The 56673-nt window shown below is 59.0% G+C and carries 52 protein-coding genes and 1 tRNA gene (1 of these 53 only partly in view); 12 read left to right on the forward strand and 41 right to left on the reverse strand.

Annotation, left to right across the window (positions count from 1 at the left end; all coding sequences use genetic code 11):
- Positions 1 to 12: 12 nt before the first annotated feature.
- From AAIE04_RS24015 to yqhD, 3 genes are all read right to left on the reverse strand, one after another.
- Positions 13 to 618 (reverse strand): transglycosylase SLT domain-containing protein, encoded by a 606-nt coding sequence (locus tag AAIE04_RS24015; protein WP_154747318.1) that lies wholly within the window; start codon positions 616 to 618, stop codon positions 13 to 15.
- A 141-nt stretch (positions 619 to 759) separates the two neighbouring features.
- Complete coding sequence (gene dkgA, locus AAIE04_RS24020) at positions 760 to 1584, reverse strand: 2,5-didehydrogluconate reductase DkgA (protein WP_019453048.1); 825 nt, start codon at positions 1582 to 1584, stop codon at positions 760 to 762.
- A gap of 256 nt (positions 1585 to 1840) precedes the next feature.
- Entirely contained in the window at positions 1841 to 3004 is a 1164-nt protein-coding gene (gene yqhD, locus AAIE04_RS24025) for an alcohol dehydrogenase (RefSeq protein ID WP_498577800.1), read from the reverse strand.
- Between the two features lie 226 nt (positions 3005 to 3230).
- On the opposite strand from yqhD, the gene AAIE04_RS24030 reads away from it, so the two are divergent.
- On the forward strand, positions 3231 to 4118 hold the full coding sequence (locus AAIE04_RS24030) for an AraC family transcriptional regulator (RefSeq protein WP_248004807.1): 888 nt from the start codon (positions 3231 to 3233) through the stop codon (positions 4116 to 4118).
- A 19-nt stretch (positions 4119 to 4137) separates the two neighbouring features.
- On the opposite strand, the gene AAIE04_RS24035 is transcribed toward AAIE04_RS24030, so the two are convergent.
- On the reverse strand, positions 4138 to 5166 hold the full coding sequence (locus tag AAIE04_RS24035) for a zinc-dependent alcohol dehydrogenase family protein (protein ID WP_498577801.1): 1029 nt from the start codon (positions 5164 to 5166) through the stop codon (positions 4138 to 4140).
- A gap of 108 nt (positions 5167 to 5274) precedes the next feature.
- Here AAIE04_RS24035 and AAIE04_RS24040 point away from each other — a divergent pair, with 108 nt between their 5' ends.
- Positions 5275 to 6195, forward strand: coding sequence for a LysR family transcriptional regulator (locus tag AAIE04_RS24040; protein ID WP_498577802.1), 921 nt, complete (start codon positions 5275 to 5277; stop codon positions 6193 to 6195).
- Between the two features lie 10 nt (positions 6196 to 6205).
- Here the strand turns inward: AAIE04_RS24040 and AAIE04_RS24045 are convergent, their stop codons facing one another.
- Together AAIE04_RS24045 and metC are read right to left on the reverse strand one after the other, a co-directional pair.
- Positions 6206 to 6868, reverse strand: coding sequence for a DedA family protein (locus AAIE04_RS24045; RefSeq protein ID WP_498577803.1), 663 nt, complete (start codon positions 6866 to 6868; stop codon positions 6206 to 6208).
- A gap of 145 nt (positions 6869 to 7013) precedes the next feature.
- Positions 7014 to 8210 (reverse strand): cystathionine beta-lyase, encoded by a 1197-nt coding sequence (gene metC / locus AAIE04_RS24050; protein WP_019453042.1) that lies wholly within the window; start codon positions 8208 to 8210, stop codon positions 7014 to 7016.
- Between the two features lie 431 nt (positions 8211 to 8641).
- Between metC and exbB the strand changes: the two genes are divergently transcribed.
- Both exbB and exbD read left to right on the forward strand, forming a co-directional pair.
- Positions 8642 to 9613: a tol-pal system-associated acyl-CoA thioesterase gene (exbB, locus tag AAIE04_RS24055; RefSeq protein WP_074055071.1), complete on the forward strand. Its 972-nt coding sequence runs from the start codon at positions 8642 to 8644 to the stop codon at positions 9611 to 9613.
- 3 nt (positions 9614 to 9616) lie between these two features.
- Entirely contained in the window at positions 9617 to 10039 is a 423-nt protein-coding gene (gene exbD / locus AAIE04_RS24060) for a TonB system transport protein ExbD (protein ID WP_004937307.1), read from the forward strand.
- A 57-nt stretch (positions 10040 to 10096) separates the two neighbouring features.
- Here the strand turns inward: exbD and AAIE04_RS24065 are convergent, their stop codons facing one another.
- The 8 genes from AAIE04_RS24065 to AAIE04_RS24100 all read right to left on the reverse strand — a co-directional run bounded on the left by AAIE04_RS24065 (position 10097) and on the right by AAIE04_RS24100 (position 21105).
- Positions 10097 to 11140, reverse strand: a complete 1044-nt coding sequence (locus AAIE04_RS24065) for a LacI family DNA-binding transcriptional regulator (RefSeq protein WP_063918737.1) — start codon at positions 11138 to 11140, stop codon at positions 10097 to 10099.
- Positions 11141 to 11161: 21 nt separating this feature from the next.
- Entirely contained in the window at positions 11162 to 12571 is a 1410-nt protein-coding gene (locus AAIE04_RS24070; RefSeq protein ID WP_498577817.1) for a sucrose-6-phosphate hydrolase, read from the reverse strand.
- A complete protein-coding gene (locus AAIE04_RS24075; protein ID WP_063918739.1) occupies positions 12571 to 13941 on the reverse strand; it encodes a sucrose-specific PTS transporter subunit IIBC in 1371 nt (456 codons plus the stop codon). Before AAIE04_RS24075 ends, AAIE04_RS24070 begins: the two co-directional genes overlap by 1 nt.
- A 63-nt stretch (positions 13942 to 14004) precedes the next feature.
- Positions 14005 to 15414, reverse strand: a complete 1410-nt coding sequence (locus tag AAIE04_RS24080) for a carbohydrate porin (protein ID WP_498577818.1) — start codon at positions 15412 to 15414, stop codon at positions 14005 to 14007.
- Between the two features lie 194 nt (positions 15415 to 15608).
- A complete protein-coding gene (gene cscK / locus AAIE04_RS24085) occupies positions 15609 to 16535 on the reverse strand; it encodes a fructokinase (RefSeq protein WP_154747323.1) in 927 nt (308 codons plus the stop codon).
- Between the two features lie 178 nt (positions 16536 to 16713).
- Complete coding sequence (abgT, locus tag AAIE04_RS24090) at positions 16714 to 18240, reverse strand: p-aminobenzoyl-glutamate transporter (RefSeq protein ID WP_198636849.1); 1527 nt, start codon at positions 18238 to 18240, stop codon at positions 16714 to 16716.
- Positions 18241 to 18340: 100 nt separating this feature from the next.
- Positions 18341 to 19792, reverse strand: coding sequence for a M20 family metallopeptidase (locus AAIE04_RS24095; RefSeq protein ID WP_498577804.1), 1452 nt, complete (start codon positions 19790 to 19792; stop codon positions 18341 to 18343).
- Positions 19789 to 21105: a M20 family metallo-hydrolase gene (locus tag AAIE04_RS24100; protein WP_498577805.1), complete on the reverse strand. Its 1317-nt coding sequence runs from the start codon at positions 21103 to 21105 to the stop codon at positions 19789 to 19791. Before AAIE04_RS24100 ends, AAIE04_RS24095 begins: the two co-directional genes overlap by 4 nt.
- Positions 21106 to 21377: 272 nt before the next feature.
- Here AAIE04_RS24100 and AAIE04_RS24105 point away from each other — a divergent pair, with 272 nt between their 5' ends.
- Positions 21378 to 22274, forward strand: a complete 897-nt coding sequence (locus tag AAIE04_RS24105; protein WP_025160097.1) for a LysR family transcriptional regulator — start codon at positions 21378 to 21380, stop codon at positions 22272 to 22274.
- 28 nt (positions 22275 to 22302) lie between these two features.
- On the opposite strand, the gene AAIE04_RS24110 is transcribed toward AAIE04_RS24105, so the two are convergent.
- From AAIE04_RS24110 to AAIE04_RS24170, 13 genes are all read right to left on the reverse strand, one after another.
- The gene (locus AAIE04_RS24110) at positions 22303 to 24426 is read right to left on the reverse strand and encodes a TonB-dependent receptor family protein (RefSeq protein WP_025160096.1); all 2124 of its coding nucleotides are present in this window, start codon (positions 24424 to 24426) and stop codon (positions 22303 to 22305) included.
- A gap of 162 nt (positions 24427 to 24588) precedes the next feature.
- Positions 24589 to 25725 (reverse strand): ABC transporter substrate-binding protein, encoded by a 1137-nt coding sequence (locus AAIE04_RS24115; protein ID WP_074055080.1) that lies wholly within the window; start codon positions 25723 to 25725, stop codon positions 24589 to 24591.
- 88 nt (positions 25726 to 25813) lie between these two features.
- Positions 25814 to 27958, reverse strand: a complete 2145-nt coding sequence (locus tag AAIE04_RS24120) for a phosphocholine-specific phospholipase C (protein WP_074055081.1) — start codon at positions 27956 to 27958, stop codon at positions 25814 to 25816.
- A gap of 123 nt (positions 27959 to 28081) precedes the next feature.
- Complete coding sequence (gene queF / locus AAIE04_RS24125) at positions 28082 to 28921, reverse strand: NADPH-dependent 7-cyano-7-deazaguanine reductase QueF (RefSeq protein WP_498577819.1); 840 nt, start codon at positions 28919 to 28921, stop codon at positions 28082 to 28084.
- Positions 28899 to 29795, reverse strand: a complete 897-nt coding sequence (locus tag AAIE04_RS24130; RefSeq protein WP_019453032.1) for a queuosine precursor transporter — start codon at positions 29793 to 29795, stop codon at positions 28899 to 28901. The genes queF and AAIE04_RS24130 overlap by 23 nt, the downstream gene beginning before the upstream one ends.
- A complete protein-coding gene (locus AAIE04_RS24135) occupies positions 29796 to 30410 on the reverse strand; it encodes a helix-turn-helix domain-containing protein (protein ID WP_004937341.1) in 615 nt (204 codons plus the stop codon). It abuts the gene before it with no gap.
- Between the two features lie 527 nt (positions 30411 to 30937).
- Positions 30938 to 32239, reverse strand: coding sequence for a cytosine permease (locus AAIE04_RS24140; RefSeq protein WP_025160095.1), 1302 nt, complete (start codon positions 32237 to 32239; stop codon positions 30938 to 30940).
- A 20-nt stretch (positions 32240 to 32259) separates the two neighbouring features.
- Positions 32260 to 32949 carry a helix-turn-helix transcriptional regulator gene (locus AAIE04_RS24145; RefSeq protein ID WP_498577806.1) on the reverse strand — a complete coding sequence of 230 codons (690 nt, stop codon included), beginning with the start codon at positions 32947 to 32949 and terminating at the stop codon, positions 32260 to 32262.
- A 27-nt stretch (positions 32950 to 32976) separates the two neighbouring features.
- Positions 32977 to 33387 carry a GNAT family N-acetyltransferase gene (locus AAIE04_RS24150; protein ID WP_019453029.1) on the reverse strand — a complete coding sequence of 137 codons (411 nt, stop codon included), beginning with the start codon at positions 33385 to 33387 and terminating at the stop codon, positions 32977 to 32979.
- 428 nt (positions 33388 to 33815) lie between these two features.
- Positions 33816 to 34730 carry an alpha/beta hydrolase gene (locus tag AAIE04_RS24155; protein WP_063918746.1) on the reverse strand — a complete coding sequence of 305 codons (915 nt, stop codon included), beginning with the start codon at positions 34728 to 34730 and terminating at the stop codon, positions 33816 to 33818.
- 617 nt (positions 34731 to 35347) lie between these two features.
- On the reverse strand, positions 35348 to 36232 hold the full coding sequence (locus tag AAIE04_RS24160; protein ID WP_498577807.1) for an ATP-grasp fold amidoligase family protein: 885 nt from the start codon (positions 36230 to 36232) through the stop codon (positions 35348 to 35350).
- A gap of 40 nt (positions 36233 to 36272) precedes the next feature.
- On the reverse strand, positions 36273 to 37568 hold the full coding sequence (locus AAIE04_RS24165) for a lysine N(6)-hydroxylase/L-ornithine N(5)-oxygenase family protein (protein ID WP_063918748.1): 1296 nt from the start codon (positions 37566 to 37568) through the stop codon (positions 36273 to 36275).
- Positions 37569 to 39153: 1585 nt separating this feature from the next.
- A tRNA-Phe gene (locus AAIE04_RS24170) sits at positions 39154 to 39229 on the reverse strand.
- 704 nt (positions 39230 to 39933) lie between these two features.
- Between AAIE04_RS24170 and speF the strand changes: the two genes are divergently transcribed.
- Positions 39934 to 42099 (forward strand): ornithine decarboxylase SpeF, encoded by a 2166-nt coding sequence (gene speF / locus AAIE04_RS24175; protein ID WP_498577820.1) that lies wholly within the window; start codon positions 39934 to 39936, stop codon positions 42097 to 42099.
- Positions 42100 to 42149: 50 nt separating this feature from the next.
- Here the strand turns inward: speF and mltC are convergent, their stop codons facing one another.
- From mltC to mutY, 3 genes are all read right to left on the reverse strand, one after another.
- Positions 42150 to 43226, reverse strand: a complete 1077-nt coding sequence (mltC, locus tag AAIE04_RS24180) for a membrane-bound lytic murein transglycosylase MltC (RefSeq protein ID WP_004937402.1) — start codon at positions 43224 to 43226, stop codon at positions 42150 to 42152.
- Between the two features lie 69 nt (positions 43227 to 43295).
- Entirely contained in the window at positions 43296 to 43568 is a 273-nt protein-coding gene (locus AAIE04_RS24185; protein WP_498577808.1) for an oxidative damage protection protein, read from the reverse strand.
- Positions 43565 to 44665 (reverse strand): A/G-specific adenine glycosylase, encoded by a 1101-nt coding sequence (mutY, locus tag AAIE04_RS24190; RefSeq protein WP_498577809.1) that lies wholly within the window; start codon positions 44663 to 44665, stop codon positions 43565 to 43567. The genes AAIE04_RS24185 and mutY overlap by 4 nt, the downstream gene beginning before the upstream one ends.
- A 177-nt stretch (positions 44666 to 44842) precedes the next feature.
- On the opposite strand from mutY, the gene trmB reads away from it, so the two are divergent.
- The 5 genes from trmB (at position 44843) to AAIE04_RS24215 (ending at position 48195) form a co-directional block, all read left to right on the forward strand.
- Positions 44843 to 45562, forward strand: coding sequence for a tRNA (guanosine(46)-N7)-methyltransferase TrmB (trmB, locus tag AAIE04_RS24195; RefSeq protein WP_016930097.1), 720 nt, complete (start codon positions 44843 to 44845; stop codon positions 45560 to 45562).
- Positions 45562 to 45888, forward strand: a complete 327-nt coding sequence (locus AAIE04_RS24200; protein WP_019456098.1) for a YggL family protein — start codon at positions 45562 to 45564, stop codon at positions 45886 to 45888. Before trmB ends, AAIE04_RS24200 begins: the two co-directional genes overlap by 1 nt.
- Positions 45889 to 45983: 95 nt before the next feature.
- Positions 45984 to 46907 (forward strand): glutaminase B, encoded by a 924-nt coding sequence (gene glsB, locus AAIE04_RS24205; RefSeq protein ID WP_004937414.1) that lies wholly within the window; start codon positions 45984 to 45986, stop codon positions 46905 to 46907.
- A gap of 30 nt (positions 46908 to 46937) precedes the next feature.
- Positions 46938 to 47660 (forward strand): YggN family protein, encoded by a 723-nt coding sequence (locus AAIE04_RS24210; protein ID WP_060441034.1) that lies wholly within the window; start codon positions 46938 to 46940, stop codon positions 47658 to 47660.
- A 100-nt stretch (positions 47661 to 47760) separates the two neighbouring features.
- Positions 47761 to 48195 (forward strand): DUF29 domain-containing protein, encoded by a 435-nt coding sequence (locus AAIE04_RS24215; protein ID WP_019456096.1) that lies wholly within the window; start codon positions 47761 to 47763, stop codon positions 48193 to 48195.
- A 36-nt stretch (positions 48196 to 48231) separates the two neighbouring features.
- Here the strand turns inward: AAIE04_RS24215 and hemW are convergent, their stop codons facing one another.
- The 6 genes from hemW to AAIE04_RS24245 are packed head-to-tail and all read right to left on the reverse strand — an operon-like array spanning position 48232 to position 52401.
- Positions 48232 to 49374, reverse strand: a complete 1143-nt coding sequence (hemW, locus tag AAIE04_RS24220) for a radical SAM family heme chaperone HemW (RefSeq protein WP_154747812.1) — start codon at positions 49372 to 49374, stop codon at positions 48232 to 48234.
- Positions 49367 to 49960, reverse strand: coding sequence for an XTP/dITP diphosphatase (locus AAIE04_RS24225; protein ID WP_019456094.1), 594 nt, complete (start codon positions 49958 to 49960; stop codon positions 49367 to 49369). The genes hemW and AAIE04_RS24225 overlap by 8 nt, the downstream gene beginning before the upstream one ends.
- Before the next feature lie 18 nt (positions 49961 to 49978).
- A complete protein-coding gene (gene yggU / locus AAIE04_RS24230; RefSeq protein WP_004948014.1) occupies positions 49979 to 50269 on the reverse strand; it encodes a DUF167 family protein YggU in 291 nt (96 codons plus the stop codon).
- On the reverse strand, positions 50266 to 50820 hold the full coding sequence (locus tag AAIE04_RS24235) for a YggT family protein (RefSeq protein WP_198636824.1): 555 nt from the start codon (positions 50818 to 50820) through the stop codon (positions 50266 to 50268). The genes yggU and AAIE04_RS24235 overlap by 4 nt, the downstream gene beginning before the upstream one ends.
- Before the next feature lie 31 nt (positions 50821 to 50851).
- Positions 50852 to 51673: a pyrroline-5-carboxylate reductase gene (gene proC, locus AAIE04_RS24240; RefSeq protein WP_498577810.1), complete on the reverse strand. Its 822-nt coding sequence runs from the start codon at positions 51671 to 51673 to the stop codon at positions 50852 to 50854.
- Positions 51674 to 51693: 20 nt separating this feature from the next.
- The gene (locus tag AAIE04_RS24245) at positions 51694 to 52401 is read right to left on the reverse strand and encodes a YggS family pyridoxal phosphate-dependent enzyme (RefSeq protein WP_498577811.1); all 708 of its coding nucleotides are present in this window, start codon (positions 52399 to 52401) and stop codon (positions 51694 to 51696) included.
- 20 nt (positions 52402 to 52421) lie between these two features.
- On the opposite strand from AAIE04_RS24245, the gene AAIE04_RS24250 reads away from it, so the two are divergent.
- A complete protein-coding gene (locus AAIE04_RS24250; RefSeq protein ID WP_498577812.1) occupies positions 52422 to 53444 on the forward strand; it encodes a type IV pilus twitching motility protein PilT in 1023 nt (340 codons plus the stop codon).
- Here AAIE04_RS24250 and ruvX read toward each other — a convergent pair.
- The 5 genes from ruvX to endA all read right to left on the reverse strand — a co-directional run.
- Positions 53441 to 53863 (reverse strand): Holliday junction resolvase RuvX, encoded by a 423-nt coding sequence (gene ruvX / locus AAIE04_RS24255; protein ID WP_019456088.1) that lies wholly within the window; start codon positions 53861 to 53863, stop codon positions 53441 to 53443. The genes AAIE04_RS24250 and ruvX overlap by 4 nt on opposite strands.
- On the reverse strand, positions 53863 to 54426 hold the full coding sequence (locus AAIE04_RS24260) for a YqgE/AlgH family protein (RefSeq protein ID WP_498577813.1): 564 nt from the start codon (positions 54424 to 54426) through the stop codon (positions 53863 to 53865). The genes ruvX and AAIE04_RS24260 overlap by 1 nt, the downstream gene beginning before the upstream one ends.
- 133 nt (positions 54427 to 54559) lie before the next feature.
- Positions 54560 to 55510, reverse strand: coding sequence for a glutathione synthase (gene gshB / locus AAIE04_RS24265; RefSeq protein ID WP_015379045.1), 951 nt, complete (start codon positions 55508 to 55510; stop codon positions 54560 to 54562).
- Positions 55511 to 55520: 10 nt separating this feature from the next.
- Entirely contained in the window at positions 55521 to 56252 is a 732-nt protein-coding gene (gene rsmE / locus AAIE04_RS24270; RefSeq protein WP_498577814.1) for a 16S rRNA (uracil(1498)-N(3))-methyltransferase, read from the reverse strand.
- 69 nt (positions 56253 to 56321) lie between these two features.
- On the reverse strand, positions 56322 to 56673 hold the 3' portion of the coding sequence (endA, locus tag AAIE04_RS24275; protein ID WP_498577815.1) for a deoxyribonuclease I. It continues 344 nt past the right edge of the window; only the last 352 of its 696 coding nucleotides appear in the window; its start codon lies beyond the right edge, outside the window; it ends in the stop codon at positions 56322 to 56324.

Raw genomic sequence — 56673 nt, forward strand, 5'->3', positions numbered from 1 at the left:
TACTTTGGTTCATCACAACCGTTCGTAAGCGGCTTCCACTTTCATCAAATGACGCGGCGCCTGCGGTGCGGGATGATATTTGCGCACGTGCCAGTTAAAGGCTTCCGGCGACAGGTTGTTAATCATCGCGATGGCCTGCTGACGGTTGCTGGAGAAGGTGCGCAGCAGCGCGCCGGTGCCGTTGACATAGGCGATGATGGTGGCGTAGCGCAGCGTGACGGGATTGGCGATCCCTTTAAGCTGTTGTTTTTGCAAGATGGCCAGATAGGCGGCGCCGAGATCGATATTGGTGTCAGGATCCCGCAGGTCATCGTCATCCGGGCAGCCGCGTTTCCCTTTGTAGCGATAGGCGTCGCAGCCGGCGGTATCGGCTTTCAGCTGCATCAGGCCGATCGCATTGGACTTGCTGACGGCGGCGGGGTTGAAGCCGGACTCCACCTGGATCATGGCGGTGATCAGCTTGGCGTCCACGCCGTATTCGCTGGCGGCGTCTTTGATGGCGCCATCAAAGGCGTGGCGATCGTAGCTGACGCGCTGTTTCTTGCCGGCGCAGCCCGCCAGCACCAGCATGAAGCAAAGCATGCCCAGCCGTGACCAGTGTGAGAAAGAGGGTTTCATGGTGCTCCGTGCTTGTCTGTTTTTTAACGGCGTTAACCGGCGGCCGGGGTCTCCGGCGTTGTCATCATAACGTCAGGCAATGGAAGGGAGCAATGCGCGGAAAGGAAAAGCCCTCTTCGGCGAAGAGGGCTTGGGGAGGGATTACAGGGTATCCGGATCCGGCCCGAGGCGGTTGCCGACGTCCAGTTTGGCGATCTCGCCCAGTTCGTCCTTATCGAGTTTGAAATCAAACACCTCGAAGTTTTCGCGAATGCGCGACGGCGTGACCGATTTCGGGATCACGATGAGGCCGCTGTCCAGGTGCCAGCGCACCACGATCTGCGCCGGCGTTTTCTCGTATTTTTCGGCCAACGCTTTGATCAGCGGCTGGTCGAACACCCCTTCGCCGCCTTGCGCCAGCGGGCTCCAGGATTCGGTGGCGATGTGATGGGTGGCGTTCCAGGCGCGCAGCTGGCGCTGTTGCAGCAGCGGGTGCAGTTCGATCTGATTGACCACCGGCGCTACGTTGGTTTCATCCAGCAGGCGCTGCAGGTGCGGCGTATGGAAGTTGCACACGCCGATGCTTTTCACCAAGCCTTGATCGCGCAGCTTGATCAGTTCGCGCCAGGCGGAGACGTATTGATCCTGCTGCGGGCGCGGCCAGTGGATCAGATACAGATCCACATAGTCCAGCTTGAGTTTTTCCAGGCTGGTTTCCAGCGCCGCCAGCGGATCGCCCTGATCGTCGTTCCACAGCTTGGTGGTGATGAACAGGTCGCTGCGCGGCAGCGAGCTGGCCTGCAGCGCGGCGCCCACGCCTTCCTCGTTCTTGTAGATCGCGGCGGTATCGATGGAGCGGTAACCGATCTCCAGCGCTTTGCTCACCGCGCGGGTGGTCTCTTCAATACTCGCCTGCCAAACGCCGAGACCCAACTGCGGCATCAGATTACCATCGTGGAGTTTGATGATGGGTTGTTGCGTTGTCATGCGCATCTCCTTGTGTACGGATTGCGGCGCCGAAACGGCTATAGATAAATTCTAGTTGGCAAAATGGGCGGTTGCCGGGTTTGCCAGCCTAATTTCAGCGGTGACGGGAGGGCGACTTTCTCCCCGCTCTCCCTGCGAATGAGCGGTAAGACGGGTGGTACGAAACGATCGGCGGCGCATTGAGGCGCCCGGCGATCGGCCGGGCGCAGGATGCCAGACGGAGACTAAAGCCTAGCAAAAAATCGCCGTTTTGCGATCAACGAGCCGCTTCGTAAATGCGGCGGCTGACGTCCAGGGTGATGTCCTGGTGCTCGCCTAAGGCGGTCATGCCGTGCTGATGCAGCTTGTCGAGCAGCGCCGGAATGCTGCTGCCGTCGAGCCCATAATCCGCCATGCGGGTCGGCACGCCCATTTGTTCGAAGAAGGCGCGGGTGGCGGCGATGGCGCCGTCGATGCGGCTCTCTTCGCTGCCTTCGCGCAGGCCCCAGACGCGTTCAGCGTACTGCAGCAGTTTTTCGCGCTTCTGCGCTTTCTTCTCGTGCAGCAGCGCAGGCAGCACGATGGCCAGCGTTTGCGCATGGTCGAGATCGTGCATGGCGGTCAGCTCGTGGCCCAGCATGTGAGTCGCCCAGTCCTGCGGCACGCCGGCGCCGATCAGGCCGTTCAGCGCCATGGTGGCGCTCCACATCACGTTGGCGCGCACCGCATAGTTTTCCGGCTCGGCCAGCGCGCGCGGGCCGTCTTCCAGCAGGGTCAGCAGCAGGCCTTCGGCGAAACGATCCTGCACCTTGGCATCGACCGGGTAGGTCAAATACTGTTCCAGGGTGTGTACGAAGGCGTCGACCACGCCATTGGCTACCTGGCGCGGCGGCAGCGAGTAGGTCACCACCGGATCCAGCACGGCGAAGCGCGGCTGCACCAGCGGCGAGAAGAAGTGCTGCTTGTCGCCGCTGCTTTTACGAGTGATCACGGCACCGCTGTTGGATTCTGAACCGGTGGCCGGCAGTGTCAGCACGCAGCCCATCGGCACCGCGTCGGTGATGTGGCTGCCGACGGTTTGCAGAATGTGCCAGGCGTCGCTGCTGGCCGTATAGCGGGCGGCGGCGGCGATGAACTTGGTGCCGTCAACCACTGAACCGCCGCCGACCGCCAGCAGGAAATCGATGTTTTCCGCTTTCACCACCTCGACCGCTTTCATCAGCGTTTCGTAGGTCGGGTTAGGCTCGATGCCGGAGAACTCCCGCACGTCGCGGCCGGCCAGCGCGCTATGCACCTGATCCAGCACGCCGTTTTTCTTTACGCTGCCGCCACCGTAGGTGATCAGGATGCGTGCGTCCGCCGGGATCTGGCCGGCCACGTCGGCAATTTGCTCCTTGCCGAACAGGATTTTGGTTGGGGTATGCAGAATGAAGTTTTGCATGGCTAATTTCTCTCTTTCTGTCAGGCGGGCGCCAAAGCGGCGCAAAGGTGTCTGGCCCGTATTGTCAGGAAGCGGGCGGCAACGCACAATGCATATTCCTGTCGGGTTCTTGCCTATTCCTACAAGTCGCTGTAGAAATAGAGAGTTTTAAATTATTATTTATGCCGAATCGTTCTGACTGTAAGAGGGTGTTTCCGTGATTGAAATCGATGCGCTGCGCGGCCGCATGGCGCGCCAGGCGATGGCTATCGCCAGCGGCAATGGCTACACGCCGTCGCCGGTGCCGCGGGTGAAGATTTTGTATGTCGATCGCCACAGTCCGCGTCAGCCGGTGATGTATGAACCGGGGATCGTCATCGTTTTTCAGGGGCACAAGGTCGGTTATTGCGGCAATAAGAAGTTCCAATACGATCCGCGCAACTACCTGCTGATGACGGTGCCGCTGCCGTTTGAATGCGAAACCTTCGCCAGCCCGGAACTGCCGCTGGTTGGGTTGGCGGTCAATATCGATACCCAAATGCTGCAGGACTTGCTGATCGACATCGGCGACGACGACTACCTGATGCAACCGCGGGCGGAGAGCAACGGGGTGAACCTGGCGGAAATGACGGAAGAGTTGCTGTGCGCCACCGAGCGTCTGCTGGACGTGATGGCCAATCCGCTCGACGCCAGGGTGCTGGGGCCGCAGATCGTACGGGAGATTCTCTACTATGTGCTGCGCGGCGCCTGCGGCGCCTCGCTGCAGGAGCTGGTGAATCGCCATACCCACTTCAGCCAGATCGCCAAGGCGCTGCGGCGCATAGAAAATCAGTATGCTGACAATCTCAACGTCGAGCAGCTGGCCGGCGAAGTCAATATGAGCGTGTCGGCGTTCCATCACAACTTCAAGGCGGTGACCAACACTTCGCCGCTGCAGTATGTGAAGTCGTACCGGCTGCACAAGGCGCGCCTGCTGATGGTGCATGACGGCCTGAAGGCCAGCACCGCGGCGATCCGCGTCGGCTACGAAAGCGCGTCGCAGTTCAGCCGCGAGTTCAAACGGCTGTTCGGCATGACACCGAGCGACGAAGTCGCCCGGCTGCGCGACGCCAACCCGCTGCTGCTGGAGGGGTGAGTCGCCGCCGGGCGGCGAGTTATGGGGTCAATACGATCTTGCCGAACGGCCCGCGATCGAGGTGATCCAACGCCTGGGGCAGTTGATCTAAGCGGTATACCTGGTCGATCACCGGTTGCAGTTTGACGGCGTCCACGGCGCGCACCAGGTCTTCCAGCGCGCGGCGGTGGCCGACGCCGATGCCCTGAATCACTGCGGATTTCAATAGCAATGGGCCGGCGGGGGCGGAGATTTCGTTGCCTTCCAGAATGCCGATTACCGAGATACGTCCTCCCACCGCCACGGCCCGCACCGAGTTGCCGAGATTAGTGCCGCCCACGGTATCCACCACATGGTCGATGCCGCGATCCTGGGTCAGCTGATAGACCTTCTCCCCCCAGTCGCCATGCAGACGATTGATGCCGTGGTCGGCGCCCAGCGCCTTGGCGCGCGCCAATTTTTCGTCGCTGCCGGAAGTGACGTACACCTCGGCACCCTGCGCTTTGGCGATCTGCAGCGCGAACAGCGCCACGCCGCCGGTGCCTTGCACCAATACCGAGTCGCCGGCGCGCAGTCTGCCTTGCTCCACCAGTGCGAACCAGGCGGTCAGCCCGGCGCACGGCAAGGTGCTGGCCTGAGCATCGTCCAGCGACGCCGGCGCCGCCACCAGCCAATCTTCATGCAGTATCACGTATTCCGCCAGCACGCCCTGATAAAAACCGCCGAGGGTGTGATAAGGCACCCGGCGCGCATCGCCGTAGGGTTTTTGCTCGCCGTCGAGCCAACCGGGGCTGAAGGTGGAAATGACGCGCGCGCCGGGCTGAAAGCGGCTGACGCCGGGACCGATGGCATCGACCTCGCCGGCCATGTCCGAGACGGGAGTGAACGGCTGCGGCAGCGTGAGCCCCATGCCGCTTTCTATCATCAGTTTGTCACGGTAATTGAGTGAGATAGCCTTCACTTTCACTCTGATTTCGTGCGGCCCCGGCTGTGGGATGGCGCTTACGCTCAGCTGCAGGTGCTCACGCCCCAGGGTGCCCATCGTCCAGCGTTGCATGGTGTTGGTCATGATGTTCTCCAAAGTCAGCGATTAACAGACCTGCCGATAATATCGTTGATGAAGGTTCGCCAGTGGCGATAAGATTTCCGCAGATTGTTTCTTTCAGAGCGACAAATCATGAGCGATCGGTTGAACGGCATTTCGGTATTCGTTACCGCCGTGGAGGCGGGCAGTTTTGCAGTGGCGGCCAGCCGGCTGCATCTTTCGCGTTCGGCGGTCGGCAAAACCATCGCCCGGTTGGAGCAGCGGCTGGGGGTGCGGCTGTTTCATCGCACCACGCGCAGCCAGAGCCTGACCGACGACGGTGCGCTGTTCTACGAGCGTTGCCTGCGGGCGCTGGAGGAGATCCGCGGCGCAGAAACGCTGCTGGAGTCGGGAAAACGACAGGTCAGCGGCCGGCTGCGGGTGTCGATGCCGGTGCTGTTTGGCCGCATGTGCATTGCGCCGCTGCTGACCGAACTGACGCGCGAGCATCCTGGGTTGGAGTTGGAGCTATCGTTCAGCGATCGGGTGGTGGACCTGATTGAGGACGGTTTCGATATGGCGATTCGCAACGGTACACTGGCCAACAGCAGCGGCTTGGTGGCGCGGCGTATCGGCGATCACCGCATGGCGCTGTGCGCCTCGCCGGCCTATCTGCAGCGTCGCGGCGAACCGCATAACATTGAGCAGTTGGCGCAGCATGAGGCGGTGACCTACATGCGCGCCGGCGCGCGGCGCAGCTGGCGGGTGCTGGACGAAGGCGGCAAGCCGCAGGAGGTGATGCCGAACAACCGGCTGCAGATGGACGACCTGCAGGCCATTGCGGATGCGGCGACGGCAGGATTCGGTATCGCCTGGCTGCCGTGCTGGCTGGTGCGTGAACAGCTGCTGAGCGGGGCGTTGGTGCGCTTGCTGCGCGATCGGCCGGGTGCGGCCTTTGAAGCGCATGCGGTATGGCCGCACACGCCCCATCTGCCGCTGAAGGTGCGGCTGGCGGTGGATACGCTGGTGAGCAAGTTGCCCCCCAGCCTGGCGCTGGTCGAAAAGGCGCTATAACGCGCCGGGCTTAAGACGAGGCGGCGCGCTTCTTGCGCCAGATCACCAACATGGCGCCCAATAAGCCGACGAACAGCAGCAGCAGCGGCAGCAACATCAAGCCGGTCATCACCTGACTTTCGTGGCGTTTCACCAGCGGGATTTGGCTGAAAGCGTAGCCGAGGCCCACCAGCGCACAGACCCAGATCGCCGCGCTCAGCCAGTTGAACACCTGAAAGCGCGAGCTATTGAGCCCGGAGATGCCGGCCATGGTTGGCAGCAGTGTGCGCACGAAACCGAGGAAACGGCCGATCAGCAGCGCCGTCAGCCCATGGCGGTTGAACAGGCTGTGCGCGCGCTGGTGGTATTGCGCCGGCAACTGCAGCAGCCAGCCTTTTACCAGGCTGGTATGGCCCAGCCAGCGGCCCTGGATATAACTCAGCCAGCAGCCGAGGCCGGCGGCGGCGGTCAAAATCAGCAGAGTGGGGGCAAAGCCCATCACGCCTTTGGCGATCAGCGCACCCGACAGCAGCAGCAGGCTGTCGCCGGGGAGGAAGGAGGCGGGCAGCAGTCCGTTTTCCAAAAACAGGGTGGTGAAAAGCACGGCGTAAACCACCCAAATCACGCTTGGATCGGCGAGGGCGACAAAGTCCTGCTGCCAAAGCGCATGAATAATATCTCGTAATACATCCATTTTATGTCCTGTTGCATGCCGGTTGCGCCCGGGGTCACGTTCTCCAGGATGCGGCGGTTACCGTATCTGACAGTTACCCGGTTAGTGTACCGCTAATAGCTTAAGCCGACATTAAACGAGACGAAGAAAATTACCGGAATCCGCCTTAGCGCACGCCACTGAGGCGATCGAAACCGGCGGCCAGATCGGCGATCAGGTCTTCGACGTTCTCCAGGCCGATGTGTAAGCGCACCAGCGTGCCGGAGAAGTCGACGCCGCCCGCCGGGCGGATCGCTTCCAGTTCTTCCGGTTGGTTGGCCAGGATCAGCGACTCGAAGCCGCCCCAGGAGTAGGCCATGCTGAAGTGGCTGAAGTTGTCCAGGTAAGCGGCCAACTGCGTATCGTCCAGCCGTTCCTTCAGCACGAAAGAGAACAGTCCGTTGCAGCCGCTGAAGTCGCGGCGGTAGAACTCGTGGCCCTTGCAGCTCGGCAGGGCCGGATGATTGACCGTCGCCACCTCCGGCCGCGCGGCCAGCCAGTTGGCGACCTCGATGCTGCTGCGTTCGTGCTGTTTCAGCCGCACGCTCAGGGTGCGCAGGCCGCGGCTCGCCATGTAGGCGGTGTCGGCATCCACCATCTGCCCCATCAGATAGGAGTACTCGCGCAGTTGGTCCCAACAGCGCGCGTTGGCGACGGCGGTACCGAGCATGTAATCGGAATGGCCGATCAGGTACTTGGTGCCGGCCTGAATAGAAATGTCGATGTCGAAATCCAGCGCCTTGAACAGCACGCCCGCCGCCCAGGTGTTGTCGATCATGATCACCACGTCCGGCGCCACGGCGCGAATGGCCTGCACCATGGCCGGGATATCCTGCACTTCCAGGGTGATGGAACCGGGGGACTCAAGGAACACCACGCGAGTATTGGGTTGGATCAGATTGGCGATGTCGGCGCCGATCAGCGGATCGAAATAGGTGGTGCTGACGTTCATGCGGCCGAGGATATGGGTGCAGAAATCCTGGGTCGGCTCGTACACCGAGCCTGTGACCAGCAGGTGATCGCCGGCGCCGACGAACGACAGGATCGCATTGGCCACCGCCGCCGCGCCGCAAGGGTACAGCACGCAGCCGGCGCCGCCCTCAAGCTCCACCATCGCATCCTGCAGCGCAAAGTGGGTCAGGGTACCGCGTCGGCCATAAAACAGCTCGCCGTGGGCGCGCTGTGCGGTGGCGTGTTTTTTGGCGGCGACGGAGTCGAAGACCAGGGAAGAGGCGCGTTGCGTAACGGGATTGACGGAGCCCTGGGTGTAGCGTTTGCCGCGGCCGGCGCCGATCAGCGTGGTTTCGATGTGTTTTGACGTCATGGTACCTGGCTCACCTCTGGTTGCTCTGCACGTGCCCGTTTGCGATAGCCCTTACGTTAGCATGAGTTAATATAGCCATCCAGACGTTTTAACTTCTGGATATAGAAACGGCTATAATTGGCTGCCGGTCACGCATTTCTCGCGTCATCCTTCTGCCGAGTGGGAAGAGAGAAGCCCATTCCTCGGCTGAGGCGCCGTTCGGCAGCGTGGTCTTGTTGCACCGTTGTGGGATAAAAGTAACGAAATCGCCCTATAAAAGGGGCTTTTAGCGCTGAACGGACGCGGATTGGCACTTTGCGGCTAGGCTGTCTAAAATTTTCTCGTTTATTTGGTAAATAATAATGAGAACTACTATCAATCCCCGGTTGGTTTGATATGATCGCACGCTGAATTATTCCTTAATTTTGATCGGTAATGGGTGGAGGCACAGCGTGAAAACGGCTGGCAAGAATTTAAATCAAGGATCGTTCGGTCAGGGCCGGGCGCAGTGGGGCAAGGCCTTTGGCCGCAGCCTGATGGCTTCTATGGTGCTGGTCGTGGGGCTGGCCGGCAGCGCGCAGGCCGCGCCGGCGACCAACCCGGCCGTTACCGAAAGCGTTGCGCCGAGCACCGCGCCGGCAGCCGCCGCGCCTGAGAGCATCACGCCGGTGAACCCGGCACCAACGATCCAACCACCGGAAACTCGCGGCATGGACCTGTCCGTCTGGGGCATGTATCAGCACGCCGACGCGGTGGTGAAAGCGGTGATGATCGGCCTGGTGTTGGCCTCGATCGTGACCTGGACCATTCTATTCTCCAAGGGCAGCGAACTGCTGCGTGCCAAGCGCCGTCTGCGCCGCGAACAGCTGACGCTGGCCGAAGCGCGTTCTCTGGATGAAGCCTCCGAACTGGCGCAAAACTTCTCACCGGAGAGCGTCAGCGCGGTATTGCTGAACGACGCGCAAAATGAGCTGGAGCTGTCTGCGGAATCCAACGACAACAACGGCATCAAAGAGCGCACCGGTTTCCGCCTCGAGCGCCGCGTAGCGGCCTACAGCCGCAACATGGGCCGCGGCAACGGTTTCCTGGCCACCATCGGCGCCATCTCGCCGTTCGTCGGTCTGTTCGGTACCGTGTGGGGCATCATGAACAGCTTCATCGGCATCGCCCATTCGCAGACCACCAACCTGGCGGTCGTGGCGCCGGGCATCGCGGAAGCGCTGTTGGCGACCGCACTAGGTCTGGTCGCGGCTATCCCTGCCGTCGTTATCTACAACATCTTCGCTCGCGTCATCAGCGGCCATCGCGCCCAGGTGGGCGACGTAGCGGCACAGGTCTTGCTGCTGCAGGGCCGTGATTTGGATCTGGCCGCGACGGCGGAAGCCAAGCGCTCACAGCACGCACACCAACTGCGGGCGGGGTGAGTCATGGCGATGCGCTTAAATGAAGATCTGGACGACAGCGGCGAACTGCATGAAATCAACGTAACGCCGTTTATCGACGTCATGTTGGTGCTGTTGATCATCTTTATGGTGGCCGCGCCGCTGGCAACGGTAGATATCCGCGTCGATCTGCCGGCCTCCTCCGCCAAGCCGCAGCCGCGGCCGGAGAAACCGGTGTTCCTGTCGGTGAAGGCCGACAAGCAGCTCTACGTCGGCGATCAGCCGGTGAATGCCGATCAGCTGACTTCGGTGCTGGATCAACGCACTCAGGCGAACAAAGAAACCACCATCTTCTTCCAGGCGGACAAGAGCGTGGACTATGAAACGCTGATGAGCGTGATGGACACTCTGCGTAAAGCCGGCTACCTGAAAGTGGGGCTGGTGGGCATGGAAGGCGCCGCCAAATAGCGGGCTGATGAAACAGAAAAGGGCGCTTCGGCGCCCTTTTTTACTGGTTCAGAGATATCACTCTCCGGCCAACAAAGCCCGGGAACCGGCATGGCGCCAGCGGATACGGCCCGGCAGATAAAGCGCGTTCTGTTCCAGCGGCCGCTCGTCGATCAGTGCGGTGACTTGGTCGAAGCTATATTGCGCCAACGCCCGGCAGTCCTGTGCGACGGTGTCGATCTTCAGCGTCATGCAGTCGAACAGGTAGTGATCGTCGAAGCTGCACAGGTGGATGTCGCTCTCCATCAGCTGATGTTGAGTCAGATAACGCAATACCCCTTCCAACAGGCCGCAGGCGGCGGTAAACAGCGCTTTGGGCGGCCGCCCCAACTGTGCGCAAAGCTGAGCGAACATCTCGTAACCTGAGCTGGGATGATAGTTGCCGTTGATGATCCATTCCGGTTTGCACGTTATGCCGGCGCGCTGCAGGCCAAGCTGGAAACCGGCCAGCCGATCGCGGGTCGGCGAAATGCGCGGCTGCCCGCCGAGAAAATAGATCTCGTCCGGATGTTGGCGCGCGACCTTTTCCACCAGGTCGGCGGTCGAGTTGACCGAATCGGTGATCACCAGCGGCAGTTCGGAACCGGCGATCAGACGATCCATCTGCACCACCGGTAGCCCGGCGTTGATCTTCTGGTATTCGGCATCGTTCAACTGGCTGGAGGCGACGATCAAGCCGTCCACCTGCCGCTGCACCAGACTGTTCACCGCCATCATTTCCTGCGCTGGGTTTTCATCGGTGCAGGCGATCAACAGCTGCAGCCCGGCTTCGCGGCATAGCGTTTCCAGCTCGCGCGAAATCACCGCAAAACCGTAGTTGGTCATCTCCGGTACGACCAACCCCAGCGTGTGGCTGCGGTTGGAGCGCAAAGAGCGGGCGTGGATGCTGGGCTGATAATGGTGTTCGTGCGCCAGCGCCAGAATGCGATCGCGGGTGTCGTCGGACACCCGGTATTCCTTGCTGCGGCCGTTCAGCACCAGGCTGGCGGTCGATTTCGACACCCCGGCCAGCGTGGCGATGTCACTGATGGTAATGCGTTTATTTTTTTTCACTGACGCCATCTGAAGTCATCGGAGGATGCGTCATTCTAGCATGCATGGCGTCAGCGGCCAGTATTCCAACGCCAGCGGCGCGCTCCCGCACAGCCGCAGTTGCGGCTCACCAGCCGGGAAGTAGCGTGCGCTCATCACCGCCTCGCCATGATTGATGAAAATCTCCACGCTGGAACGATCGAACAGCAGTTGCAGATGCGTGACCGGGCCGCGCCAGTAACGGTGCTCCGGCCGGCCGTCGGCCAGGGAAGCACGCGTCAGCTGCAGCCTTTCGCCGTCCCAGTTCAGCGTCATCGCGTCGCCAAAGGTTGCGTTGAACGGGCCCTGTGGCGTTAATTGCAGCTCTGCGGCGCCCAGTGCGTAGACGGGGGCGTCATCGGCGCGCCCCTGCCAGCATGTTGGTTCGCCGCGCAGCTGTTGCAGCTCGCGTGCCGGGCGCTGGTGGAGGCGGCCATGCTGCAGCAACAGCTCGCGCGGGCAGGTCATGGTGTGGAGCCAGCCGTAAAGGCGCGTCGGATGGGCTTCTTCATCTTGTTCGGGTACGCCCATCCAGCCGAACATCAGGCGGCGACCATCTTCCGCCAGCGTTGTCTGCGGCGCATAAAACTCGAAGCCGGCGTCCAGTTCGCGAAATTCGCCGTGACGGAAGGCTGCCTGCTGGTAATCCAGCTTGCCGAGCAGATAACCGGCCTGATAGCGATTGAGGTAACGTTCTGACTGCGGCGCCAGTCCCTGCGGGCAGCAGATCAACACCTCGTCACCGTCCAACGAGAACAGATCCGGGCACTCCCACATGTAGCCGAATTCACTCAGACCGTTCAGGCCGGAACCGGCGATTTCTCCCAGCGCTTGCCAGTCGCGCAGATCGCTGGAACGACATAGCAGCACCTTACCGCGATCCTGCAAGTCACGTGCGCCGAGCACCATGTACCAGTCATTTTGATGACGCCACACTTTCGGATCGCGTACGTGACCGCTGTAGCCCTCCGGCAGCGGCAGCACCGGCCCGAGTTTGCGATATTCGCCCCGCTCGCTTTCCTGAGCCAGGCATTGGTAGGCGGTGCGTGAGCCGTCTGGGAATTTCACGTTGCCAGTGTAGATCAGCGTGATTTTGTCTTCCGCCACCACGGCCGAGCCGGAGTAACAGCCGTGGCTGTCGTAACAGGCGCCGGGCGCCAGGGCGATCGGCTGGTGCTCCCAATGCAGTAAATCGGCTGACTGCCAGTGTCCCCAGCATTTGTTGCGGTGATCGCAACCCAGCGGATTCCACTGATAAAACAGATGATAAATGCCGTTGTGCTGGATAAAGCCGTTGGGATCGTTCAGCAGGCCAACGCTGGGTGCCAGATGCCAGTCCGGTCGGTGCGGATCGCGCCGCGCGAGCGGCTGGCCGTTCATTAACGCCCGCATTGCCTGCTTGATTAAGCTGAGTTCTTCCATCATTGCGCGTCCGTTTTGTATTTCAGCAATAGGGAGAGGACAAAGGCGCTGCCAAAGGCGATCGCCAGACCAATGATATAGCTGACCAGAGAACTGGCCTGCACGATCGCCATGCCGGGGATCGCCGTCAGCCCGACCGCGTTCATGCCGACATGGTTGGCCACCACCCAGGCACCGCCGAGCGCTCCGCCCGCCAGCGCCGCCAGAAACGGTTTCACGAAGCGCAGGTTGATGCCAAACAGCGCCGCCTCGGTGATGCCGAGCATGGCGGAAAAGGCCGAAGGTACCGCAATGGCTTTGATTTTGGCGTCGCGGGTTTTGAAATAAACCGCCAGACAGGCGCCGCCCTGAGCGATGTTGGCCATCGACCAGATCGGCAGCAGGAAGTTGACGCCGATATTGGGGTTGCCGAGCAGCCCGGCCTCTACCGCGTGGAAACTGTGGTGGATGCCGGTGATGACGATAGCGGAATAGAGACCGCCGAACAGCAGCCCGGCGAACCACCCCGCATGGACAATCAGCGTGCTGAGCACGAAGGAGATGCCGTCGCCCAGCGCCCGACCGGCGGGGCCGATAAACAGCAGGGCGACAAAGCCTGAGATGACCACCGTCAGGAACGGCGTCAGGATCAGATCGAGCGCGTTGGGGATCACCTTGCGCAGGCGTTTTTCCAACAGGCTCATGAACCATACCGTCAGCAGCACCGGGAACACGGTGCCCTGATAGCCGATCATGGCGATTTCCAGACCGAAGAGGTTCATGGTGTGGAACCCTCCGGCGACGCCCCAGGCGTTGGTCAACGCCGGATGTGTCAAAATGCCGCCGAGCGTGGCGCCCAGATAAGGGTTGCCGCCGAATTCGCGTGCGGCGGTGAAACCGATCAGAATCGGCAGGATAATGAACGCCGCCGAGCTGAACATATCCAGCATGATGAACAACGCACTGTCGGCATCGGCCCAGCCGTAGGTTTTCACCATGCCGAGCAGCCCCATTAACAGACCGGAAGCGACGATCGCCGGGATGATTGGCACGAAGATGTTCGACAGCAGGCGGGCGATGCGCTGCAGCGGGTTGAGTTTTTTCGCCGCGATATCGGCGGCTTCGGCCTTGCTGGATTCGCTGACGCCTGCCGCCTTGATGAATTCCGCATGCACCTTGTTGACCAGCCCGGTGCCGAAGATCACCTGGATCTGGCCAGCGTTGCTGAAGCAGCCTTTGACGCCGTCCAGTTTGCCGATGGCCTCTTTGTCCACCTTGCTGTCGTCCACCAGCACCAGGCGTAAGCGCGTGGCGCAGTGGGCGGCGCTGGCGATGTTCTCTTTACCGCCGAGCAGCGGCAACAGCGCGTTGGCGGTTGCGGTAATGTCCATGTTGTCCCCTTGCTAAATTAAAATGTCGCCGTGCAGTTTGCGGCGCAATTCCGTGAATCGGTGTCAGAAGAAATACTTGAATCTGGCGCGCACGCCGTAACGCTGGTCGTTGTCGCCGTTGGCGATCTTGTTCTCGGCGTTGGCTTCCAGCAGCGAAACATAGGCGCCTAAATACACATTGAAATTCTTCATATTCATAATATTAGGTATCTGATACGACGCATGAACGGTGTGGATGTCGTAGTTGCCCGGCTCGCTGAGCGGATTGTGGATATCGGCGGCGATCCCGGCGGTATTGAACTCTTGGATGTTGTTATGGGCATAGATATAACCCAGTTCGAAGCGCCGCCACAGCACGTTGACGCCAGCGGTAAAGTCTTGCTCGCCTGACGCATCCAGATAGGCGGTGCTCAGGTTGGCCACCATGCCGTTATCCGGATCGGCCGCGTTGGTGTTCCAGCTCATGGTCATGCCGTAGCCGTTGCGCTTCGATTGATCGACGAAGCGGCCCTGGCTGTCCTGATAGCCGTAGGCATTATTCACCACGTTGCTTTCCATCGCCGCCGCGATGCTGAAGGCATCTTTCTTCCAGGCGATCACCGGGCGCAAATAGGCGACGTTTTTCTTATTGTCCAGCGCATTGCCGTGGTAGCTGCTGTCCTGGAACAGCGAGGTGCCGTCTTCCACCAGCGTGTTCAGTTCGAAATAGACATCCCCGGCGTATTTGCTCAACATCAGGTTCCCGCCGCTGCTGCTGCGGCCACGGCCTTCTTTCATCATATAGATATAGCCAAAGCCGTCAGCGTACAGATCGTTGGCGGTATTGCCGGAGTATTGAATGAAGGTGTCCTGATTCAGCGGGAACATGTCGTAGGCTTCGAAGCGGCCGATTTTGGTTTGCCAGTTCTTTTCATTGCCGAAGAAGAAAGCTGCATCGTCCAGGTTCATTTTGCCGGTCATGTCCGCCAGCGGCTGGACGCTGAAGCCGGAAAAGTTGCCGCCCGGATTGCGGCGATAGCCGTCCAGTCCCACCAGAATGCGGCCGTTGATATCCCAGCGCTCTTTGTTGCCGGGTTTCCAATCCTTGTGATCGCTGCCTTTCAACGACGTCAACTGGCCGCTGCGGCTGGCGCCGTCCAGATTGAACTCCACGTCGCCGTACACCTTCAGATCGTTGAAGCCGTTCAGTTTCAGCGCGCCGGTCGAGGGAGATTGCGTTTCCGGCGCGGCGGCACGTTGCGCGACCTGAGCGGTTTGCCTTTCGGTGTTGGCGGTGCGCTGTTCCAGCTGTTGCGCCCGACGTTCAGCCGCCGTGGCGCGGGTTTCTGCCTGTGTGGCGCGCCGTTCCGCCTGCGCCAGACGTTGTTCCAGCGCGTTGAGACGCGCCTCGATACTATTGCCGCTCGAGGCCGCTGCGTTGGAAGCGGAGAGGAAAAGCCCTGTTGTTATCGCCAAATAGCTGAGTTTTTTCATCATCGTCTATCATCCGGGAAGGGTTGTTATTATTTTTTGCTAAATTGCTAAACCGGTTTTTCAAGGCGAAAGATAGCGATCGAGAAGCGGACTGGCAATCAAGTTTGCTAACCCGATTCAGCTATTGTGATCGAGTACGCAAATCGTGGGCTAAAAGACCACGGCGCTAAGGAGAGCGCCGTGGACGCAGAGAGTCAACGCAGGAAAGCAGCCAACTCGTCGGCGCAGGGCAGGGCGGTCATGGCGCCTTTGGCGGTGGTGGCCAGCGCGCCGCAGGCCTGAGCCTGAGCGATGATCGCCGACCATTGTGCTTCTTGCGGCAATTCGTGAAGACGTGCCAGCGCCGCTAACAGCCCGGCGACGAAGGCATCGCCGGCGCCGGTGGTATCTACCGGCACGACAGGCGGAGCGGGGAAATGGCGCAGACGATGCCCATCGTGTACGCAGACGCCATCGCCGCCCAGCGTTACCAGCAGCAGGCGCAGCGGATAGGTTTGCATCATCCAGCGAATGGCGTTCTCCAGATCGTCAAGATGGCTGATAAAAGCCAGCTCTTCGCGCGACAGTTTCACCACGTCCGCCAGCAGCAGCGCCTTTTGCAGACAGGGGCGCAGCGCTTCCGGCTGGCGCCAGACCTCTTCGCGGATGTTGGGATCGAAACTGACCCGGCCACCGGCCGCCCGGATGCGTTCCATCGCGGCAAAGGCCGCGCTGCGGCTGGGTTCCTGAGAGAGCGCGATGGAGCAGAGGTGCAGCCATTCCCCCTGTTGGAAAACCGGCAGATCGTCGGGCTGCAAAAACAGATCGGCGCTGGGCTGCACCATAAACGTGAATGAACGCTCACCCTGCTGATCGAGATCCACCACGACCGTGGAGGTGTGATGTTCGGGATCCGGCCGCATATGGCCGATATCCACCCCTTCATCGCTTAGCACCTGCTGCAAAAAGGCGCCGAAGCTGTCTTGCCCCACCCGGCCGATAAAGGCGCTGTCGCCACCGAGGCGGGCGATACCTACCGCCACGTTAGCCGGCGCGCCACCGGGGCATTTGAGATAGCCGTTGGCATTTTCCGGCACCAGGTCGATCACGGCGTCGCCCAGTACCCATACGCGATTCATCATGCATAATCCCTGTTTTTGTCCTTGTTAGATGGGTTGCTAAAATAGAAGAACCGGTTTAGCAAGGCAATGAAATAATGCGTTAAGGTGTTTGGAGGGTGAGGAAGATCAATCTTTCTGCTTGGCCTGGGGGAAGGGAGTCTGCCCCGCGAACCGGCGCGGGGCGAGATAACGGGGTGGCTTAGCCCATCTTCGGGTAGACGCCGGGGCCGATTGGCAACCCAAGCGCATACCAGGCCAGCAGCAGCAAAATCCACACGCTGAAGAACACCAAAGGATAGGGCAGGATCAGCACGTAATAGGTGCCGAGCTGCGCGTCTTTGCGGTAGCGCTGCAGGAAGCCGAGGAACAGCGGCAGGAACGGCGACATTGGCGCCAGCGGCAACACCGCAGAGTCGGCGATGCGAAAGATCATCTGGGCGAATGCCGGGTGAAAGCCGAGCAACATAAACATCGGCACGAAGATCGGCGCCAGAATCGACCAGATCGCCGAGCCGCTGGCGATGAACATGCACAGGAAGGCGGAGAGGAACATCAGGCCGAGAAACGCCGGTGCGCCGCTCATGCCGGCGGCTTCCAGCATGTCGGTCAGGCCGACGGCCATAAACTTGCCCATGTTGCTCCAGTTAAAGAACGCCACGAACTGCGACAGCGGAAACACCATCACGATAAAACCCGCCATGCTTTTCATCGGATCGAGCAAGTGGTGGGGAATATCGTCCGGCCGCCGGATCTGTTTGGTGACCACGCCATAGGTAATGGCGACGGTGAAGAAGAACAGGATGATGATCGGCACAATGCCCTTGATGAACGGGGAAGGGATCACCGAACCGGTGTGCGGATCGCGCAGCGGCGCGGCCTCCGGCACCACCAGGGCGGCGATGATGGCGATAAACACCAGTGCGGCGATGCCGCTCATCATCAGCCCCCGGTTCTGCAGCGGGGTCAGCGCTGCGATTTTGTCTTCGGCGCTGCCTTGCCACTTCGGCAGTCGGGGCTCGATAAACTTGTCGGTGAGCAGTGCGCCGGCGATGGTCAGCACGATCACGGAGGTGGCCATAAAGTACCAGTTGTCGATTACGCTGACGTGAACCGCGCCGTCCACCGCCTTGGTGGCTTCGGTGCTGATGCCGGAAAGCAATACGTCGGTGGTGACGATCAACAGGTTGGCGGTAAAGCCGGAGGCGACGCCGGCGATCGCCGCCAGCAGCCCGGCTATCGGGTGGCGGCCCACCGCGATAAACATCAGCGCGCCAAGCGGCGGCATCACCACCAGCGCGGCGTCCGATGATATATGGCTGAAGAAGGCGATAAACAGCACCATATAGCTGGCGTAGCGGGCGCTGACGCGCGAGGCCATTTTGTACATCAGCGCCTGCAGCAGGCCGACCTTTTCTGCCAGGCCGGCGCCTATCACCAGCGCCAAAATAGCCCCCAGCGGCGCAAAGCTGCTGAAGTTATGGATGATGTTGGGGAATATCCATTGCATGCCCGCCACGCTCATCAGGTTATTTACCTTGATGAGTTCGCCGGTGGCCGGGTTTTTCACCGCCACGTCGAGCCAGGAAAACAGTGCGGTGGCCAGCATAAGCACCAGGATCAAATAGACGAACAGGAGAAACGGATTGGGGATCTTATTGCCGATGCGTTCTACCCAGTAAAAAACGCGTCCGGGGCTTTTATTGATTGGCGTTGTGGCCTCACTCATGATTTTACCCTCTGTGTTTGCTCTGTTGTGTGATTGTTATTATTTGATTTATTTATAATTATGTTTATTGACCCGGTTGCCCGGGCCCTGTCTGTTCATGTTATTTCAATGGCGATGGTTGCACCCCCTGTGGGATTGGGCAGCGGTACGGCTGTTCGGCGCGCTGGCGCTCGAACTCGCTGCGGCAGCGCGCCAGCAGGGCGCTGTCGCTCAGCAGATCGATGGCGGTCGCCGCCATCACCTTGCCGGCCAGGCACATGCCCTTATGGGCGATAGCGGTGCGGCCCTGCGCCACCAGTTGCCAGGTGTGCAGCGGAGTGCCGAGTGCGAAACAGGGACTGAAGCATTGGGCGGTCGGCGTCACCCAGCTCACGTCGCCAACGTCGGTAGAGCCGTACAGCAGGTCGTCGGATTCCACATAAGGCGCGACCTCGTCCATCAGTACCTTATCTCCCAGCAGTTGCACCCACTCGCGCCCGGCCGCGCCGCCGGTGCGGGCAATATTGAGTTTGGCGTTGCGCAGATCGTCGCGGCTCAGCGTCTGGCGGATTTCCTTGGCGAAGCGGCGTTCGGCGTCGCTGTACTCGGGCAGACCGAAATCGCACAGGTTTTGATACATCGCCCGTTCCAGACTGCGGTTCGGCACATAGTTGGAGCAGGCTTTGTCGAAGCGCACTTCCATCTGGGTGTCAGTCATCAGCGCTGCGCCCTTGGCGATGTTGATCACCCGTTGGTAAATGTCCTGCGCCTGATCGAGCTGCGGCGCGCGGATCAGGTACAACACTTCGGCGTCGGCCTGCACCACGTTGGGCGAGCTGCCGCCGGTGTTGGTGACCGCGTAGTGCAGCCGCGCTTCCTGCACGATATGTTCGCGCAGGAAGTTGGCGCCGGTATTCATCAGCGTCACCGCGTCCAGCGCGCTGCGCCCCAGGTGCGGCGAGTTGGCGGCATGGGCGGCGACGCCCTTGAAGTGAAACGCCGCCTGAATGTTGGCCAGCGTGCTGGTATTGAACATGCCGCTGAAGCCTTCCGGGTGCCAGGTGAGGGCGGCGTCGACGTCGTCGAACAGGCCTTCGCGCACCATAAAGGTCTTGCCGGAGCCGCCTTCTTCGCCCGGGCAGCCGTAGAAGCGCAGGGTGCCGGTCAGCCGGTTCTGCTGCATCCACGCCTTGGCGGCGAAGGCGCCGGCCAGCGCCGCGGTGCCCAGCAGGTTGTGGCCGCAACCATGACCGTTGCCGTTTTCCACCAGCGGCTGTGGCGTGGCGCAACCGGCCTGCTGGCTCAGCCCGGCCAGCGCGTCGTACTCGCCCAGCAGCGCGATGACAGGGTGGCCGCTGCCGTAGCTGGCGATAAACGCCGTCTCGATGTCGCCCACGCCGCGTTCAACCGAAAAGCCTTCCTGCTCCAGCGCATCGGCCAGCAGCGTAGCGGAATAGGTCTCGTTGAAGCGCGTTTCCGGATGGTCCCAAATCGCGTCGCTCAGCGCGCTGAAGCGGGGTTGGCGTTGGTCAATGTAGTCGCCGATAAATGCCTGCCGTTGTGGATTGCTCATGCTTCGCTCCCGAATGTCGGCAGATTCAGCGCCAGCGACGCCAGCGTTTTCACCGCCACCGCCATCACCTGCTCGTTGAAGTCAAATTTTTCGTTATGGTGCCCGGCGCTCAGCTCGGTGCCGAAAATGACGTATGAGGCCTGGCCGCCGTGCGATTTCACCCGTTCCATCATGTAGGTGGCGTCTTCTGAGCCGGCGGCCTGTTCGCGGCGATCGACCACCGAGGCCAGCTCGGTTATCTGCTGCGCCTGGCGGCGGATGTAATCCACCCACGGTTGGGTCGGTTTGCTGCTCTGCGCCGCGCCCATCAGCGCGATATCGCAGGCGACGCCGTGCATCCTGGCGGCACCTTCGATGGCGTTCAGCGCCTGTTGATAAACGAACGCGTTGATCTCATTGGTGGCGCCGCGCGTTTCTACCTTCATAAACGCCCGATCGGCGATCACGTTGCGGCCGGTGCCGGCCTGCAGCACGCCGACATTGATGCGCGAGCTGCCTTCGCTGTGGCGTGGGATGGCGTAAAGCCCCAGCGTAGCCTGCGCCGCTGCCAGCAGCGCGTTGCGACCGTCTTCCGGCTTGGCGCCGGCGTGCGAGGCGACGCCGCGAAAGGTGACGTCCAGCTTGCTGGTGGCCATAAAGCTGTCGCTGCCGCACACCAGCTCACCGGCCGGCACGCCGGTGCCGATATGCACCGCGGTGAAGAAATCGACGTCGTCCACCACGCCGGCCTCTACCATCGATTTAGCGCCGCGTGTGCCTTCTTCTGCCGGCTGGAAGATCAGTTTGACGGTGCCGTTAAGCTGGGGCTCCAGGCTTTTGAACACGTGCGCCAGCCCCAGCCCGATGGTGGTATGGCCGTCATGACCGCATGCATGCATCATGCCGCTGTTGCAAGAGGCGAAGCCTTCACGAAACGGCAAATGTTCGGGTTCCAGCAATTCGTTGAGATCGAGGGCGTCCATATCCACGCGGTAGGCGATTGTTGGGCCGGGGCGGCCGGTATCGAGCGTTGCGACGATGCCGGCGAAGCCGCCGGAAAAGTGCGGCAGCCATTTCTCCAACGCCCCCTGATTGCGGGCGCGCTGTTCCTGCGCTTCCAGCTCGGCGGGAGAGGGCAGCCCCATGCGCGCCTCTGCCTTGATGACCTCGCGGCCCAGCTGCAGGTGATAACCCAGCCGATCGAGTTCTTCCGCCACCAGGGTGGCGGTGCGGAACTCAAACCAGCCGGACTCGGCATAGCGATGGAAGTCGCGGCGCCAGGCCTGCAATTGCGGGTACAAATCGGCCACCAACATCGAAAGCGAATTAGTCATAGTGATATCTCATAAGTTATCGCGCGCTGGATCGCTCCAGGCAGCAGTTATGCTCTGAACTGAAATCAGACGGTGAAGCTATTGCAAAGAAAAAGGTGTATTTGGTTACTAACTGCCGTGAATGGCGCTTATTGGCGCAGAAAATGCGCTTAATTAAGCGAAATAAGAATTTGGTTATTTATTATGTTTTTTCCGAATGTACACAATGGAATCTGGCTAAATAAGATGCCAATATCTTGCTATTGATAAATAACGGTTATCGCCTTTCGCCTATGCCAGCCTCGATAAAATTGCACCAATTACGTGCATTTGTGGACGTTAGCCGCCAGGGCAGCATCCGCGCCGCCAGTCGTACCTCACGCCTTTCCCAGCCTGCGCTGACCAAGGCCATTCAGGAACTGGAAGAGGTGCTGGGCGCCAAGCTGTTTATTCGCCGCAGTCAGGGGGTGGTATTGACCGACTGCGGCGATAACTTTTTCCAGCATGCCAGCCTGATCCTCGAAGAGCTGCGGGTGGCGCAGGAAGACATTCAGCAGCGGTTGGGGTTGGCGGGCGGCACGGTGAATATCGGCGTTGGCGGCAGCATCGCGCGCACCGTGATGCCGCAGGTGGTCACCCAGTTTCACCGTGAGTATCCCAACGTGAAGGTGCGGATCGTCGAGGGGCAGCTGGTGTCGATGATCCCTGAACTGCGCCAGGGCGAGCTGGATTTTACCGTCAATACCTACTATCCCAGCAGCCTCGATAACGAGCTGCAGTACGAACGGCTGATGGAAAAAGAGTATCGGGTGGTGGTGCGCAAAGGGCATCCGATGGAGGAGGCGACCTCGCTGAAACAGCTGCAGCACTGCGACTGGACCATGCCGACGCCGAAAGGCAGCTATTACCGGCTATTGCACGATCTGTTCGGGGACTTGGGCATGGCGCCGTCGATCAGTGTGACCTGCGAGACCTTTATGGCCTGTACCAGCCTGGTGGCGCAGAGCGATTTTGTCAGCATTCTGTCGGTGGACGTGATCTCCGATCCGATTCTGGGCAAGCATTTGGTGCCGCTCGAGCTGGAAGAGAGCCTGCCGAAGGCGACGTTTTATCTGATCCAACGCAAGGACACCACCCTGACGCCGATGGGCGCGCACCTGGCGCGCCTGTTTCGCCTTTACTGTCGGTGATACCGAGGCCCCGTTGGGGGCCTCGGTATCAGAACGCGATCGAGCCCTGCACGAAGAAAGTGCGCGGTTCGCCGACGTATTTGCCGAAGTTGTTGTCGTTGGAGCGGGTGAAGTAGCGCTGATCGAACAGGTTTTTCACCCCGGCACCCAGTGTCAGGTTCGACAGCTGCGGCCCGAAATTATATTCCCCGCGCATGTTCCACACCATGTAACCGGCGATATCGCCAAACTGGCCGTCGGCGCTCTCCTGCGTGATGTATTCCGGCCCGGTGCCCGGCGAGTGCTGTTTGGACTGCGCGTAGCCGTCCAGATTCCACACCCAGTTGCCGGTGGCGTAGCGCGTGCCGACGGTATACACCTGACGCGAGTAGAACGGCAGGTCTTTACCGGCGAAATCGCCCTTGTCGGTGCTGGCCTTGGTGTAGGTATAGCTGGTGTAGACGCTGGCGCCGTCGAGCGCGCGATTCAGCTCGCTGAGATCGTAGCTGAGTGCCAGCTCGATGCCTTTGTGCTTGGTAGCGCCCATATTGGTCCAGCCCACGTCGTTGCTGATGTACTGCAGCTGGTTATCGAAATCGATGTAGAACAGTGTGGCCTCGGCCTTGACCACGGTATCGTCGTAGCGGGTGCCGAACTCATAGGTGTGCGCTTTTTCCGCCGTCAGCCCCGGCGCCGGCTGGTTGCCGTTACCGCCTTTGGTCAGTTGGAAATACTGCATGCTGCCGAACGAAGTATTGGCGTTGGCGAACAGTTTCCAGGCGTCGGACAGATGATACATCACGTTCAATGACGGCAGCGGTTCGCTGTAGCTTTTCTCGCGGCTGATGTTGTTGAACGAATCGTCCACATGAGTGCGGATGCTTTCGTAGCGCAGGCCAGGCGTGACCGTCCAGTTGCCGACGTTGATGGTGTCGTCGATGTAGAACGCGTTGGCTGCGGTGCCGCCGGAGGTGTGCTGGTAATAGTCCGGGGTATCCGGCGTGGCGCCGACGTTCGCCGGGTTATACCAGGCCGAACGCGACGCCTTTTCATCCATGGTTTCATTCAGGTAGCGGTAGCCGAGGGTGATCTCGTGCGCCATATCCCAGAAGCGAAACAGCTGTGAATAGCTCGGTTCGATCGCCCAGGTCGAATAGTGGCGCGGATAGGACACCATGCGCCGCAATCCGGCGTTTTTGCCGGTGCCTTCCGATTCGATGTTGCTGCCGCGGTAGCTGTCGGTGAAGTAGGTCAGCACTTCGAACTGTTTGTCGTCTTCCTGATGCTTGTATTTGAACGACATATCCTTGCGGCGGCCTTCGAACTGATCCCACGGCCGCGTGGACTGGAACGGGTTCTGCGCGTATTGCGCTTTGCTCAGCCCGCCCGGCATGCCGGCTTTGGCGTCGTAGTAGTGAAAATTGGCCAGCAGTTCGTCGCGATCGGTGAACGCATAACGCGTTTTCAGCATGAAATCGTCGATGTCGGTGTTGTCGTTATTGTCGCGGTAGCCCTGACCGTGCAGGCCGGAGTAGAGCAGCTCGGCGCCGAGGCCGTTATCTGCGGTGCCGCCCACCGAGGCGCTGGTCAGGGTTTTCAGGCCGCCGTGGCTGGCGCCCTGGGTCTGTACGCTGGCGGTGCCGCCAAACTGTTTGGGAATGTCGCGGGTGACGAAGTTGATCACGCCGCCAACGTTTTGCGGCCCGTAACGCACCGCACCGCCGCCGCGCACCACGTCAACCGATTGCAGATTGCCGATCGACAGCGGCGCCATCGACAGCTGAGGCTGGCCGTAAGGCGCAACCGCCAATGGAACGCCGTCCATCAGAATGGTGGATCGCGGAGAAAGGCGAGAGGTCAGGCCGCGCACGCCGACGTTGAGCGAAATGTCGCTGCCGCCGGTGCCGTTGCTGTCGCGCACCTGCACGCCGGGCACGCCGCGCAGGCTGTCGGCGATGGTTTGATCGCCCTGTTCATGCATCTGCTGCTGAGTGACGATGGAGCGCGCGCCGGGATGGTTAAGCAGCACCGAACTGGTATCAGGGTTGTCCAGCCAGTTGCCGACGACGGTCACGGTGTCGGCATCGTTTTGAGATGAGTTATCAGCAGCAAGGACAGGGAGTGCGACGGCGATGGAGGCCGTCAGCAAAGAAAGCCGAAAAAGAGGTGACATAATAATGCCTTAAGAGTTTCAGACCCGGATGTGTTTTTTTAGAAAAGACAATCTTAATGATAATTATTGGCAAGTAAATAGAATTGTTACGGGATAGTTAAGCGGGTAACGATGTGGCGCGGGCGGGGTGTCAGGGCCCGGTTGGTGGGCCCTGAACGGACATTATTGCGGCGTAAGCCAGAAGACGCCGCTGTAATCCAGCGCGGTGAATTTCTGGTGGACCATTTCGATATCCGCTTGCGGATCAATATCTTTAAACAGCGCTGGGTGCAGGAATTTGGCGATTGCCTCAACGGCGATAAAGTTGAGCGGCGTGTCGTAAAATTGATGGTAAATCGCCATCACGCGTTTTTCTTTCACCGCTTTCAGTACGTTAATGCCGGTGCGATCCAGCAGATGCGCCAGTTTCTTTTGGCTGGTGGCCATATCGGTGGTGTAGCCCAGCGGCACCGCCAGCGTGCCGCGATGACCACGGCTCCAGTCGGCGCCGGTCAGCAGATAGAAATCCGGGTTGCTGCCGATCACCTGCTCGACGTTCACTTCACCGCCCATGTCGGAAAACAGCTTGCTGCCGATATTGTCGCCGCCGGCGGTCTCGATAAACTGCCCGAAGCTGCCTTTGCCGAAAGTGTTGCAGCACTGCTCGCCTTTGATGCCGGCGCTGCGTTCGATGAAGACGCTGGGGCGCTGCTCCGGTTTCAGCGTGGCGACCCGTTGGCGCACCAAGTCGAGCCGTTGCTGATAAAGCTGAATAAAGGCGTCGGCGTTGGGCTGTTCATCGAACACTTTACCCAGCAGCTGCATGCTGGCGACGGTGTTGGTCAACGGCTGCTGGCGAAAATCGATGATCAGCACCGGAATACCGACTTTTTCCAGCTGAGTCAGTACGCCACTGTCCTTCAATTTGCTCAGCAGACCGATGTCGAAAATGATCAGGTCCGGTTGTCGCACCACCGCGCTTTCTACGCTGAAATCGCTGGTGTAGGGGTTGTCGAAGGTGGGGATCTGCATGACCTGCGGGAATTTTTTTGCGTAGGCCTCCACCAGATCCGGTGCTTTGACCTTCAGCGAGTTGTCCCAGGCGATGATGTTTTTCAGCGGTTCCTGCGGATGCAGAATATTGAGCGCCAACAGTGCTCGGGCATCGGCCAGGATAACGCGTTTGGCCGGTTGCGGCAGAGTGACCTGACGGCCGGCGACATCGGTGACGACGATCGGCGCGGCCTGAGCGGCGCCGGCCAACAGCAGAATGCAGGCGGCCAGCCAGCGGCCGGCTTTGGCGATAAGAACAGCGGGCATGGAGATCCTTGAGTAATCGGCGAGGAACGAGAGCGCAATGATAAGCGATATCCTTTCGCTTTTTGAACACCCTTGATGCCGATAGTGGCTACTCCTGGCCCATCAGCGGGTCGCTGACGCTGTGTTCGCCGTCTTCCAACCGGCCCGCCAGGCGGCGCAGCCAGCCGGGGCTTTGCAGCGTAAGGTCATACCAACCGCCGCTGGCGCGGGCGTCAAACGTTTGCTGGTGGCTGCCGCCCGCCGGCAGCGTGATGTGCCACGGGCCCTGCTGCGTATAGGGGCAGCGTTCGAGGGTGACCGCTATCGCTTCGGTGCCCGGGTTGTTCAACTGCAGCTGCAGGCTGCGCCCCGCCGGGCGCAAACGCACTTCCGGCTGCGGCCGGCTCAGGGCGCCGCGCAGTTCACGATGAAAACCGTTGGGGCCGAGCAGCCACAGATGATACTCATCCTCCGTCTGCCAGTCGTCGCTGACCGCTTTGCCGGCCTCGACGGTGTAGCGGCGCGGGATCTGTGCCAGATCTCGCCGATCGTAAACGTGAAACACCGCCCCCTGTTCGCCGGTATTGAACAGATTCAGCGTGACGCGCCGCTGCTCGGCCGCGACGGCGGCTTCGACGTGCAGCTGGTAAGGCAATGCGCGAGAAGGGCGCGCCAGGCGGCGTTGATGCGGCAAACGTTGGTGGGCGGGCGACGGCAGCGGCACCTGCGGCAGCTGCTCCTGGCGTTGACGCAGGCCGTCGGCGGCGCGACGGCTGGTGGCGGGCAGGCTCGGCAATGCTTCGCCGTTAGGGTCGACAAAGTTGAACGCCGAGGTGAGATCGCCGCACACCGCGCGGCGCCAGGCGCTAATGTTGGGTTCATGCACCTGAAAGCGCTTCTCCAGAAATTGCAGCACCGAGGTGTGATCGAAGACCTGCGAGTTGACCCAGCCGCCGCGGCTCCAGGGCGACAGCACCAGCATCGGCACCCGCGGGCCGGGGCCATAGATGCGGCCGTCTGGCGGTGGCTGATCCTCCGAGCCGGGCGGCGCCACGTGCTGGAAGATCTCGGTGTCGAACGGCACCGTCGATTTACCGGCGAAGCTACCGTCTTCACGCAGCGACGGCGCGGAAGGCGAGGGCATGTGATCGAAAAAGCCGTCGTTTTCGTCGTAGTTGACCAGCAGGACGGTTTTGCTCCATACCTCCGGGTTATCGGTCAGCGCGTTGAGGATCTCTTGCGTGAACCAGCCGCCCTGCACCGGGCTGGAGGGATCGGGGTGTTCCGAATAGGCCGCCGGCGCGATGATCCAGCTGACCTGCGGCAGTTTGCCTTGCTGCACGTCGGCGCGGAACCCGGCCAGCATGGCGTCCAGATCGTTGCCGCTGGCGGCGGGCAGGGTGTTGCCGTTGCCTTTGTATAGCGGCGCGCTTGCGTTGAGCTCGTCGCGATAGGGCACGAAGGCGTTGAAGTCTTTCGGCGGCCGCGCCGGGTTGCCCACCTGAATGCTGGCGGCGCGGTACTGGCGGAAGCCCGCCAACGGGTTGTCGGTAAAGTTGTCCGGCAGGAATTGATACACCTTCCAACTGACGCCGCTCGCCTCCAACCGTTCCGGATAGGTTGTCCACTGGTAGCCGATCTCTGCCGGGCCGGGGCTGTCCCATTCGTTGACCACCACCGCCACGTCGGCGGCGGACGGGCCGTTGGTGCCGGTCCAGTGGAACAGCCGATTGGTATTGGTGCCGGCGTGGATGGCGCAGTGATAGGCGTCGCACAGGGTGAAGGCGTTGGCCAGCGCGAACTGGAACGGCAGCTCATGCTGGCGATAGTAGCCCATCGAGGCCGGCGTTTTGTAGGTCGGCCAGGCGCTCATGCGGCCGTGGTCCCAGGCGGCCTGTTCATCCACCCATGAGTGCGGCGTGCCGGTGACGCGCTGGGCGTTACCGCGTTTGCTGTCCAGGTGGTAGGGCAGCACCAGCCGCTCGGCGCCCTGTTGCTGCCAGACGTGGCGGCCGTCGGGCAGTGGGATGGTAAAGCGATCGCTGAAGCCGCGTACGCCCGGCAGGGTGCCGAAGTAGTGGTCGAAAGAGCGGTTCTCCTGCATCAGGATCACCACGTGTTCGACGTCGCGCAGGGTGCCGGTGCGATTATTGGCGGGAATGGCCAGCGCTTTGCGAATCGAAGCGGGCAGCAGCGAGAACGCCGATCCGATGGCGGCAGCCCGCAGTATGTCTCTGCGTGAAAGGTCAGGCATGCGTCGTTAATCTCCGTCAGTGTGCTTTGAAGATAGCCGCTGACGACGATAATGGCGAAAAATAACAGGGAGATGAAATCGAGGAAAACAATGCTCCCTGGCGGGAGCATTGGTGGATGACGCTTACTGTCTGATCAGGCGGCCGAGCACCGGCGCCGTTTCGAAATCGCTGCGGAAGGGGTTGATATCCAGGCCACCGCGGCGGGTATAGCGCGCGAACACGCTGAGTTTTTCCGGGCGGCAGTGCTGCTTGATGTCGTTGAAAATACGTTCGACGCACTGCTCGTGGAATTCATTGTGCTGGCGGAAGGAGATCAGGTAGCGCAGCAGGCTTTCGCGATCGATTTTGCGGCCTTCATAGCGGATAACCACGCTGCCCCAGTCTGGTTGATTGGTGACCAGGCAGTTGGACTTCAGCAGGTTGGAAGACAACGTCTCCGTTACCGGTTCCCCTTGATCGGCCGCGCCGCTCAGGTATTCCGGCTTGAACGTGAAGTCGTCAACCGCGATGTCCAAATCGTCGATGTTGATGCCCGGCAGGCGGTCGATCTGCGCCGGATAACCTTCCAGCCCCGGATAGAGTTTGACGGTGACCTGGCCGTTGGCCGCCTGCGACAGATCCTGCTGCATGGCGGCGCTCACCTGTTCCACGCTGTCGAAGCGCGTTTGGTTGAAACTGTTGAGATACAGCTTGAACGACTTGGACTCGATCAGGTTCGACGAGGAGTGCGGGAAGGTAAACTCGCCGATGCCCACCACCGGTTTGCCCTTGCCGTTGAGCCAGGACAGCTCGAAGGCGGTCCACAGATCGAAGCCGCTGAACGGCAGCTGCCGCTCGTCGACGCCGATCAGATCGCGGCCACGCGCGCGCGGCAAGGCTTCGAGCAATGCGGGAGCATATTGATCCGGATAATCGGAGTTGGCGCCAAGATGGGTGATCTTATCTTGCTTTTGGATATGCATATTCATTGCCTTTTGCTTGTTCGGTATTGATGTAGCGGTTAAACAGACTGCGGGTGGCGTAGATCGGCCCGACGCCCAGCAGGGCGTAAACCACCTTGATCAGGAACTGCGACAGGATCATGGTTTTGATGATATCCCAGCTCAGCACGTTGTAGAACGCCAGCGTACAGAACACCACGCTGTCGATGGCCGACGCCACGACGGTGCTGGTGATCACGCGTACAAACAGGTAGCGGGAGTTGGTCAACTCTTTGATTTTGCAAAGCAGGTAGGAGTTGACGTTCTCGGAGATCAGATAGGCCGCCGACGAGGCCACCAGCACCGCCATGATGCTGTGCACGATGCCATTGTAGGTCTCGCTGTACTCCCACTGCGGAATGCTCGGCACCAGCGTCGTTACCCAAACGCCGAGGACGAAGGTCAGGTTGGCGATAAACGAGATGATGATGGTGCGTCTGGCCAGCCGCAGCCCATAGAACTCGTTGAGGATGTCCACCAGGATGAAGGTGAGAGGATAGATGAAGATCGCCGGCGGCGTGATGAGGTTCAGCACCGGAATTTGGATCGGTTTGACGCCGCACAGCGTTGAGAAAATATAAATCACGCTGAGCGCAACGGTGATGATCAAATAGGCGTACCAAGAGCGTTCATGGCGATCGCTGAGTTCGTAGGCGGTTTTTTGCTTGTTGTCGCCATAGAGTTTACGGTACAGCGCCTGCAGCTCATGCCGGCTTAAATCTTCTGATATCTCACTATCGGCCAGTTCATTCAGCCCCATGGTGATGGTTTTGCCGGTGGCCAATACCATAACATTGGCCGCGATAGTGCCATGCCGGGTGAAGCCCAACAGCTTGAACTTCTGATTCGGTTCCATTTATAGCCTTTCTCCAACGATGTAACCCAGGAATTGCACGGTGTCCTGAGGGCGTTTGTCCATGCTTTCGCTGTCTTTGTCGTCAACCACAAAGAAGCCGCTTTTTCCCGAGTGATACAGCAAAGGCGAATCGCAAATCAGTACCGGCGGACGTTTGATGATAATGACTTCGCCGGGAATAAATGACCCTTTAATTTCGGTCTCTATTTTCATTGCCAACATGTTTGACTCATCGCCGAAGAAATAAGTCAAAGGAAACTCGGTGACCAGTTGCCCGATCTTGCGCTGCGAGACGGCCAGGTAACGCGACTGCGGGATCACCGGAATGGCGGAAGGGTTCTTGTTGCCTTCGGTGGACAGCGTTTCGTTGAGCAGCTCGAGTTTTTCCAGATCGTAGTCTTCGATCTCTTCGCAGGAGACGCCGAAGAAATCGGAAATTCGATTAACGGTGGATTGCTGAACGTTGTTCACTCTTCCGTCGAGAATTTTGTAGAGGGTGGTGCGCGTCAGGCCGCTGCGGTTGGAAAAGGAAGCCTTGGTTTCACCGCGGGTACGCATCAGATATTCAATGTTTTTAATGATGTTGATTTTGCGCTGTGCGTTGGTGGTTTTCATTGGCTGTCCTTACAAACATTACGCAGGCTTCACTATATCTTACGCATCGGCGTTGTCCAGATAAAAAGGCGCCGGCTAAAGGGTAACAGACTGATTATTTACGGTAATTATTGTTTTTTTTCCAGCTGGTTAGCCCATTGACGTTAACGGCGTAATCCGGTTTATCCGAGCACATGATAAAACCGTGTAAATCAATTGATTAGGTTTTGCTTATGGAAAAGTGAACACAAAAGCCGATTTTGTGTTTACTTTTATGTTGACCAAAACCGATTTCATGGGCTACTGTTCATGCAAGATGAAGTTTTTCTTTACGATAAAAACACGGAAGCTTCGATTATTTATAATAAAAAGCTCAGAGGGGGCGTTTCCACACTCTGAGCATGATGGATACTTGCTACCGACACCAGGGACCCTCACCGCAGCCGTTTGTCTATACGAGCGGCTCATTCTCCTGCATTGAAATCCATATTTTCAAGCGTAAAACACTCCCCCGTTACCGGAGGAGTGCATTCGCGCGTGCCTGCCAATCAGAGTGACTTTTGCGAGGCCAGCGGTTTTTGCGCCCGGCTGAAGGCCAGTTTAAGCACCCAATACAGCAGGCTGGCGGCCACCAGGGAGTTGATGGTCGGTACGCCCCATTCGGTCGCCAGGCCAACGGCGCCGCCGGCGATGCTGGCGACGATCGCCGCCCAGCCGATGGTCGGCGTTTCGTTCGGCAGTTGGCCCGTGCGGCGGCTCTCGTCGAGGATTTTGCGGTGGCTGCGCAGCAGATAATAGTCCACCAGCATGATGCCGATAATCGGCGGGAAGACCACGCCAAGCACCGTCAGGAAATCGACGAAGCGGTCGAGAATACCCAGCACCGAGAGCGTGGTGCCCAGAATGCCGATCACCAGTGTGGTGTAGGTGTACTTCAGCTTTTTGCCGGTGATGCCTTCCACCGCGTTGACGATGCCTAGCGAAGAAGAATACAGGTTGAGATCGTTGACGCGCAGGGTAGAGAACACCACCACCAGCAGGCCCGCGCCGCCGGCCGCTTGCGACATTATGGTGACGACGTCTGCGGTGCCCAGCGTTTTAGCAATGAGGATAGCCAGGCCGTTCACCACGAACTCGCCGGCGATGATGGTGAAGAGCGTGACGCCGAGCACGTGTTTGCCGTTTTTGGAATAACGGGTCAGATCGGGCGTCATCAGACTGGCGACGATGGCGCCACCGACAACGATGGTGATGCCGGCGCTGATGGTCAGTGGCTCACCCGGCGGAGCCAGCTGGATGATCTCCTGCAGGTTATGGCCGGAAAGCGCCGTCACGGAGATATAGGCCACCAGCATGATGAACATCGGTACGGCAATGCGAGCGGCGATGCGCAGCGCCTTGAAGCCGAACGCCACCAGGATGGTCAGCAGCGTGCCCGAGAGCCCGGCGGCCAGGCCGAAGCCCAGCTTATTGCCGAGCGCGAAGTCGAGCGACTTGGCGAAAATGGCGTTTTGAATGCCGAACCAGCCCAGCAGGCTGACGGCCACCACGACGCCGATCAGTACCGACCCCAAACGGCCGAAGCCGCACCAGCGCGCCAGCAGGCTGCCGGAAATCCCTTCGCGCATGCCCGCCAGCCCCAGGCCGTAGGTCACTACGCCGAAGATCAGGCTGCCGACGAAAATGGCGGTGAAGGCGTCAATCAGCGACATGGAGTTGCCGAGCACGGCGCCGAGCATGAACTGATCCAGCGCGGTCAGCATGCCCATATGCACTATGGCCACGCTTAAAAATGAGACTCTTTTATCCTGCGGCACCCGGGTGAGCGGATAATCTTCGATCTTTATCACGGTGAGATCTTCCTTGCGGTTCAAATAAACTGAATGCCTTTAGTTATCAGGCGATCGGGTATGTAGTTATCCAGGTTGGCGTATTTGCAGTACTCCTCAAATTGCTGCTGAGTATGCACGCTGGCCTTCTGGTAGATGTTATAAATGCGGTTTTCGATGGTCTTATTGCTGACGCTATAGATTTTGGCGATCTCTTTCACCGTAAATCGCTGCAGCATAAGGAAAATGACATCGAGTTCAGCGCGGGTGAACAGCTCGTTATTGACCTCGGTGGTCAATACGCTGGGCTTTTGCTGGTTGATGTACTTGAGCGGCGACAGGCTGTTCATCGGCTTGGCGTTCCAGATCACGCCAATCACCTGTTTGTCGTCGTTGTACACCGGCAGCTTTTCGCTGATAAACGGCGTCAGGCTGTCTTTACCGTACCAATAGTGCGTTTCTATGACCGTGACCCGATCGCGCGCCGCTTCGGTCATTTTATCGTGCTCGATAAAGTCGGCGGCGGAGTCGGCCCAGTCGGCGGGGAATTCGTGGTCATATTTACCGGCGACGTCGAAGTTCAGCGGCGTATTGGTATAGAGATAAGCGGCGCGGTTCATATAGAGGTGGCGGGACAGCTGGTCTTTGATGCCCCAGGGCTCGCTCAGGTGCTCCATCATGGTGATGAGACCCTTAAAATAAGATTCATTATTTTTATGCGAGGAACCCATACCTACCTCTGCGCCGCTCAGGCCGCGTTACAGGCTTTTAGCCAGGTAATGGCGGGTGTGGCGGTGTGCGTAATCGCCCAGTTCGCCGTAGACCCGGTAGCCCAGTTTTTCGTAGAAGCCTCTGGCCTGGAAATCGAAGGTATCGACATAGGCCATGTGGCAACCGCGTTTGCGGGCTTCTTCCTCGGCCAACTGCATCAGTTGGCGGCCGTAACCGCTTTTGCGGCATTGATCGCCGACCCACAGATACTGCACTTCCAGGCCGCCCCACCAGGTGCGCGCGACCAGGCCGCCGACGATCTGCTGATTGTCGTCGGTAACGGTCAGGAACAACGGGTGAATGTCTACGGGCTGGGTTTTATGGTTGTGAGCCCACAGACTGTCGATAACGAACTCTTCATCCTGCGGGTTGGGTTTGTCGGTGATATTAATATTCATTTTTAATATAATTCCCTGATTTAATTATTCAAAACTGAACTAGGCGTTTTCGCCTTAACCGCTTCTAATATCACTTTCATTAATGTATTTCAAGGGTGGTTTTCACCCTTTTCCGCCAGGTGAGAGGGCGCTTATAGTAGCTGCCACAGGGAGAAGAAAATAGTGAAACAGGCGGTATTAAAACGCTGAAATGCCCTGCTTACACCATCTTTTCCTATCTTGCGCCTCACCAGGGCCCCACCGGGAAAACTGCAGTACTGTATGGCTCCACCGGATAGAGCAAGCTAACTTGCCGACGGGGGAGCCACTTTGTTTTTTCCGCAGCCATTCCACGTTGGCCACTCTCTGTCTCAGATATTAAACACTCTTCTTATCAGAAGATATGAGTCGCAGATGAAAATGCGGCCGATACCTGCCGATCCGCTGATTTAGTCCTCTGATATGACGCCGCGCAGCGCCGGCTCGATGGTGGCGCCCAGCATGGCACCATGCCCTAAGGCGGGCCATTCCCGGTAGCCGACGGCAAGGCCGTTGAGCGGCGCCAGGTGTTCGGCCAGCAAATGCGTCGCGTCCGCCGGCAGCGCGGGGTTCTTTACGCCGGGCGGTGCCGCGCGATCGCGTTCCGCCAGACCAACCCATAATTGCAGACTTGCCGCCAGCGTCGGGCGCCGTTCGATCATCTGTTGCGCTTCCCGCAGGATCATACCCTGCCCCCACCACAGCGAGGGCTCAACGGCGATGTAGCGCTGGAAGGCGGCGGGACGGGTGAATAGCGTGTGCAGAACGAAGAGCCCGCCGTAGGAGTGCCCCCACAGCGTTTGTCGCTGCGGATCGATCGCTATTTTGGCGGCGATCGCCGGTTTGATCTGCGTTTCAATCAACTGCAAGAAGGCATCTGCGCCTCCCACGGCCCGCGGCGGTTTCTTCATGCTTGCCGGCAGAGGGAGCGTATAGTCGTAGGCACGGCCGGCGGCATCGATGCGCAGATCGTTGTCATAGCCGATCATGACCAGCACCGGTGGCCGCTTCGCCGCCGCCAGTTTTGCCAGCAGGGCAGCGTTCAGCTCCATTAGCACCGCATTGCCGTCGAGGAAATAAATCGTTGGATAGCCACCAGGCGCAGGCGCCTGACGCGGCTGAGCGATACGAATGCGATAATGCCGCTCGCCATCGGCGGAGGCGAAGCGCAGATCGCTGAAGCGGTAATCCGTTGAATCGCTATCGGCGACGGTAACGCCGATCTTGCGTTCCAGATCGGGCCTGGCCAGCACGCTGCCCGGCAGCCCAACGCCGATGGCGAGCGCCAGAAGCGCGGAAATAAAATTCCGGTTAGACAATAACATGCAGGTCAACATCCTCGGAAAAAGTCGATATTAGCACCCGTACGCGCCCGGTAAAAACCTATCCTTTGGATGGGCATTCCGGCGGCGAATTGCGGCCGAAGCCCACAAGCGGGCCGTCAGTCGCTTTGCAGAGTTAATAGCAACCCATTGTTATTATTGGCGAGTACAGGAATAAGAGGGGTTAAAATTAATTAGAAATGGTTATGATTTTTGTGAGGAAGAGAATCTGCGTGAAGGCATGTAAACACAAGGTTATCCAATAATATCAGTGAAAAAAGCCCTATAAAATAGGGCAAAGACACACAACAACACCAGGGAAACTTTCCGGTATCTTATATTATAGCTACCTATACATATAGAACATTTTATTATAAATATGTAAACGATTCTTATTAATGTATTAATACCATTGTTTTTCAAACGGTTATGCAGCCTGGCTGAGGTATTGTTCCTGAATCATGTGCTGGGCAGGCAGAGGGGCAGGAGGCTGGGAGCTGTGCTGTAACGGCGGTATGGAACAGGCGGGATCATCGGCCCGATGATCCTTAAGGCAATACCGGCTGGCGGGCTGCAAAAATGCCTGCCGGTATTTCTCCTCAGCGGGTGTCCTCTGAAAATCAGTGCTGTTGCAACGTCAACATCTCGCCAAGTAAAACATCGGTTGGCGGCAGGATATCCGTATCCAGCCCGGCGGAAGGGGTAAAGGTCAGCTCGCCGAAAATGATTTGGCCTTTGGAAATGTAGAAATCAACGCGAACAAACTCGAAGGGCGCCGACAAGCGTGTAGCATACTCAAACAGCTCGTCGTAACCTTCAGGTTTTACGAAAGCGTCTATCTGTTCCTGGTTTAATGCCTGGCAGTCTTCGCTGTAGCACAGAAACTTGAAATCTTTGTCAAAGAAGTAATATTTTGGCGACCCAGTCTCTCTGCCGACGCACAGCAAGGTGCAGTATGGCACACCGCGGAAGCAATAGATCTTATAGTCTTCAGGTCCGTGGCCATTGGCCGATTCGATATACTTCTCCCCAATGATCTTCTTTTGTATTCCTTTGTAGTTGAGCTCTACATAGGTTTTCCAATAATCATCCCTCATCCAGCCATCGATCAATTTGGCAGCGCTCTTGATATTCAGTAATTTTTTATTCTGGCAAATCAGGTTATATCCGGAACCATGATTCCCTTTGATCACGAACTTATCCGGCAATGAGTCCCACGGGATATCGCTTACTGAGTCACAGGCAAAGTACAATTCATTAAGGATCTCTTCGCACCCTTGATCTTTGATGTACTGTCTTACCGCGTATTTATCCGCGCACTGCTTCACCAACGCATTATGACTATAGCCATTCAACTTCAGGTGATTGATCTTTTCATTCCAGGTAGATGGCGCCTGTAAGTTTAACGGTTTGCCAAATGCCTTTTTGTAGAGCAATCTGGCCTTGAATTCGGGGGCCAATACGGCCAGATTCTTCGTAATAAATTTAATGATTTGTCTTTTCATATACCTGATTCCATCAAAGCGTAGTGACAATGATTAAGACTTAAAGCGCGGGTAACACGCTTTCACTGCGCCATTGCATGGCGGTCGGCGTGGTTCCCAGATCAAATGGCTGGTGATCTAACGCCCGATTAAGAATGCGAGCCGATCGCCACGCCATCAGGCTCAACTGAGGATCGGCAATGCCGTGATTATGCATACTGGCGTTCATGGCGAATAAACAGTTCTCCGCAGGGCCTTCCCACTCAAAGGTAAAATCAGGGGCTATGCGGTATTCGCCGTCGGCAGTGGTCAATAAACGGTGGGCTAAAGGTTCAAGGAACTCTGGCGTCGCCGATTGATAACCGGTAGCAAAGATCACCACGTCCGCCTTGAAGGCTTCCTGGCCATGATCGAGATGATGGTGCGTTTCGAGTTGGTAGGCGTTATCCAGCGTGTGCTTCAAGGCCGTTAGCGAACGGCTGGGCAGCAGGCGCACCCATAATTTCTCGCGCAATACATCGAAGCGGTGGTACATGGCGCGATAAATGGCCAGCAGCGATTCGCTGGTGATGCCGTCTGAGGTCATCTTCTGCTCGGCCAGCATATGCCGCTTGGCCGCGCTATCGAGCGAGTAAAAGCTCTCGACGTAATCAGGCGTGAAATATTCGTTGGCAAAGGCCGCTTCATCAAGCGCGTTGTAATTATTGCGCCGTGATATCCAGTCGAGTTGTTCCGGCTGCCCCCATTCCCCTTTAAAAATATTCAGGAACAGATCCGCGCCGCTCTGGCCACCGCCGACGATCGCCACGCGTTTGCCTGCCAGGTTGGGGTTGCGCAGCATCATTTCGCTGGCATGGAAACAGCGATCGTTTTGCGCCGTCACGCAGTCCGGCAACTTTATTTTCTTACCAATACCTATGCTTACGTGTCTGGCGTGGAATACTGCATTTGAGGTCGTGACCACGAATTGGCGCTCCCGATCGTCAAACTCGACCCGCTGAACGTCTTGATTGAACGCCAACGATCCCATTCCGCTCGCGGCCCAGGTGAGGTAATCGGCGAATTCTTCACGCGACGCGGTGCGCTGTTCCGTTGTCAGGAATCGGTAGAACTTTCTGTTTTTTACCAGATAGTTGAGAAAACTATAGGGGTTGGTTGGGGCAACTGCGCTCACCAAATCTTTTAAAAAGTTGGTCTGCATGCTGCAATCCGCCAGGATCATCCCTGGATGCCAAGAGAAATGAGGTTTGCGTTCAAGGAATTGCCCCGTAAATCCCTCTATTTCACTCCCTAAGGCCGCCAGGCTAAGATTCGACGGGCCAAGGCCAATACCGATGATATCCAAACGCTGATTCATTAATAAGCTCCAGTATAATGAGAATAATACCCAGAAATACGGCTGCAGATGGGGTGGCTCATAGCAACCAGGCTGTCTTTTTCTTATAAGTAAACTTCACGAATTAAATGTGATTAAAAATTGCACGGGTTAAAAATGTCGTATTTTTAAATGTCCGTTTAAAATTCGGTAGCGCATAAGGTAAAGGCTACGGGTGTTTTCTTTCCATGAAAATCCCTATGAAAGCTTGCGTGTGTATTTAATTAATATTCTTAAGTAAGAATCTGATAAACCTGATTCATCACGTCATGAAAACAGTAACCTTGGGGAAGAGGTCAACCGTTCGGGTACTCATCTGTTTTTCTGCTGTATGCGCCAGCCTGCGTTCGTCTGGCATTTCTGAGATCAGGTATTTGTTGCTTAGGATAGCCTTAAAATAGGCGCTGGGAAGGTGAAATAACGTGATATTAGAAGCCGGGTGCTTTTTGAAAATATGAAATCAGAAGTGAAATTATAAAATCGATTGGTTTTTATTTCTGTTTTTTAAATAAATTCAATGGGTTGATTTTGTTCCGCTGGGGCGTGGCGCGCCAGTTAACCGGAGTCGAGCCTGGCATTTTTCCCCTGGTTTTTCCTTATTACCGCGCTAAACAGTAAGATTTTACCCACCCGTTGCATAAACCCGTGGGCATGGATTGTTCGCGTTAACTCTTGGGTTTACCTTTTGTTTAACTAATGAGGGCAACGATTGCCAGGGGAGGGTGATTGCTCGAGCCGGCTGCGAAAGATTCTGGTACGGCGACCAGGCTAGCGAGTTCTATCCGACAATCCGTTTGGCCATCGTGACTGGCATTTAACCCGCAGGGCAACCAAGTGGAGAGCCCGGTTAACTCCATGCATTTCTACTCTCCAGCCAGAGTGAAAAACTGTCTGGTCAGGGATGTGCATAGACCTGCGTTATTACTCTATGTAAGGCAATATATTTAGCTTTATTTTTTATTAAAACTACGGCCTATTCGTAAATAATGCCGTTTGCTGTTCTGCCTCTCTTTCCTCCACTACTCATTTGACTGAGCATGATCAATACACCTTCCGCGTGTAATGAGGAGGGCATTCACTTTTTGGCTAATGGATATGCACGGGAGGAGCGGAATTTTTGCGAGAGATTTATTAGCTGAGTAATATTTTTAATAATTCAGATAGCATTTTATTAATCAGAACCTGTACGGTCGGGTAGCGCGAACCCACAAAGCGAATAACCCGCCATAGGCGGGTTCTTCTGAATAGGGCGACCGGACTCGGACAACCGGCGCTGGCGCCGCGTTGAACAGCGCTTCAGCGCTGGCCCATAGGGTGAGGCCCTTGGCCGAATAATCGAACGCAGTTCGATGGAGAGTCCGTACCCCAGAAAGCGAAAAACCCGCCATAGGCGGGTTCTTCTGAATAGGGCGACCGGACTCGGACAACCGGCGCTGGCGCCGTGTTGAACAGCGCTTCAGCGCTGGCCCGCAGGGTGAGGCCTTTGGCCGAATAATCGAACGCAGTTCGATGGAGAGTCCTGTCTCTGAAAAGCAAAAACCCAGCCATAGGCTGGGTTCTCTAAATATGGTGCCCGGACTCGGAATCGAACCAAGGACACGGGGATTTTCAATCCCCTGCTCTACCGACTGAGCTATCCGGGCAACGGGGCGCATTAAACCGTATTGGCCGGATGGCGTCAATCGCTTTCTGTCACAAAGCCGATCGGTTGCTCTATTTTCAGGCAGCGAGCCAGGCGTGGGGTGAGGCAGGCGGCGATTGTCATCCAATAAATATGCATATAAAACGTGTATTTATACCGTAAAGGAAATGGGTTTATATATAATTCTATTTAAATAACAGCGTATTAAGGTTTAATCAACGGACGCTCAATCAAGATGACTCTTGCTTGAACCCCGCAGCGAATCATGCAATCATTGCGCAAATTTTAGCACTCTCCGTTCCCTGACGGTGTTCACGCTTCTTATTAAGTCAGAGGGTTATTGGCATGACTGTTTTTGTCGCTCAAGCGCTTTCGTGCTCCAGACATCTGACGCCGCCACCGTTCTGTCGTTGCTTCCTCCGTACGTCATCCGTCCGAATACGCCTGCCGGCCATGCGGTAAGCCCGCCTGATGCTCGCTGTTAGGCATGCGTAAAGCCAGCGCTGCGGCCTTGATTTTACTGATGCCTGTCGGACGCTGCCCAGATCGGTTCCTCCGATAACCGTCACGATCCCCGATCATGAGGCGGTCACGCACGTCGCTTATGCTGCCGTGCCCGGGCATCGCTTTTGCCGGGATAACCGCGTTATCTCATTACCGTGCCGGTGGCACACCCTCATCCTTCACCGTTTGAGAGTCAGCATGATGAAAGAATTGAAAATCGCGACCAGCGCCAGCCTGGTCGCCACCATTGAGACGCTGCGCCAGATCGTGCGCGTAGAGCAGACGGACTACACCGACGTGGCGGCGGTGGTAGTGTCGGTCGCCGACGTGAACGCCGGCATTCTGACGCGCTTGCAGGCGACGGGGTTCGACATTCCGACCTTCGTGGCGGTGGAAGGGGACGAGCATCTTTCTCCGGACTATCTGCCGTTCGTCAGTGGTGTGTTCGCACTGCTGGCCGGCGCCAGCAAGCCGTTCTACATGGCGCAGCTGGAGGCCGCTGCCGATGCCTATGAGCAGGCGCTGCTGCCGCCGTTCTTCAAAACGCTGAAGACCTACGTCGAGATGGAAAATTCTACCTTTGCCTGCCCGGGGCACCAGGGCGGCGAGTTTTTCCGCAAGCACCCGGCCGGCCGGCAGTTTTTCGATTTCTACGGTGAAACCCTTTTCCGTTCCGACATGTGCAACGCTGACGTCAAGCTGGGCGATCTGCTGATCCATGAAGGCTCGGCCAAAGATGCGCAGAAGCACGCGGCGCGGGTGTTCAACGCCGATAAAACCTACTTCGTGCTCAACGGCACCTCGGCGGCCAACAAGGTGGTGACCAATGCGCTGCTGACCCGCGGCGATCTGGTGCTGTTCGATCGCAACAACCACAAATCCAACCACCACGGGGCGCTGATCCAGGCCGGTGCTACGCCGGTCTATCTGGAAACTGCCCGCAACCCGTTCGGCTTTATCGGCGGCATCGATGCGCACTGCTTCGACGAACGTTACCTGCGCGAGCAGGTCCGCGAAGTGGCGCCGGAGAAGGCTGCGGCAGCGCGGCCGTTCCGGCTGGCTATCATTCAGCTCGGCACCTACGACGGCACGATTTACAACGCTCGCCAGGTGATCGACACCATCGGCCACCTGTGCGACTACATTCTGTTCGACTCCGCCTGGGTGGGCTACGAAGGTTTTATTCCGATGCTGAAAGAGTGCTCGCCGCTGCTGCTGGAGCTGGACGAGCACGATCCGGGCATCTTCGTCACTCAGTCGGTGCATAAGCAGCAGGCGGGGTTCTCGCAGACGTCGCAGATCCATAAGAAAGATGACCATATCAAAGGGCAAAAGCGCCACTGCAACCATAAGCACCTGAACAATGCGTTTATGCTGCATGCGTCGACCAGTCCGTTCTATCCGCTGTTCGCCGCGCTGGACGTCAACGCCAAGATGCACGCCGGCCCCGCCGGGCGCCGCATGTGGATGGACTGCGTCAAGCTGGGCATCGAGACGCGCAAACAGCTGCTCAAGCGCTGTTCCCAACTGAAACCGTTTATTCCGCAGCAGGTGGCGGGCAAAGATTGGCAGGATCACGATACCGATCTGATCGCCAACGACGCGCGCTTCTTCACCTTCGTGCCGGGGGAAACGTGGCACGGCTTTGAAGGCTATGCCCAGGATCAGTATTTGGTCGATCCGTGCAAGCTGCTGCTGACTACGCCGGGCATTGACGCCGCGACCGGCCAATACACCGCGTTCGGCGTGCCAGCCACCATTCTGGCCAACTTCCTGCGCGAGAACGGCATCGTGCCGGAGAAGTGCGATCTCAATTCGATCCTGTTCCTGCTGACCCCGGCGGAGAACCCGGCCAAGATGGAGCAACTGGTGGAGATGCTGGCGCAGTTCGAACGCTATGTTGAAGAAGATGCGCCGCTGAGCGTGGTGCTGCCGACGGTGTACCGCAAGAACGAGCAGCGTTATCGCGGCTACAGCATTCGCCGGCTGTGTCAGGAGATGCACGATCTGTACGTCAGCTTTGACGTCAAACAGCTGCAAAAAGAGATGTTCCGTCAGGATCATTTCCCGCCGGTGGTGATGAACCCGCAGGACGCCAACGTGGAGTTTATCCGCGACAACGTCGAGCTGGTGCCGATCGGCCAGGCTGCAGGGTGCATCGCGGCGGAAGGGGCCTTGCCGTATCCGCCGGGCGTGCTGTGCGTGGTGCCGGGTGAAGTGTGGGGTGGAGCGGTGCAGCGCTACTTCCTGGCGCTGGAAGAGGGGATCAACCGCCTGCCGGGCTTCTCGCCGGAGCTGCAGGGGGTCTACATCGAGAAGAAAGATCACGGCTGGAAGCGCATCTTCGGCTATATGATCAAGCAGTAAAAAAAGGGCCAGTTCGCACCGGCCCTTCTCATTTATCCACGCGGGAAGCGTTACTTTCTGCGGTAGCTCTTCTGTGCGGTATTCACTTTCACCAGATAGCGGCGCGACTCGGCGGCCGGGTGTTTGGTGGTCAGCGTTTGGTACACGTCGCCCGGCTGCATGCCGTTGATGATGCCCACCGCGCGCGTTCGGTCGCTGGAGAACACCCGCAGCACGCTGCCTGCGCCGCCGTTGTAGGCGGTGATCACCGCATAGCGGCGCGAGGTCGGGTTCTGAATGCCGCCCAGGTAGTTGTTCTGCAGGATTGCCAGATAGGCGGTGCCGGTGTCGATGTTGTTCTCCGGATCGAACAGGTAGCTGCGGCTCGGGGTGCCCCATTTGCCGCGCATCTGGAACACATCCTTACCGGCGGTGTGCTGCACCACCTGCATCAGGCCCAGCGCGTCCGAACCGCTCACCGCATACGGGTTGAAGCTCGATTCGGTCTGCATGATAGCCAGGATCAGCGACTCGTCCACGCCGTATTTTTCCGACGCCTTGCGCACCATCGGCAGATATTTATGCGCACGTTTGTCCAGGTGGTTCGGCACCAGTTGGATGGTGACCGAGTAGATGACGTGCAGGCCGGAGGTGCGTTTTTGCAGCTTAGTTTGCAGCAGGTAATCGGCGAAGTGCGCCGCGCGCCATTCCCAGCGGATCGGCGCGCCTTTGTTATCCAGCACCTGGCCGTACAGGAACGGCTCTTTGCTGATCTGGATATCGTTGGCGTCGGAATAGAGATCGATGGAACCCGGATCGTCACCCATCAGCAGCGTGCTGATGATCGCCTGGCGCAGGTGCGCGGCTGGATCGGTGGTGGCGATGGTTTCGATGGTGATGGCGCCGGTGTCGAAGTTGATGTGGCTGCGGGTTTGGTATTGGTCGGTATATTTGACGTAGTCTTTCGGCCCGGCGATCAGAACTTCGTTCAGACCCCAGATGTTCTCGATGTTGTGAGCGAATTGCCCCATCAGAATGTCGAAGCCGTTGGTGTCTTTGATCCAGGCTTCGTTGATTTCTTCACTTTTTTTGCCGGAACAGGAGATCAGCAAAGGCGCTATTACGAGCAAAGCTAAAATTTTCTTCATCTTAAAGCCGTTTGGAAGAAGTAGAAGTATAAGAGGATTGAAGCGGGCCAGCGCCTGGCCCCAACAGCGTTATTCGCTCGGCGGCGTATAGCCTTCGATGTGCACGTCGTGCCCTTCGAACAGGAACTTGATCATTTCCTCTTCCAGCAGTTTGCGATCATCCACGTTCATCATGTTCAGCTTCTTCTCGTTGATCAGCATGGTCTGCTTCTTCATCCACTCGCTCCAGGCCTCCTTGGAGATCTCGTTGTAGATGCGCTTGCCGATGTCGCCGGGATAAAGCTGGAAGTCCTGGCCCTCGGCGTCGCGCTGCAGGAAAGTACAAAAAATGGTGCGGCTCATGCTAATTCCTCATCGATGGCGCTATCGCCATATAAGTTTTGTTGGATCGGGGGCTGCTTCGCCAGCTGTTGCAACAGGCGCTCCACCGGCGCTGCCAGCCCGACCGACGGCGGCTGCGCTAAGTTATACCAGAGACCCGCTCCCTCATCCATGCCGCTGCCCGCCGCGTCGAGCGACAGCCACATCGGCACGATATCGAGATGGAAATGGCTGAACGTGTGGCGAAACGCGGTCAGCTGTTCCAGGCGCTTGCCTTTCAGACCGCGCTGCTGCAGCCAGAGTTCCAAATCCACGCGCGCGCTGAACTGTGGGAAGCAGAACAGGCCGCCCCACAGGCCCACCGTCGGGCGCTGCTCCAGCCACACGCGGTCGCCGTGCTGCAGCAACAAGAAATAAGCGGTTTTTTCCGGCAGGGTCTGCTTGGGTTTCTTGCCGGGGTAGTTGGCCCAGCTGTGATTGGCGTAAGACAGGCAGCCGACGTTGAGCGGGCAGAGTTCACACTTGGGTTTGGAGCGGGTGCAGACCATGGCGCCCAGATCCATCATCGCCTGGTTGAACTGGCCGACGCCCTGTGCCGGGGTGACCTCTTCGCTGATTTTCCACAGCCGGTTTTCGACCTCTTTCTTGCCCGGCCAGCCTTCTACCGCGTAGCAGCGGGCCAGCACGCGCTTCACGTTGCCGTCGAGGATCGGATAGTGTTGGCCCAGCGCCAACGACAGCACCGCGCCGGCGGTGGAGCGGCCGACGCCCGGCAAATCGGCGATTTCTTCGAAGGTTGTCGGGAACTCGCCGCCGTGCTGTGAGACAATGGTCTGCGCCGCCTTGTGCAGGTTGCGGGCGCGGGCGTAATAGCCGAGACCGGTCCATAGATGCAACACTTCGTCCAGCGGGGCTTCCGCCAGCGCACGCACGTTGGGAAAACGAGCCATAAAGCGCTGAAAATAAGGAATGACGGTGGCAACCTGAGTCTGTTGCAACATCACCTCGGAGAGCCATACTTGATAGGCGGTTTTCTCCAGCTGCCACGGCAGGGTTTTGCGGCCGTAGCGCTGGTACCAGTCAAGCACCACCTGTGCGAATTGTTGTGCTTGCATCATGAGCAGAGTCGTTATCCGGCAGAAAATGAAGCGAGATTGCAGCATAGAGTCATGATGCTGTAAACCGGAACTTTCCGACGCCGCACGGCGGGTACAGAAGATGAACACTTGCTAAACCAATGTATCTTTGCATAATGCGCGTTTCCCTAATTGGCAGCCAAACAGACAGAAAGCACTATGATTAATGACGTCATCTCCCCGGAATTTGATGAGAACGGCCGCGCGATGCGCCGTATCCGCAGTTTTGTCCGCCGCCAGGGGCGGCTGACCAAAGGCCAGCAGCACGCGCTGGAGAACTATTGGCCGGTGATGGGCGTGGAGTATCAGGCTGAAGCTGTCGATCTTGCCGCACTGTTTGGCCGCGAAGCGCCGACGGTGCTGGAGATCGGTTTTGGCATGGGCGCCTCGCTGGTGACCATGGCGGGCAACAACCCGCAGCAGAACTTTTTAGGGATTGAGGTGCACTCGCCGGGCGTGGGCGCCTGCCTGGCCGACGCCCACGAGGCGAAGCTGAGCAACCTGCGCGTGATGTGTCACGACGCGGTTGAAGTGCTGGAAAACATGATCCCGGACGGCTCGCTGGACATGGTGCAGCTGTTCTTCCCCGATCCGTGGCACAAGGCGCGCCACAACAAGCGCCGCATCGTGCAAACGCCGTTTGTCGAACTGGTACTGCGCAAACTGAAGACCGGCGGCGTCTTCCACATGGCCACCGATTGGCAACCTTATGCGGAACATATGTTAGAGGTTATGAACGGGGTCGCAGGCTATCGTAATCTTTCCAGCGATAATGATTACGTGCCGCGTCCGGATTCACGCCCGCTGACGAAATTTGAATTACGCGGCCAGCGCCTGGGACATGGCGTTTGGGACTTGATGTTTGAGAGGAAAGAATAATGGCTAAGAACCGCAGTCGTCGTTTACGTAAAAAATTGCACATTGAAGAATTTCAGGAGCTGGGTTTCTCCGTAGCCTGGCGTTTCGCCGAAGGCACGTCGGTGGAAGACATCGACAGCACGTTGGATACCTTCATCGATGAAGTGATCGAGCCGAACGGTCTGGCGTTTGACGGCAGCGGCTACCTGCAGTGGGAAGGTCTGATCTGCCTGCAGAAGATCGGCCACTGCACCGACGAGCAGCGCGAACTGGTGAAAAACTGGCTGGAAGCGCGCAAACTGACCGACGTTAAGGTCAGCGATCTGTTCGATATCTGGTGGGATTGATCGCGCTTGCCCGATGAGCACGGCTTCGCGCCGCGCCGTTTTATTGATCTAAGGTGCCTTAACGGCGCCTTTGTTTTGCCCGGAGTGTGACCGAGGTGGTAACAACATTGGATAACGCGTTGCTGGAGGAGATCCTGCAACAGGTGCGCCCACTGATTGGCCAGGGGAAAGTGGCCGACTACATCCCTGCGTTGGCAGAAGTGCCCGCCGACCGGTTGGCGATCGCCGTTTGCACGGTGGACGGTGAACTGTTCCAGGCCGGCGACGCCGCGGAGCGCTTCTCTATCCAGTCGATCTCTAAAGTGCTGAGCCTGACGCTGGCGCTGACGCGCTATCAGGAGCCTGAGATCTGGCGGCGCGTGGGCAAAGAGCCTTCCGGCCTGCCGTTCAACTCGCTGCTGCAGCTGGAGATGGAGCAGGGCAAACCGCGCAATCCGTTTATCAACCCCGGTGCGCTGGTGGTGTGCGACATGCTGCAAACCCGGCTCAGCGCCCCCAAACAGCGCATGCTGGAGGTGGTGCGTCAGTTGGCCGGCGAAGACGATCTGGCCTATGACCTACGGGTGGCGCGCTCCGAGTTCGAACACTCCGATCGCAATGCGGCCATCGCCTATCTGATGAAGTCGTTCGGCAACTTCGAAAACGACGTGATCACCGTGCTGCAAACCTATTTCCACTACTGCGCGCTGCGCATGAGCTGCGTGGAACTGGCGCGCAGCTTCGTCTATCTGGCTAACCACGGCCGCGATCTCAGCGGCGAGGCGGTGATCAGCCCGCTGCAGGCCCGGCAGATCAACGCCCTGATGATGACCAGCGGCATGTACGACGGCGCCGGCGAATTCGCCTATCGGGTGGGAATGCCTGGCAAGTCCGGCGTGGGCGGCGGCATCGTGGCCATCGTGCCGGATGAGCTGTCGATCGTCGTCTGGTCGCCGGAGCTGGATGCATCCGGTAACTCGTTGGCGGGAACTGCGGCGCTGGAACTGTTGTCTCAACGTATCGGTCGTTCGATTTTTTAATCCCAATCTGGATGGGAGTCAGGAGAAGCTATGTTGAAGAAAACCGGGTTAGCCTTACTGCTGCTGGCGGCGACTGCCGCGCAGGCCCACGCCGAGTACCAATGCAGCGTTAAACCCCAGGACGATGTGATCATCAGCCCGCAAAGCGTGCAGGTGAAAGGCGCCAGCGGCGACCTGCAAATCTCGCCGGACGGCGATGTGATCCGCAACGGCCAGGCGCTGAGCCTGAACGACAGCCAGCGGCAGAAAGCCTTCAGTTACCAGAGCGCGCTGCGCAAGCAGCTGCCGTGGATCGACGACGGCGCGCAGAAACACCTGGAGAAAGCCCGCTCGGCGCTGGATAAGGTGATTGTCAAAGAGCTGGGCAGCAACAGCAACGTGCGCAACCGCCTGACCACCCTGAATGGCCAGCTGAAACAGCAAATGAACCGTATCATCGAGCACCGCAGCGACGGCCTGACCTTCCACCACAAGGCGATCGACCAAGTGGAACAGGACGGCCGCAACATCGTGCAGCAGAGCATGGGCGGCGTGCTGCAGGACAGCCTGAACGAGATGGGCGTCAAACAGGCCGCCAACAGCGGCGGCAACCCGCTGCAGGCGATCATGGGCAACCTGGGCGGCTTGCAGAAGGCGATCCAGAACGAGTGGAACAACCAGGAACAGGACTTCCAGAACTTCGGCCACGATGTGTGTAACCGCGTCACCGCACTGGAAACTCAGCGCAAGGATCTGCTGAAGGCGTTGAAATGATTTAAGAACCTTCTCGGTAGTCTGTTTTTTGACCTTCTGAAGCTTATCTGACAGACTGGTTAAACTACGTACAGATTTATGGATGTTGACGGAGGACGCTATGAGCCATACACGCTACGAAACCGATGTTGTTGCCTGGGCAAATGAACAGGCCGCTCTTTTGCGCTCCGGAAAATTGTCTGAGATCGATATTGAAAAGATCGCCGAGGAGATTGAGGACGTGGGGAAGAGCGAGCAAAGGGAACTTGCTAGCCGGATGACGGTGCTGATTGCACATTTGCTTAAATGGAAATATCAGCCGGCCAGGCGTGGAACCAGCTGGGAGAGAACGATTAAAGCGCAGCGTAAAGAGGTGCTTTACAGCTTGAAAGAGTCGCCTAGCCTAAAAGGTAAACTGGGCGATGCTGATTGGCTGGATGTCGTCTGGTCGAAGGCCGTTGCGCTCGCTACGGCCGAAACTGGGCTGGATGTCTATCCGGAAAACGGCATCTGGGAAACTCAGCAGATTCTGTCTCAGACGTTTTACCCGGATTAACACCAATAAAAAGCGCTGATTATTCAGCGCTTTTTTTTACTCGTCGTCCGCCAGGAACAGCTCCAGCAGCGAGTTGAGGAACAGTTTGCCCTTCTCGGTGATCTGCCAGTGCTCCGCGGTTTCCTCCAGATAGCCTTTGGCCAGCGCCTCGTCCAATTGCGGGCGAATGACGCTTTCCGCCAGCCCGGTGTAGTTGACGAAGTCGGCGCGCGGCGCGGCTTCCAGCAAGCGGAAGCGGTTCATGAAGAACTCGAACGGCCGATCCGCCGCCGCCACCTCATGCTGCTTATCCATGTAGTCGCCACGCATGAAGCCGCGCGGGTGTTTGGTCTTGGCGGTGCGCAGGATGCGGCCGTCGCTGAAGGTCACCTTGCCGTGCGCGCCGCAGCCGATCCCCAGATAGTCGCCGAAGCGCCAGTAATTGAGGTTGTGTTGGCATTGGTAGCCCGGCTTGGCGTAGGCCGAGGTTTCGTACTGCTGATAGCCGGCGGCGCTCAACAGCCGGTGACCGCGTTCGAAGATGTCCCACAGCGCATCGTCGTCCGGCAAAACCGGCGGGCGTGAACTGAACAGGGTGTTCGGCTCGATGGTAAGCTGATACCACGACAGGTGCGGCGGGTTGAGGGCGATAGCCTGGCGCAGATCGTCCAGCGCCTCTTCCAGCGACTGGTCCGGCAGGCCGTGCATCAGATCGAGGTTGAAGCTGCGCAGGCCGAGGCCAGTCGCCAGAGTCGCCGCGCGCTTGGCCTCTTCCGGGCCGTGGATGCGCCCCAGGCGGGTCAGCTTCTCGGCGCTGAAGCTCTGCACCCCGATGGAGATGCGGTTGACGCCGGCGCGCTGGTAGCCGCTGAAGCGATCGGCCTCCACGGTGCCGGGGTTGGCTTCCATGGTGATTTCGGCGTCGTCGGCGACGCGAATGCGCGCCCGCACGCCGTCCAGCAAGGCTTGCATCGCCTCGGCGCTCAGCAGGCTGGGGGTGCCGCCGCCGATAAATATGGTGCTTATCTCCCGGCCGCCGGCCAGCGGTAGATCGGCATCCAGATCCGCCAACAGATGATCGACATACTCCTGATGCGGCACGTCACCCTTCAGCGCATGGGAGTTGAAGTCGCAGTACGGGCATTTCTGCACGCACCACGGGATGTGGATATAGAGACTCAGCGGGGGCAGCTTAAGCATTGCGCAGGGTTTCCAACATCAGCTTCAGCGCCTTGCCGCGGTGAGAAATCGCCCGCTTTTCGTCGCGGCTCAGCTCGGCGGCGGTGCGGCCCAGTTCCGGCACGTAGAAGACAGGATCGTAACCGAAGCCGCCTTCACCGGCTGCCTGCTCGGCGATCTCGCCGGCCCAGCTGCCGTGGAACACCAGCGGCGTCGGGTCTTGTGCGTGGCGCAGATAGACCAGCACGCAGTGGAATTGCGCGCCGCGCTGGCCTGGCGCCACGTCTTTCAGCGCCGCCAACAGTTTGTCGAGGTTCTGCCGATCGTCGGCGTCTTCACCGGCGTAGCGTGCGGAGTAGATGCCCGGCGCGCCGCCCAGCGCATCTACCGCCAGGCCGGAGTCGTCGGCGATCGCCGGCAGGCCGGTGACCTGTGCCGCATGGCGCGCTTTCAGAATGGCGTTTTCGATAAACGTCAGGCCGGTCTCTTCGGCGGATTCCACGCCCAGATCGGTTTGCGCGACCACGTCCAGGCCGAAATCGGCCAACAGATCGGCGAGTTCGCGCACTTTGCCCGGATTACCGGTGGCAAGAACGACTTTTTGCATAAATGACTACCTTGAAAATTATTCGATGAGCGCCGCGACCACGGCGGGGATCTGTTGCGGATTCACGATGCGTAACTGTTTATGCCGCCCCAGTTCGCCTTTCTCGATGGTGACGTTGCTTTTCGCCACTTTGAACTGCTTGGCGATAAACTTGATCAGATGGGCGTTGGCTTGGCCATCGACCGGCGGGGCGGTGATGGCGACTTTCAGTTCGTCGCCATGCAAGCCGATAATTTGGTCGCGGCTGGCTTTCGGCTGAATATATAGCCTGATCGCCAGCCCGTCCAGCACCGGAGTGACTGCACTCACAGCAGGAACCAGATCTCGCCGAACAGATCCATGCCCAGGTAGTTGATCAGATAGAGAATCAGGATCACCACCATGGCGGAAAAGTCGATGCCGCCCATCGCCGGGATGATGCGGCGGATCGGCGCCATCAAGGGTTCGGTCAACTGGTACATCACGTAGTCAATCGGGCTGCGGCCCTGGCTTACCCAACTCATCAGCGCGCGAATGATCATCACCCAGAAGATCAGGTAGCCGGCGGACTTCACCAGCGAGATCAGGCCGAACAGCAGGTTATAGGGGCTGAGCGACATCGCACCGCCTTGAATCAGCAGCAGCAGCGGGTACTTGATGGTCATCAGCAGGAACGCCAGCAACAGCGAAGCGCTGTCGATAGGCCCCAGCGACGGAATGATGCGGCGCAGCGGGCCGACCACCGGTTGGGTGATCTTCACCACGAACTGCGAGAACGGATTGTAAAAATCGGTGCGCGTCCATTGCATCCAAATGCGCAGCAACAGCACCATTACGTACAGATCAATAACGGTCTTGACCAGGAAAGTCAGCGTTAGCATGAAGTGGTCCTTCTCCTTAACTCGTGGTTATTTAAAATAATTTTTCCATCTCTTGCGCACGGGAAACGGCGGCCTGCATCGCTTGTGTCACGGTTTCCGGCAGCTGGCGTTCATTGAACACCCGCAGCGCTTCGGCGGTGGTGCCGCCTTTGGAGGTCACCTGCTCGCGCAGCGTACCCAGCGGCGTATCCGGGTTGGCTTCAACCAGCGCGGCGGCGCCGGAAGCGGCCTGCTGCACCAGATCGCGCGCGGTCTGGCTATCGAAGCCCATGCGCTCGGCTTCTTTTTGCATCGCTTCCATAAACAGGAAGAAATAAGCCGGGGCGCTGCCCGCGGCGGCGATCACGCCGTTGATGCCATTTTCGTCATCTACCCAGCAAACTTTACCGACCGACGCCATTAAATCGCCGGTGTAATCGCGATCCTGCTGGCTGACCTGCGCCGGCGCGTACAGCCCGCTCATACCTTTGCCGACCAGCGACGGGGTGTTGGGCATGATGCGCACGATGTCCAGCTTGTCGCCCAGCAGCTGATAGAACCGGCTGACCTGAATGCCGGCGGCGATCGACAGCACCAGTTTGCCGCTGAAATCGACCTGCTCGCGCAGCGGTTGGCACACGTCGGCCATCATCTGCGGTTTGACCGCCAGCACCACCACGTCGGCCTCGCGCGCGCAGGCGATGTTGTCGCCGCTGCTGACGATGCCGTAGTCCGCCGCCAGCGCGTCACGGTTTTTCGGCGAAGGGGCGCAGACGCTGATGGATTTGGCCGGATAACCGCCCGCCACCAAGCCGGCGATGATTGCACGCGCCATGTTGCCGGCGCCGATAAAGGTAATCTTGCGATGTTGCATCAAATCCCTCGTCTGTTTTGTCAGGCCTGCGAGTAGTCGCGGGCGCCAAAAATTGCGGTGCCGATACGCACCAGGGTGCTGCCGGCGGCGATCGCCGCCGCCATGTCGTCCGTCATGCCCATCGACAGCGTATCGACCTGCGGATAACGCTGACGCAGGGCGAGAAATGCGTCGTTCATCCGGCTGAATACCGCCAGCTGCCGCTGATAATCTGCTTCGGGTGCCGGGATGGCCATCAGGCCGCGCAGCGCCAGGTTCGGCAGCGCGGCGATCGCCTCGGCCAGCGCCGGCAGTTCGGCCAGCGCGATGCCGGATTTGCTTTGCTCGTCGCTGATGTTGATTTGAATCAGCACGTTGAGCGGCGACATGTCGGCCGGGCGCTGATCGCTCAGGCGCTGGGCGATGCGCAGCCGATCCACGGTATGGCACCAGGCGAAGTGTTCCGCCACCAGCCGACTCTTATTGGATTGCAGCGGGCCGATAAAGTGCCACACCAGCTCGTCGCCCTGCGGCGATTCGGCGAAATGCCGGATCTTGTCTACCCCTTCCTGCACGTAGTTCTCGCCGAAGGCGCGCTGGCCGGCGGCGATGGCTTCTGCGATCGCCGCCACAGGTTTGGTTTTGCTGACGGCAAGCAGGGCAACTTCTTCTGGCGCCCGCGCGCAGTTTTGCGCGGCGGCCGCGATGCGGTTTCTGACATCCTGCAGGTTCTGTTGGATAGTGCTCATTATTGACCCGGGAGAGTGATATGGATATCGATGAATTCGTGGCCCTTAGTGTAAAGCATAATGCTTCCGATCTGCACCTTTGTGCCGGTCATCCGCCGATGTTGCGCATCGACGGTGAACTGCAGCCGCTGGCGGCGGCGCCAACGCTGACGGCGCAAGGCGTGCAGACCCTCTGCGACGAATTGCTGAATGCGCAGCAGCGCGAGAGCCTGCAGCGGTTGGGGCAGATCGATCTGGCGTTGCACCGGCCGGGCGGGGAGCGGCTGCGCGCCAACGTTTTTCAGCAAAGCGCGGGGATGTCTCTCGCGTTGCGGCGCATCGCCGGGCAGTCGCCCTCGCTTGCCGAGCTGGCGGCGCCGGCCATCGTCCCGGCGCTGCTGCGGCGCGACGACGGCTTGATCCTGATCAGCGGCGCCACCGGCAGCGGTAAATCCACCACGCTGGCGGCGATGATCGACGAGATCAACCGGCATCAGCAGCGGCACATTCTGACGCTGGAAGATCCGATCGAATTCCTGCACCGCAGCCGACGATCGCTGATCCAGCAGCGAGAGATCGGCCGCGACAGCCACAGCTTCGATGCGGCGTTACGCGCCGCGCTGCGTGAAGATCCCGACGTGATCCTGCTGGGCGAGCTGCGTGATGTCGCCACTATCCGGCTGGCGCTCACCGCGGCGGAGACCGGCCACCTGGTGCTGGCGACGCTGCACACCCGCAGCGCGCCGCAGGCGGTGGAGCGGCTGGTGGACGTGTTTCCGGCGGACGAGAAACCCTATGTGCGCGCCCAACTGGCGGGCAGCCTGCAGGCGGTGATCGCGCAAAGGCTGATGAGACGGCCCGGCGGCGGGCGAGTGGCGATCTTCGAAGTGCTGACGGCGACGGCGGCGGTCAGCAGCCTGATCCGCGAAGGGAAAACGCATCAGCTGGCTAGCGTGTTGCAAACCGGCGCGCAGTCCGGCATGCAAACCTTTGAGCAAGGTTTGCAGCAGCGGATAGATGCCGGTTTGCTGGGGAATAACGCGGGGGAGAGGGCGGGCGTTTAGCCCAGCTGCCGTTCGAACCAGCTTTCGAGGATCACCACCGCGGAGGCGGAGTCCACGCTGCCTTTATCGAGTGCGCGAAAGCCGCCGCGATCGAACAGGTTGGCGCGCGCTTCTACGGTGCTCAGGCGCTCGTCTTGCAGCTCGATCTGGATGCCGAAACGGCCGTGCAGGCGATTGGCGAATTTGCGCGCCTGGGCGGTAACGGGCTGTTCGGTGCCGTCCATGTTCAGCGGCAGGCCGACCACCACCAGATCCGGCTGCCACTCCTTCAGCAGTTTTTCAATTTTCAGCCAGTCCGGCGAACCGTCTTGCGCTTTGAACGCCGCCAGTGCGCGGGCGCTGCCGGTCAGCTCCTGGCCGATGGCCGCGCCGATGCTTTTGGTGCCGAAGTCGAAGGCGATAATGGTGCGGTTGCTCATCAGGCGTGTCCTGCATGGTTGGCGATGCTGCGAATATCGATGCCCAGAAGGTTCCCCGCCTCGCGCCAGCGGCTGGCGATCGGCGTGCGGAACAGAATGTCGGTGTTGGCTTCGATGGTCAGCCAGGCGTTTTCCAACACCTCTTGCTCCAGCTGGCCCTTTTCCCAACCTGCATAGCCCAGCGCCACCAGCACGTCGTCCGGTTGTTCCGGGGTGCCGAGCGTCTCCAGCACGTCTTTCGAGGTGGTGATCATGGTGTTGGGAGAAATTTGAATGCTGGCGCCAAAGCCGTGGCGCGGCGTATGCAGGATAAACCCACGATCGTCCGCCAGGGGGCCGCCGGCGAACACCGGTTTGTCCAGGCTGATGGCCGGATCGCGCGCAGGCGGCATGATCTTCAGCTTGCTCAGCACCGTGGCTACCGTGAATTGCTCCACCGGTTTATTGATCACCAAACCCATGGCGCCTTCTTCATTGTGCTCGCAGATATAAATCACCGAGCGTCTGAAGCGAGGATCCTGCAAGGTTGGCATGGCGATCAGAAAATGGTGCTGTAAATTCATGGCGTTAGTATAAGGTAATCAATGGGTGAGAAAATAAACAGCCGCCAGTATGCGGCTATACCCGCCGCCTTTCAAGGCGCGCTTTGGCGGGCGCGATGCAGAACAGCGGGCGGCATGCCGCCCGCATTGCGCATTACTTTGCCGCCAGGCGCTTTTCAATGGCGTCCATCAGCATGCCGGTAATCGAAATCGGGAATGCCGCTTCGATCTCGCGCGCGCAGGTCGGGCTGGTGACGTTGATTTCAGTCAGGCGGTCGCCGATCACGTCCAGGCCGACGAAGATCAGCCCTTTCTCTTTCAGCGTCGGGGCGACGGTGCGGGCGATTTTCCAGTCGCTCTCGCTCAGCGGGCGCGCTTCGCCACGGCCGCCGGCCGCCAGGTTGCCGCGGGTCTCGCCCTGAGCCGGAATGCGCGCCAGGCAGTAAGGCACCGGTTCGCCGTCGACGACCAGGATGCGCTTGTCACCGTCCTTGATCGCCGGCAGGAAGTTCTGCGCCATGCAGAAGCGGCTGCCGTGTTCGGTCAGGGTTTCGATGATCACCGACAGGTTAGGATCGTCCTGCTTCACGCGGAAGATCGACGCGCCGCCCATGCCGTCCAACGGCTTCAGGATGATGTCGCCGTGCTGCTGGTGGAATTTGCGGATGTGCGCGGCGCTGCGGCTGACCAGCGTATCCGGCGTCAGCTCCGGGAACCAGGCGGTGAACAGCTTCTCGTTGCAATCGCGCAGGCTTTGCGGCTTGTTGACCACCAGCGTGCCTTTAACCTCGGCGCGTTCCAGAATGTAGGTCGCGTAGATGTATTCGGTATCGAACGGCGGATCCTTGCGCATCAGGATCACGTCCAGCTCGTGCAGCGCCAGATCCTGCTCGGCGCCGAAGCTGAACCAGCTCTCCTTGTCTTCCTTCACGCTCAGCAGGCGGGTGCGGGCGCGCCCGTCACCGGCATGCAGATAGAGATCGTTCATCTCCATGTAGTGCAATTCGTAACCGCGGCGCTGCGCTTCGAGCAGCATGGCGAAGCTGGTGTCTTTCTTGATGTTGATGGAATCGATTGGGTCCATCACGATGCCGAGCTTAATCATCTTTTCTCCTTTAACCCAGGTCGCCGAAGCGGACCTGCAGAGCGGTAATGGCGGTGAGCGCTGTGGTTTCGGTACGCAGAACGCGTGGTCCCAGCAGAATATCAGTAAATCCGTGGTCGGTGGTCATGGCGATTTCGTCAGCGGACAAACCGCCTTCCGGGCCGATCAGCAGGCGAACGCGATCCACCGGCTGCGGCAACGTGTTGATGCTGTGGCTGGCGCGCGGGTGCAGGTTGAGCTTCAGGCTGCCGTCCTGCTCGGCGCACCAGGCCTCCAGCGACATCGCCTCGCGGATTTCCGGAATGCGGTTGCGGCCGCACTGTTCGCAGGCGGCGATGGCGATCTTTTGCCATTGCTGGATTTTCTTCGCCAGACGCTCGCCGTCCAGTTTGACGCCGCAGCGCTCGGAAAACAGCGGGGTGATGACGTTGACGCCCAGCTCGATGGATTTCTGGATGGTGAACTCCATCTTCTCGCCGCGCGAGATCACCTGGCCCAGATGCAGGTTGAGCGGCGATTCGATGTCATCCACGCGGCCGTCGCCGAGGCGCACCAGCACGCTCTTCTTGTCCACCCGAATTATCTCGGCGTCGAACACCTGGTTGCTGCCGTCGAACAGCTGCAGCGCCTGGCCGGCGCTCATGCGCAGCACGCGCCCGACATGGTTGGCGGCGTCCTCGCTGAGGGCGATCTCCGCCTGGTCGGTCAGCGGTTGCGGATGGTAAATGCGGGGTATGCGCATGGGTAGTCTGATCCTGACGAAACGGCGCCGCAGGTTGGCGGCGCCATGAAAGATAAAGGCTATAGTAGGTTAGCTTTTCCGCTGCTGACAAGCCTGTTGAATATAGGGGTTGTGGTTGCCCTGCACCTTGGCGATACGTGCTTCGCGCTGACATTCCCATTGGCTCACCGGATATTGTCGGTTCCACACCTCGAACAGCTGGATTTGCTGGCGCGATAGCCGCAGCTGGTAGCGATCGCGCATGTAGAAGTAGGTGCGGGCGATGGCACCGCGGGCGCGGGCAGGCGGTTCCGCCTGTTTATTCTTGAAGTCCACTTTCATCGGACACTGTCCGTACTGGCCTTCGCCGCCGTTCCATTGGCTGTACATGAAGTTGTTGCGGTCGCCGTTCACTTCGCCGATCGCCGGCTGCAGGTTGTGC

The organism is Serratia sp. Ae19-1, assembly GCF_059801225.1.

What these genes read in the sequence shown, in the direction of transcription:
- AAIE04_RS24225 (WP_019456094.1), bottom strand. Translation starts at nt 49,960, where the DNA reads ATGCAAAAAGTCGTTCTTGCCACCGGTAATCCGGGCAAAGTGCGCGAA.
- AAIE04_RS24095 (WP_498577804.1), bottom strand. Translation starts at nt 19,792, where the DNA reads ATGAGCAATCCACAACGGCAGGCATTTATCGGCGACTACATTGACCAA.
- mutY (WP_498577809.1), bottom strand. Translation starts at nt 44,665, where the DNA reads ATGATGCAAGCACAACAATTCGCACAGGTGGTGCTTGACTGGTACCAG.
- AAIE04_RS24155 (WP_063918746.1), bottom strand. Translation starts at nt 34,730, where the DNA reads ATGTTATTGTCTAACCGGAATTTTATTTCCGCGCTTCTGGCGCTCGCC.
- AAIE04_RS24045 (WP_498577803.1), bottom strand. Translation starts at nt 6,868, where the DNA reads ATGGATGTATTACGAGATATTATTCATGCGCTTTGGCAGCAGGACTTT.
- mltC (WP_004937402.1), bottom strand. Translation starts at nt 43,226, where the DNA reads ATGAAGAAAATTTTAGCTTTGCTCGTAATAGCGCCTTTGCTGATCTCC.
- AAIE04_RS24210 (WP_060441034.1), top strand. Translation starts at nt 46,938, where the DNA reads ATGTTGAAGAAAACCGGGTTAGCCTTACTGCTGCTGGCGGCGACTGCC.
- AAIE04_RS24160 (WP_498577807.1), bottom strand. Translation starts at nt 36,232, where the DNA reads ATGAAAAGACAAATCATTAAATTTATTACGAAGAATCTGGCCGTATTG.
- AAIE04_RS24110 (WP_025160096.1), bottom strand. Translation starts at nt 24,426, where the DNA reads ATGTCACCTCTTTTTCGGCTTTCTTTGCTGACGGCCTCCATCGCCGTC.
- hemW (WP_154747812.1), bottom strand. Translation starts at nt 49,374, where the DNA reads ATGCTTAAGCTGCCCCCGCTGAGTCTCTATATCCACATCCCGTGGTGC.
- cscK (WP_154747323.1), bottom strand. Translation starts at nt 16,535, where the DNA reads ATGATGAATCGCGTATGGGTACTGGGCGACGCCGTGATCGACCTGGTG.
- AAIE04_RS24075 (WP_063918739.1), bottom strand. Translation starts at nt 13,941, where the DNA reads ATGGACATTACCGCAACCGCCAACGCGCTGTTGCCGCTGCTCGGCGGT.
- AAIE04_RS24040 (WP_498577802.1), top strand. Translation starts at nt 5,275, where the DNA reads ATGAGCGATCGGTTGAACGGCATTTCGGTATTCGTTACCGCCGTGGAG.
- AAIE04_RS24035 (WP_498577801.1), bottom strand. Translation starts at nt 5,166, where the DNA reads ATGACCAACACCATGCAACGCTGGACGATGGGCACCCTGGGGCGTGAG.
- queF (WP_498577819.1), bottom strand. Translation starts at nt 28,921, where the DNA reads ATGCATATCCAAAAGCAAGATAAGATCACCCATCTTGGCGCCAACTCC.
- AAIE04_RS24100 (WP_498577805.1), bottom strand. Translation starts at nt 21,105, where the DNA reads ATGACTAATTCGCTTTCGATGTTGGTGGCCGATTTGTACCCGCAATTG.
- rsmE (WP_498577814.1), bottom strand. Translation starts at nt 56,252, where the DNA reads ATGCGCATACCCCGCATTTACCATCCGCAACCGCTGACCGACCAGGCG.
- AAIE04_RS24065 (WP_063918737.1), bottom strand. Translation starts at nt 11,140, where the DNA reads ATGGCGTCAGTGAAAAAAAATAAACGCATTACCATCAGTGACATCGCC.
- AAIE04_RS24250 (WP_498577812.1), top strand. Translation starts at nt 52,422, where the DNA reads ATGGATATCGATGAATTCGTGGCCCTTAGTGTAAAGCATAATGCTTCC.
- gshB (WP_015379045.1), bottom strand. Translation starts at nt 55,510, where the DNA reads ATGATTAAGCTCGGCATCGTGATGGACCCAATCGATTCCATCAACATC.
- AAIE04_RS24145 (WP_498577806.1), bottom strand. Translation starts at nt 32,949, where the DNA reads ATGGGTTCCTCGCATAAAAATAATGAATCTTATTTTAAGGGTCTCATC.
- exbD (WP_004937307.1), top strand. Translation starts at nt 9,617, where the DNA reads ATGGCGATGCGCTTAAATGAAGATCTGGACGACAGCGGCGAACTGCAT.
- ruvX (WP_019456088.1), bottom strand. Translation starts at nt 53,863, where the DNA reads ATGAGCAACCGCACCATTATCGCCTTCGACTTCGGCACCAAAAGCATC.
- metC (WP_019453042.1), bottom strand. Translation starts at nt 8,210, where the DNA reads ATGACGTCAAAACACATCGAAACCACGCTGATCGGCGCCGGCCGCGGC.
- AAIE04_RS24105 (WP_025160097.1), top strand. Translation starts at nt 21,378, where the DNA reads ATGCCAGCCTCGATAAAATTGCACCAATTACGTGCATTTGTGGACGTT.
- AAIE04_RS24120 (WP_074055081.1), bottom strand. Translation starts at nt 27,958, where the DNA reads ATGCCTGACCTTTCACGCAGAGACATACTGCGGGCTGCCGCCATCGGA.
- AAIE04_RS24080 (WP_498577818.1), bottom strand. Translation starts at nt 15,414, where the DNA reads ATGAAAAAACTCAGCTATTTGGCGATAACAACAGGGCTTTTCCTCTCC.
- AAIE04_RS24200 (WP_019456098.1), top strand. Translation starts at nt 45,562, where the DNA reads ATGGCTAAGAACCGCAGTCGTCGTTTACGTAAAAAATTGCACATTGAA.
- abgT (WP_198636849.1), bottom strand. Translation starts at nt 18,240, where the DNA reads ATGAGTGAGGCCACAACGCCAATCAATAAAAGCCCCGGACGCGTTTTT.
- AAIE04_RS24215 (WP_019456096.1), top strand. Translation starts at nt 47,761, where the DNA reads ATGAGCCATACACGCTACGAAACCGATGTTGTTGCCTGGGCAAATGAA.
- speF (WP_498577820.1), top strand. Translation starts at nt 39,934, where the DNA reads ATGAAAGAATTGAAAATCGCGACCAGCGCCAGCCTGGTCGCCACCATT.
- AAIE04_RS24165 (WP_063918748.1), bottom strand. Translation starts at nt 37,568, where the DNA reads ATGAATCAGCGTTTGGATATCATCGGTATTGGCCTTGGCCCGTCGAAT.
- dkgA (WP_019453048.1), bottom strand. Translation starts at nt 1,584, where the DNA reads ATGACAACGCAACAACCCATCATCAAACTCCACGATGGTAATCTGATG.
- AAIE04_RS24150 (WP_019453029.1), bottom strand. Translation starts at nt 33,387, where the DNA reads ATGAATATTAATATCACCGACAAACCCAACCCGCAGGATGAAGAGTTC.
- AAIE04_RS24115 (WP_074055080.1), bottom strand. Translation starts at nt 25,725, where the DNA reads ATGCCCGCTGTTCTTATCGCCAAAGCCGGCCGCTGGCTGGCCGCCTGC.
- AAIE04_RS24130 (WP_019453032.1), bottom strand. Translation starts at nt 29,795, where the DNA reads ATGGAACCGAATCAGAAGTTCAAGCTGTTGGGCTTCACCCGGCATGGC.
- AAIE04_RS24235 (WP_198636824.1), bottom strand. Translation starts at nt 50,820, where the DNA reads ATGCTAACGCTGACTTTCCTGGTCAAGACCGTTATTGATCTGTACGTA.
- proC (WP_498577810.1), bottom strand. Translation starts at nt 51,673, where the DNA reads ATGCAACATCGCAAGATTACCTTTATCGGCGCCGGCAACATGGCGCGT.
- AAIE04_RS24030 (WP_248004807.1), top strand. Translation starts at nt 3,231, where the DNA reads ATGGCGCGCCAGGCGATGGCTATCGCCAGCGGCAATGGCTACACGCCG.
- trmB (WP_016930097.1), top strand. Translation starts at nt 44,843, where the DNA reads ATGATTAATGACGTCATCTCCCCGGAATTTGATGAGAACGGCCGCGCG.
- AAIE04_RS24135 (WP_004937341.1), bottom strand. Translation starts at nt 30,410, where the DNA reads ATGAAAACCACCAACGCACAGCGCAAAATCAACATCATTAAAAACATT.
- AAIE04_RS24260 (WP_498577813.1), bottom strand. Translation starts at nt 54,426, where the DNA reads ATGAATTTACAGCACCATTTTCTGATCGCCATGCCAACCTTGCAGGAT.
- AAIE04_RS24185 (WP_498577808.1), bottom strand. Translation starts at nt 43,568, where the DNA reads ATGAGCCGCACCATTTTTTGTACTTTCCTGCAGCGCGACGCCGAGGGC.
- AAIE04_RS24015 (WP_154747318.1), bottom strand. Translation starts at nt 618, where the DNA reads ATGAAACCCTCTTTCTCACACTGGTCACGGCTGGGCATGCTTTGCTTC.
- AAIE04_RS24070 (WP_498577817.1), bottom strand. Translation starts at nt 12,571, where the DNA reads ATGGAAGAACTCAGCTTAATCAAGCAGGCAATGCGGGCGTTAATGAAC.
- yqhD (WP_498577800.1), bottom strand. Translation starts at nt 3,004, where the DNA reads ATGCAAAACTTCATTCTGCATACCCCAACCAAAATCCTGTTCGGCAAG.
- AAIE04_RS24245 (WP_498577811.1), bottom strand. Translation starts at nt 52,401, where the DNA reads ATGAGCACTATCCAACAGAACCTGCAGGATGTCAGAAACCGCATCGCG.